The organism is Bibersteinia trehalosi, assembly GCF_004346205.1.
GTDB lineage: Bacteria > Pseudomonadota > Gammaproteobacteria > Enterobacterales > Pasteurellaceae > Bibersteinia > Bibersteinia trehalosi.
In genome coordinates, this window is sequence record NZ_SMAM01000010.1 from 1 (window position 1) to 57,671 (window position 57,671).

The window sequence follows — 57,671 nt, forward strand, 5'->3', positions numbered from 1 at the left end:
GCAACAGTGCGTCGTTGCGATGGCGTGCATTATAGAGATTTCAAAATCCTTTGCAAGCGCTTTTTTGCAAAAAATCTAAAAAAAATGACCGCTTGGTGATCTTTTATTCGTTATGCTGAAATATGCTTATAATACAATCTAGTCGAAAAGATGTATTTTTTATTGTAGATTCTTTCTTTGCCCTGTTATATTTCAACTCACAACCACAGAAAGTGGCTACACGCACAAAGTAATTTTCTGGCACCCTATTCCTGTTTCTATTCCCCATGCATAGATGGCTGAGACTAGGTGACTGCCTCCCTGCGGTTCTCCAACATTCTACCAAAGATAGTTTCAATTCACAGCCACGCGTAGGTGGCTGCATGCGTTGGTTGATGATTTCGTTTTGCGAATTGGCGTTTCAATTCACAGCCACGCGTAGGTGGCTGCAATACTCAATCACAATCACTGCTGTTGTACCAGAGTTTCAATTCACAGCCACGCGTAGGTGGCTGCCTATTCGGAGGTTACTTTTTTGGCTCAAAAGCACGGTTTCAATTCACAGCCACGCGTAGGTGGCTGCTGTCGAACGAGATTTATGGGTATGCACTACCCAGCCGTTTCAATTCACAGCCACGCGTAGGTGGCTGCCTAACACATCATCACGGCTAACGTTCTTGATATTGTTTCAATTCACAGCCACGCGTAGGTGGCTGCACCTTTATGGTGCTTGGCTGGTTTGTGATTGAGCGTTTCAATTCACAGCCACGCGTAGGTGGCTGCACGTTACTCTCATTGGGTTAGAGCCTAGTTCATTAGTTTCAACACACAGCCACGCGTAGGTGGCTGCTTTAACTCGGTGAGCAAGTATTCACCTTTACAGAGTTTCAACACACAGCCACACGTAGGTGGCTGCGACCTTTTAACTGATGATGATATTTGGACACTTGTTTCAACACACAGCCACACGTAGGTGGCTGCAGCAAAAGAGCACAAATTAAAAGAGCGGGAATTTGTTTCAACACACAGCCACACGTAGGTGGCTGCTAAGTCTAAACCTATCGGGCAAGTTGATGATGAGTTTCAACACACAGCCACACGTAGGTGGCTGCTTGTTCGGTTGGTGCGTTTGACTGATTCACAATCGGTTTCAACACACAGCCACACGTAGGTGGCTGCACTCACCAGGTTTTCTGGCTTTTGTTTACGGTCTGTTTCAACACACAGCCACACGTAGGTGGCTGCTCCCTACTAGATAACATTTTGAAATATCAGGCTTTTTAGCCCTTTATTCGCTAACGTTTTGTAGAGAGTGGAAAAAAGTATAGCATATCGCCAATATACTGTACTTTATTTTTTCTAATTCCTTGATTATTAAAGAACAATATAGATTCGCTAACCTTGCTACATTTTTATGAGAACTACAGGCTAGCGATTTATAAAATCAGCGTATCTTTAAAAATATCCACTGAAGGTTTTGCGCCATGGTGCTCAACTTTATTCCTCCATTTACTGCCTAAATGGTAAAAGCGCAAACTATCACAGTCTGGGTTGTAAGTTGCCAATAATTTATTTTTCAGTGTTACCCACTGAGCGGGGGTAACATCACACTCAAACACAGAATATTGCGCCCGTACACCATAATCCAAACAATGCTTAGCAATACGGCGTAGGCGAGCCTGCCCTTCTGGGTCATCAAATGAAATGTCGTAGGTAATCAACATCAGCATAGTTGCCAATTCCTCAATAAATAAAACAGAAACAAGCGGTCAAATTTCAACAAAATTTTGCAGATTTTAACGTATTAAAAACGGCGGATATTCTGCTAAATCACCTCGCAAATGGCGCGCCAATAACATCGCTTGAATATAAGGTAACAAGCCGATTTCCACTTCTTCCTCTAAAAATGGGTGGATGATTTTTTCTTGTTTTTTCGCTTGCAAAGTTTGAAATAGTAATTTTCTTGCTTCAGGCTTGAGAGTTACCGCACCGCTAGCTTCTGTTATAAAATCATCAGGCTTAATCTGCCCTCGATTGATAAGCGACAGCACCATTCTATCTACCCACCACGCACGAAATTCCTCCAAAATATCTTGAGCCAAGCTATCTCGACCCGGTCGATCTGCGTGCAAAAAGCCAATCTGCGGGTCAAGCCCCACACCTTGCAATGCCCCGCTAATATCTTTCCCTAAAATACTATAAAGAAATGAAAGCAACGCATTCACACCGTCACGAGGTGGGCGGCGATTACGTCCGTCAAAGTGGAAACCGCTATTTTCCTTGATGAGATGAGAAAACATCCCAAAATAACGAGAAGCGGCATCACCCTCAATGCCACGAATCAAATCCAAATTATCCGCCGTTTTCAACTGTTGCAGACTGTAATTTAATGCGGTAATTGCCGATTGAAGGTCAGTATTTTCGCCGTGATTACGAATTTGCCGTTGTAACACCCGCTTAGATGCTTGAATTTTGGCTGCAATGATGTTGCGAACAATAGGAAGAGGATTGGTCTCCGACTTTTTATACTGGACTCGGCGTAACAATACATTACCACTTTGTCGCCCTTGCAACCGACCAAGATAACGTCCATTTTCGGTAAAAAACGCTAAATTTACGTTATTTTCGCCACAAAATCCCATTAAAAACGGCGACACCAACACATTGCCAAAACAAAAAATATGCCCAATGGAATGAATCGGCAACTGTGCCACTTTCTTCCGTTCTTGCTCTACTACTAAAGTTTCTCGCTCTTTGTGGAGATAGCTGCCCTGCGTGGTGATGTAGAGCGTATTTTGGATTTTGCGCATTTGGGGAATTCCTTTGGTTTTGACAGTGCTTTGGGGCTACCTAAAAGCATGCTATCTATAATCTTTATCGTTGTTAAAAGGAGAAATTTCTCCTATATCAACCACACCTAAGAAATCAAGAACCTCTATCTCATCAATATCCATATTTTGTAAGCCAGCTTGGGAGTTTCCATATAAATGAACTAAAACATCCGTTTTATATGATACTTCTCTCATTTTTGTTATCACTCCTAGTGGCACATCTTCCTTATCAATTGAATCCCAAGCTGAAAAATGAAAAGTTGCTTCAACATTACACAAAACTTCACAGGCAATACTGATGACAATTTCACTTGAATTAATATCAACAATATATATTTTTAATTCATCTCTATCATTTTCCTTAAGAATATTGACATCTATCAAGTTTACTTGCTCATCATCAATATAGTAGTTATATGCTGACGTAGCCTCAATTTCAAAAAAACTTACATCATCTTCAATAGCAGAACATATTCTTTTAAAAATTTCGCTATTTTTATTTTCTAACAAATCTAATTGTACCTCACGAATAATAGAGTCCAAGACTTGGCTTTGTCTATTCAATAGATCCATTGCTTTCGCCAGGTCATCAATAACGTCAATATTATCTTTATCTTCTGAAAAACATTTCCAATCATTGTCAGAACTAACAGCCAATAAATTCTTATCGTTACCTCTTGCCCAACATTCTAATGACAATAAGGCAATAGCATCTGGAAATTCATTCTTTTTATTGCCTGACTCCTTAAAAGGTGCATGATGTCGAAAATACATATTTATCAAAGATTGTATCTCACAATACTCCTCACTTTTAATGATCTCAATCCCACTCTTTTGTATAAAATCTTTCAATATTAAACTTGATATAACGCCAGCATCACAACCCATATTCATTAATGACTTGATTTTCTCTATATCGTCTATACAACAATTCAGATAATCAACAGCATCATTTAAAGCCGAGTCAATCTTATTTTTCGTCTCCTTCTCTTTTTTATTTAAATGAGATTTAAGTTCTAAATATACAACATCACTTAAAACTAAATTTATTCGACTATCTTTAAATTGATGTAATTGTGCTAACAATCCTTTATTTAACTTCAATCCATTTTTTTCAAAAATTGAAGTATCAATTGTTAGTGCAGAATAGTGTTTATCAGCTTTAACCATATATATTTCCCGTTCAAACTTAATCAGTTATATAATAAGTAATGCTTACTCCCCAAACAACCCCGCCACATACCCCACCGACCTATCCCCTTCCAACAACTTCGGCTGGCAAATATCCAGGAGCGAACAGGCTTTACAATGTTTGCTGTATTCGGGCGCAGGGGTTCTGCCGCTCTTTAATAATTCTCTAACTTGAGCAATGGTATCCAACGTTGTTTGCCTGAGGCCGTCTGAAAACACCACCGGCACGCGATGGCGGGTTTGCATATACCACAGCGCGCCTTCTTCAATGGTTTGCCCTGTCATTTCTTCCAAACATAACGCTTGGGCACAAAGTTGGATTTCGTCCATCGGTTCAAGTTTGGGCTTGCCACGTTTATATTCCACAGGCTTTAGCTCGCCTGTTTTTAGGTCTCGCTCGACCAAATCCAAAATGCCGCTTATGCCTAATTTTTCGGCTGCAACGTGAACCGTTCGCTCAAAGCGAATGCCCTTTCGGGTTTCCTGCTCACCACTATCTACCCGCTCGTGCAACGCTTGACCTTGTGCGGTGAGATAGTTTTCTGCCCACGCCTGTTCGTTGTGGATCAAGGCACATTGGCGAGGACAGAAAGCGTAGTGTTGCAAAGCAGAAAGCGAAATCGACCGCTTGTCATCGCTAAATTTTGGCTGAACAAGCGGTAAAATTTCCGCAGAATTTTGCAAATCGTCCATTACAATAATTCTTCAACGGTTACGCCATTTAAACCTTCGGTTTGCACGCTGATACGGTAGTCATCATAGCCTTTCGCAGGCGTGTCTTTTTCGCCATTGACACGTTCAACTTTTACCGAGTCAAACAGTTTATGAGCAGGTTGGCTGCCAAGTTCACTGTCGTGTTTAAATACGATCAGTTTACGAGCTGCCATTTCGCCTCGTGCGGCAGAACGGTCGTGTTCAAACATGAGTTGTAATGCTTGCCAAAGTTTTTGCACATCTTCATCAGAGAATCCTGTTTTTTCAGCAAGTTTGGCAGAGATAAAGCCGTGAACACGATAAAGTGCATAAGGTACAATGTATTTACGCCCCATAGTGCGTTCTTTTTCAAGATCTTTTTCGTTAGTTACCGCCATTCGAGTGATCGACACTTCTAGCGGAATAATCGGATCGATAGACTGGGCGAATGCTAGTTGTACAGGGCCTCGCACCTGTCCACTATTCACTTCTGTGGTCATCACTGCCCCAAAGGTGCGAATATCAAAGAAGTTTTTACACATCCAAGCGGTAATTTCTCGGGCTTTAGCTTCATCTTTTGGTAATTTTTTCGCTTCCGATTCAATCCCTAATGCTTCATAAGCACGTTTGTTTTGTAAATTCAGAACACTTTTTTCTTTAACGTAGATTTCGTAACCCGCCTCGTTTTCATAGCTCATTTCAATAAAATTGCGGATTTTGCGTTTTAGGCAAACATCGGTGACTAAGCCTTTACTGGTTTCAGGATCAAGGCGTGGCATATTGCCTGCGTCCGGGTCACCATTTGGGTTACCGTTGGTTACATCAAAGAAAAAAACAAATTCATAGCGGTTTTGAATAGACATAGTGTTTCCTTAGTTTTCAATAGATTCGGTGGTTTCTTTTTGGGCAAAATAGCTTTGTTTTTGGTGGTAATAACCAATCGCAAAACGCCCTTGTTCATCGATATTTAAATGGCGCGGGAAATTTTCCGGCAAGCTGGTAATAATCTCACCTAAATCCTTATCCAGATTGACCGCCATTCCGCCCTTATCTTTTCTCAAGCGAGATAAATGGTGTTTTGCACCGCTTAATAAGCGAGGGAATACCGAAAATGGCACGGCAGATGCTGAACCATAGTAACGGTCGGCAATACCGGCATTTAATTCACCTAACGCTTGGGTTTGGATTCTTTCTAATACCGCAAATAACCTGCCGAGCAAGTAAGCTTGGTTATCGCTTTCTTTATTTAAGCTCATAGGAACTCCTTCTTTAATAAAACCTTTTCTAAATTTTCGTTGTAAGACCGCTTTCATCAACGCCACTCGTAAGCCGTTAATATCTCCGTCTGCTCGGATTCGAGTCACCAACTGAGAAAGCAAGCTCATTGGGTATAAATGACCGCTAATAACCGCCCGAGCCATTTCGCCCGCCAAAACAGGGGAAATATTCTCACTTTTGCCTAATGAAGCAGTTTGCAATAACAGTCGCCAAATGGAGGGGGGCGTTTTCCACGCACAAGGCTCAAGAGCGAGATCTTGCCAATGTTCGCTGAGATTTTTCGCCAGTTGCCCAAAGGTGGTATCCAGCCAAAAACGCACCGAAATTCGAGCTGCATTCGGAGCAAGCCCCAACACATAAAAACGGGTGTTTTCAGATAATTCTGGGGAAATTTCTGCAAGCGGTCGTCCTTTGCTGATTTTTTGCAATTCATCAAAGATTTTTTGGTTTTCTTGAGCGTCATCAAGTGGGGACATTAAAGCGGAGAAAAAGCCTTCGGCAGCTTCGGCTTGAGCATTATTGTCTGCTTCCGCCCAAAAGACCGTACTGGAATCGCCAATAGTTAAACGATGTTTCTCGGTGCGTAACAAATAATTTAAAGCAGTAGTGTAGGCAAAGGCGGCTTGTTCAGAAACAGGGGCATTACTACCTTGTTCCTTGCCAAATGAGGTGAAAGATTCTTTATTAAAAGAGATGATTGAACCGCCCGCACTTTGCCCACCATAAACGCCTTTAATCGCAGGGTGGATGCGTGCAATCGGGGCAATTTCGCCACTGATTAGGCACAACCCTTGTTCGCTCTCTTCGCTAACCAGCAAACGCCCCCAAAGGGTTTGAGCGGCCTCTCGCTGATGAATATAACCGCTTGTGCCGACTAATTTAAACACAACATTTGCATCAAGCATTTCGGTTGGGCAGATTGATTCGGCAAAGTATGCTGGTTGCCATTGTTGCAGGAAATTTCTTATCGCCATTAAACCTTCATCATTGGAATCTGCAAGCAAATCCAAATGGTACTGTTTAAATGCCTCAAAGGGTTTCTCGGCGAAATTGATGGGTTGATCTTTGGCGGTGGCTTTATCAGGATTACTTTCTATGCCTAGCACATAAGCGGTTTTATCCCACAGAAAATTAGGCTTAATGCCAGACGTGCGTTTTTCAGGGCGAGGCACGCTCATCAATTTAGGTTTTGGTTTCTTGTCAGCGGTTAAATTTGGGATCACATTGATCAAATTTCCCTTTGAATCCAATTCTAGTACCCAACCGATTTTTTCTTCACTAAAACCATAGGAAGGTACTTTAGCTTCGCCTGTTAAACGATCTTCTTGTGCTGCAAGGCGGTAATAATAGCGGGTTAAAGCGGAGAGAATCATGATTTCACCTCCTCTGCATAAAATGGTGGCACATCAATCACACCATTTTTCATTTCTGCTCGGAAGAAACGAGGATGATTGCCGTGTTCAAAATCAATGTCGTGCAACATCCAACCTAAATCCCGATCTCGCTCATTTTCTGCCAAAAAACACTCAGGTAACGGCTCATCGTCATCTATCAAGGCAAAATTTGCCGCAAATTCACGCACGCCCATACAAGGCTGTTGGAAACATTGCCCCTTTTTCGCACGGCGTTTAAACATTTCAATATGCTTAGTGACGGTTTCCGCTTCGCCTGCCATTTTGGTCAGCACTGCATGAGCTTCGATCACATAACCGACATTTTTCAGCACAGTGGCAGCACGTTGTTGGCGGTCATCTTCAATCACGGTATATAAATCCGCCACTGTTTTACGTTTCATCGCCCCACTGATTTTACTGGCGGAAATTTTACTGCCCAGCTCATTACGGCGAACCGACTCAAACTGAATCGGTTTTAAGACATAAATTTTATCAATCACCCAGCGAATCGCTGGCTTCCAATGCACTGCTGCCAAAATTCCTCGTGCTGCAGACGGTGTAATCACATCATAAGACACCCGCTCTACCTTCATTTCAGGACGGGTAAAACAAGCATAATCGCCCCAAATATGGAGCTTGATTTTGTTTGGCATAGATTCTCCATTTTTTAATGGTTCCGTCATTTTTGATTTTCAGACAGCATACAAGCGATCGGATTTCTTGTAATTTGTAAAATTACAAGAAAATTAACCACATTTCTATAAATTTCACTATCAAAAAGCTTATACATCTGTAGCCTCTGCAAATCTTACCTCAGGAAGTGCATCTTTCTTAGCCACTTCCAAGATTTTTTCTAGTTCAGTGTTTTTCTCTGTAGCTTTGTCCAAAATATCCTTTGCCAATCTAACGCAAGCAGCTCGGGTAAATGAAATACTGACGGACTCCTTACTATATTGATCTATTCTCTGATAGTCTGTACTATCAAAGATAATAGGAAGAATCTCAATTAATGATTCAATGTCCTCACTAGAAAGATATTCTTTTTTATACATTTGATTAGCTGTCCAAAGAAGGGCTGATAATCCTTGTGTACGATTTGAGGCGATATAATAGATAAATCTTTTAATCAATCTATTCACAGCATCAGAATCTTGAAGATCTCGCCACACTAAAATTGCATATGAAACACAAGCTAGTCTGTTAGTATCTATAGATTGGAAACTCTTCTTAATGATATCTTCTACACGTTCAACAAAGATTTCATTTGAAGCCGCAAAGTAAGGAAATGCCATTAAAACTTGCGGCTCATCAATTTCTGCATATAACTTACATAATTTTTGAAAATTCTCTTCATTTAATGCATTTTTCGGCATTTTTGGAATAACTGAATAAGACAGTACTTGACTGACCAATCTAGAAGTTTTTTTATGTACTTGATTAGAGTATCCAAATATATCATTTTCATTTACCTCTTCTTTCCAAGAAACGAGTTTCTCAAAGAAATAAATGGCCTGCTCTTCTGTTGGATATTCTTTGATGTTCTCAGCTTGCGTTGCATTTGCTACATCCATTAAAAATCTCCAATTAAACAGATTATCACCAACAGATTCAAACAAATATTTTCTAACTAAATTTTTTACTTCTTGATGATTATGATTAGGAAGCTCAAGCAAAACATAATTTAGCAATCCTGTTTCTGGAATAACCCGATAGTCAGGTCTTTCACCCCATATTTTTAATGCAATTTTCTGACATTCTGCTTCAGTAAGGAATTTATGCTTTATCAAAGGCAATAAACGCAATAATGCAGGCGCACTTTCAGAAGAATTAAAAAATATATTGTCAATAATTTCATCAATGCGACGCTCAAGAGCCGTATTAGGTTTTCTCTCTCCTGGGTTATTTATTATAGGGTTACCCCATTTAAAACCTTTAGCCTGAACTTCTTTCTGAAGAGGGAAACACAAAGCATCTAATAAGATCTCACATTGCTCTGATTTTGGGATACTTTCTAAAGAAAACTTAATTAAATCATTAATTGAATCAAATAACCATAAATGATGTAACTTAGTATTTTTCCCCAAAGATACTGCCAGACGAAAAATTTGCTTAGCTTGTTCAGATGTTGCTCTTACAGACACACGAGCTAATACCTCAATAAATACCCTTAAACGATCAATCGCATAATGAGAAACGTCTTCAGATTGTACATCTAATTTACTACACCAATATTCAATTGAGGACATCGTCTTACTAATCAAAAAATCCACATCTTTTTGAGGTAACGTAGCAATCCTAATTCTAGAAAATATTTTCTTCAAAACATTTGAAGTATCACTATTAGCAGACCGAATAGCTAAAGAGAAACCATGAATATTATCAACACCTTCTAATTCAGCAATTTTTTCTGCTGGTTCTACAAGAAAATTTGTATATTGCCAGCGTAATGGCATACCAACTGTATTAGATATTCCCTCTAGCAATAACAAAGGATGTAATTCATTACTGAAGGTTATCGTATTTGATTTATCTTTATATGTACCTGGCTCAAATAAAGGCTCAATTTCTTTTTCTCGTTGTTTTCCTAGTGATTTAGTTATTTTTCCTTCTAAGTGTTCTATATAATCCCAAGGATCGCACTTCATTTCCTTAAAATCAAAAGAAAAAACTTTAATATTTTCTTTTAACTCACCTAAATTAATACCACGAACAAGCCAATGAGCCCAAGCCAAGCGAGAAAGTAAGTAGATAGAGTCGCGATTATTACGATACTGTTTAAGCAACTCATTATATGCTTTCTCTATTAATTTCTTCCCTTCAATAAATTCTCCTAACTCTGCAAGCAAAGAGGCTTTCCTTAATTTCCATATAGGTTCATTAATAGTAATTTTTTCTATACATTCTTCCAACAAAGGATAGTCAAAAGTATCTCTAGCAAGTATAGAATCATAATATGCAATCTCATTACTTATTTCCGGCCAATATTTTTTCCCTTTCTCCAATATGGTTTTCGTTGCCTGAATGATAGGCTCACTTTCTACTTCATCCATCCATCGCGTATTCTTTAAAAGAATAAGTGCGATTTCCAATTGTTGTTGCTTTGTTAATACACAAGAACTATCAATATCACAAATAGGCAATAATTCATTTAGTAACCAAGTAGGAAGTACTTCATAGGTTATTTTATAGTGCCAAGCTATTTCATATAACAATTTTGCCTTAGAATTTATACCCATTTCAGATAAATTTTGGAGATTAGGATAAGGATCATTAATTTGGGTTTTTAATTGGAATCGTTTATCATTAGGACACACAAGCCAATTTGGATAAGATAACCTGTCTTTTTCCAAGAATGGTAGTTGTCTCTCCAATAGGTTGGCAGCATAATTATTATCCTGGTAACGTCTATTCATCTCTTCTTCTGTTATTGTTGAGCGATGTATCTGTGTGGGTTCCCACTCCCATAGCTTCTTAGGTTTGAGATCCAGTAAAGCTTGAAGAAATATTTTCGTAGCTTCAAAATGTCGTATCTCTGAATCATCATAATCATCTACTAAATCATACAAATCTATTGGTGCAATATTGATAGATTCCAAATATTTACGTTTAGAAGAACTTAACCCAAGTGCACCAACAAGATAAATACGTCTAGAATGTGTTGATAAATGATCTCTTACCCATCCAGCCCATTGTAAAAAATTTGGATCATCACCAGAGAATCCTAACAAGCACAACTCATTTTCAATAAAAACTTGACGTGAGAAATTTACAAATGCTGCATATTGTTGCGGATATTTACGGTAATCTTCCTGAGTAAAAATCAAATCTTTAGTTACATCAATAGTCCCATGCAATTTTACGATCCGAGGTGATCTTGCACTTGAAAGATCTTCCTGTTTAGAAACAATACTATATACAGGTTGATGAATATCTTCTGAAGCACGTTCAAGTAAGGTATCCCAGTTTGTAGTCAAAACCTCTGACCAAGGTAATTCTAATAAGGATTTATGTAATTCTCCTGGCATCCAAGCTGAATCATTAATTTCCCTTTTGATTAAATCATGTAACGCTTGCTTACCGAAATATGCATTGTATTCTTCGGCTAGTCGTAACGGATCTGAGTTGCTTGAACCTAATTCTTTAATTAATAGTTCAGAAAAATTAAACCAAAGTGGAAGTTTTTTACTTCTATCTCCTGTTGTCGCAGCACTTCTACTAAAACCAGCGCCTATCATAATAGCTGCACCATGATAAGAGTTATCCTGTTGCCAAAGGGAAGAAGCAAGTTTTTTTAGTTTTGTATAGTCATCAAGTTGTGTAATATCTTTAGCCATGTTGAATTCCTATGTAATTATCTTTTCAATTGATTAAAATGAATTTCTTTAAAATACCAACCTTTCCGCCTCAATAAATCCCACATTCTCCCAACTCAACCCTGCCACCTCATCATACAAATCCATTCCAATTAAGCAGTAAAACTGTTTGCCGAAGCTGGTTTCATTAATGGTTTCAACTCTGCCAGCGTTATAGAGTTCGGCTAATGCTTTTTCCGGTACTTGCACAGTGTAAGGCTGGAGTTTTCTTAAAATACTGCCTACTTGATCCGCATAGCGTAAGCGGTCAATAAGGTTTTCGGCTTCTTGGTCGAAGGGGATAATCACCGGAATCAAATGGCTTGTGATCATTCGGAAATCTTCCGCTATGTTTTGGAATGGGAAATTGAGGCTTTGCCCAGCATCATGGCACGCCTTTAAAATATTGGGTTTATCCAGCTCTTTTTCTTTAGCCTCATAAACCGCTTGGAAATAATGATTGATTGCTTGCGGAGTAAGTAGATCATCTGCGTGAACCTGAACCGTTGAACGCATACAGCCAGAAAGTAGCCCCAACTCTGGCGGAGCTTTCCACTGTTCTTCCGGTTGGAAAACCCAAACATTGCTTTCTTCCGCTAAACGTTTTCCCTCTCGGTTGCAACGTCCAGCCGCTTGAGCAACAGAATCTAGCCCCGCTTCAGCTCGCATAACCAGTGGGAAATCGACATCAACACCGGCTTCAATTAAAGAAGTGGCAATCACTCGGCAAGGTAGGTTTTGTTTTAGGCGAAGACGAATTTCAGTCAGCGTTTGTGAGCGGTGTTTAGCACACATTAGCGTGGTGAGGTGATAAGTCCCATCTAAATGTTTCGCTGAATCATATAACGCTCGGGCATGACGGCGATTATTCACGATTATCAGCATTTGTGGGTTATCTGCGAGTTTGCTTTGCAACTCCACATCTGTTTGAATACCGATATGCTTTACCGTAGTACGTTTCAATTTTTCAAAAAGTGCGGTTGGATTAGGGGCAATTTCTCGCACATTTTCAAATCCTTTATAGAAACCATTTGCTTGGTGAATTGCCGGCTGTGTAGCAGTACATAGCACAACAGAACATTGATAATTATGAGCCAATTCATCAATCGCAGCCATAATTGGGCGTAATAAATTCAACGGTAGCATTTGGGCTTCGTCCAAAATAATCACGCTGCCGGCGATGTTGTGCAATTTGCGGCAACGAGAAGAACGGTCGGCAAACAAACTTTCAAAGAATTGCACTGCTGTGGTGACGACAATCGGCGCATCCCAATTTTCCGATGCCAATTTCAGCTTATCTCGGCTTGATTTATCAGGTAGGCTATCGTGATCAAAAGTGCTGTGATGCTCCAATACAGCCTCTTCTCCCAGCTCGCCAAAAGCTTTACGAAATTCCGCAGCATTTTGTTCAATAATGCTGGTAAACGGAATAACATAAATAATGCGGCGTAAACCATGCTGTTTAGCATGCTCAAGGGCAAATGCCATAGAAGTAAAGGTTTTACCACCGCCCGTTGGCACAGTCAGAGAAAACAAGCCTGTTTCCTGTTTGGCTTGAGATACGGCATAATCCAAAATTTCACTCCGCAAGCGATTTACCTCTGCTTTACGTTGTGCTTCCTGCGTATTAGGCGTTTGAATGGCAATTCGCTCCCTAAACTGTGCAATAAATTGATTAAATTGCTGATGAAGTGCGGTTAAATTTGGGTAATTTCCTCGTTCAAGCGGTCTTTTTTCGAGATTAGCATAAAAGGCTTCCGTATCAAGAAAATCCGCATCGACAAGGCAAGAATAGAGCATTCGAATAAAAAAGGCATAAGAGAAGAAAGGTTCGTTTTTAGAAAGCTTTAACGGCGGTAAGGGCAATTTTTCAGGCAAATTAAGTTCTTGCTGCCAAATAGCGTCAAGTACCGGTAGATCTTTATGACCATAGCCAAATTGCTCTTGCAAACGTTGTGTGAGTGTAGAACGATTTTTCCCTTCTCCAGAACCATTTGCTAACCCAGCGTGGTGGCCTGCGATACAAAACGCCATCATTTTGCCCAAAGGCCCCCAACGCTCTACTGCAATTTTGGCACCGGCAGTGGAGTGATTTACCCGTTCTCCACAGTGTAAACGTTTTTGGTAACGTTCACTATATTTGCCTAAATCGTGAAGTAATCCCGTGTAATAAGCGATTTCTTGAACACCCAAAAAGTAGGCAAACTTAGCCGCCAACTTACCGACATTATCAGCGTGCACCTTAAGAGGTTGCCAGTTGGCATAATCGATATCTTCACTCGAGTGAGCATAATAGGTTTTCATATTACTTAACTAGTCAAAAATAAAGAGAAATAATTAATTCTAACATTGCAAAAGAAATCTGCAATTCATCATATTAATACTGTTTTCAACCATCTCACCACCTCATCAACTTGTTTATCAGCTAGGTTAGAATAGCCCACTACAAATGCATTTTTCGGTGCTTGGCTTTTATCTTGATAATAACGAGCTAAACTGACCATCTTTATACCTTGTTCATTGGCAGATTGCAGAATTTGTTCATCACTTAACTCCGTGTGAAATTGCACAATAAAATGCAGCCCTGCATTCTCTTCTTTTATCGTAATTTTTTCTGCAAGCGGGCTATTTTTGAGCGAAAAGAGCAAATTATCTCGTTTTTTCTGATAATAGGCGCGCATTCGGTTAATGTGTTTTTCAAAATAGCCTTGCTGAATAAACTCAGCTAGTACATATTGCTCAAAGTTTGAAACCGTAGAGGCGTAAAAGCCCAATTGTTGATGAAAACGTGTTAATAATTCAGGCGGTAATACCATATAAGCAATACGCACGGTTGAGGATAGCGTCTTGGAAAAGGTGTTCATATAAATCACCTTACCTAGCATATCAATTGATTGCAAGGCTGGAATTGGCTGACCAACAAAGCGAAATTCACTGTCGTAATCATCTTCAATAATATAGCGATCTGCCTTTTCGGCAGCCCACGCTAATAATTCATAACGTTTAGCAATGGGCATTACTAATCCTGTGGGAAAATGGTGGGACGGTGAGGTGTGTAATACATTGACGTTTTTGAGTACATTTGTTGCATAATCCATTGAAATAGCAATGTGATTTAAGCCATAGCTTTGAAAAATTTTATGCAACTTGTCATAACTGGGATCGGGCAAGGCGTAAGTTTTATCTAAACCAAGAAGTTGAACCAATAAGCCATAAAGATATTCTGTGCCCGCGCCGACAATAATTTGTGCAGGTGAAACATTCATTCCCCGAAAATCATGTAAATGCTTAGCAATCGCTTGACGCAACATTAGCACTCCGCCACTTTCTGCCCGCTCCATTAAGGCAGATTGATGGTGTTTTAATACTTCTCTGACTAATTTTGTCCACACTGAAAAAGGGAAATTTTCCGCAGAGGTTTGGCTGTTTGTGAGATCTGCTTGCCATTTTTTGCTATTTTCTATCGGTTTTGAACCGCTTGTTTCAGGGAAAACTGACCTGCTTGTACTTGTTTTGGGTAAATTAAGTGGATTGACAAAAAATCCTTGCTTTGCTTTTGCACTCAAATACCCTTCTGCCACCAATTGCTGATAGGCAGTTTCTACAGTCATCACCGAAATACCTAAATGCTTAGCAAAAGCCCGTTTAGACGGCAATTTTTCACCAGCAATAATGCCGCCTTTTTCAATATCCTGTTTGATGAAGCAGTAAAGTTGTTCATAGAGAGGAATATTGTTTTTTTGGAAAGTATAGGTAACCATTCTGAACTGATTAAAAGAGTGAAAAATGGCTATTTTAATCAGTTCAGATAAATTTACAATGCCCCTAATTTTTTATGAACAAAAGGAACAAATAACAATGACTCACCGTTATGATCTCAACAAACAACTGGCACAAATGTTAAAAGGCGGCGTGATTATGGACGTTACCACACCAGAGCAAGCTCGTATTGCCGAAGAAGCGGGGGCTTGTGCGGTGATGGCGTTAGAAAAAATTCCTGCGGATATTCGTGCAGCAGGTGGCGTGTCTCGTATGAGTGATCCTAAGATGATCAAAAGTATTCAAGAGGCGGTTTCTATTCCAGTGATGGCGAAAGTGCGTATCGGGCATTTTACCGAAGCGCAAATTTTGCAAGCGATTGAAATTGATTATATTGATGAAAGTGAGGTGCTTTCCCCTGCGGACGATACATTCCATATCAACAAACGTGCATTTGATGTGCCGTTTGTGTGTGGTGCAAAAGATTTGGGAGAGGCGTTGCGTCGTATCAATGAAGGGGCGGCAATGATCCGCAGTAAGGGGGAACCGGGAACTGGCGATGTGGTACAAGCGGTGCGACACTTACGCAAAATGAAACAGGAAATTGCGCGTGTGGCATCACTTTCTACTGATGAGCTGTATCACGCTGCAAAAGAATTACAAGTGCCGTTTGATTTAATTCAATATGTGCATCAACACAAAAAATTACCAGTGGTCACTTTTGCTGCGGGTGGTGTGGCAACCCCTGCCGATGCGGCATTGATGATGCAATTAGGAGCGGAAGGGGTGTTTGTTGGTTCAGGGATTTTTAAATCAGGTAATCCAGCGAAACGTGCACGCGCGATTGTGCAAGCAGTGACTAACTATAACGATGCCAAATTGCTTGCTGAGCTTTCCGAAGATTTAGGTGAAGCAATGGTAGGGATTAACGAGCAAGAAATTGAATTGCTAATGGCGGCACGAGGTATTTAATGAAAATTGCGATTCTTGCTTTGCAAGGGGCATTTGCCGAACACGCTGATAAACTTGAACAATTAGGTGTGGAAAGTGTAGAGATTCGTCAACTCGCGGATTTAAATCAAGATTTTGAAGGTTTAATCTTACCCGGAGGAGAATCTACGGTTCAGGGGAAATTACTGCGTGAATTAGGACTATTTGAACCACTTCGCCAAAAAATCTTGAACGGCTTACCCACACTAGGGACTTGCGCAGGGTTAATTCTACTTGCAGAAAAACTTGCCAATGATGACAAGCAACATTTTGCCACTTTACCTGTCACCGTTAAACGCAATGCGTATGGTCGCCAATTAGGCTCATTTCTCACTGAAAGTGAAGTAAAACATATCGGCAAAATTCCTCTGCCGTTTATCCGCGCCCCCTATGTGGAAAGCATCGGTGAAGGCGTGGAGATTTTGGCAGAAGTAAGCGGTAACATTGTCGGTGTAAAATGCAAAAACCAAATCGGCATCTCATTTCACCCCGAAGTGAGTGATGATCTACGTTTTCATCGTTATTTTGTGGAGATGTGTAAAAATTGATAAAAACAAGCGATAGGATGCATAACCCCTATCGCTTATTCTTTATACTATAATAACTTGAATGCCTTTCTGTTCAATTCTTTCTTTCATTTCTTCTGAAAGCTGGCTATCGCTAATCACCACATCAATTTTTTCCAAACCACAGACGATATTTGGGCTTTTACGTCCAAATTTGGTGGAATCGGCAAGTACCACAATTTTCTTTGCTGCACGGCACATAGCGGAACTTACCCCATAGATTTCATTAAACGTGGTTAAGCCAACTTCTAGATCAAAACCATCAGTGCCAATAAATAACGTGTCAAAGGTAGAATCATTAAAAGCCGATTCGGCAAAATAACCATGAAATGAAGCGGAGCGTTCACGATAAGTACCACCTGAAATCATTAAATTGTAATTTTTTTTCAGTTGAGTAATACCATTGATAATATGCAAACTATTTGTCATCACGGTTAAATTATCAAATTTAACCAAATGCGGAATCATTTGTAATACGGTGCTACCTGCATCCATAATAATGGAATCGCCATCATTAATTAGTTCACTGGCTTTTTGCCCTATCTTTTGTTTTTGAAGCAAATTGATATGATTTTTTTGATCAATACTGGCATCAAATACTTCATCTTGCAAAATGACAACGCTTCCGTAAGTGCGTAACACTTTATTTTGCTGTTCTAGCACGGTGAGATCTTTACGAATGGTTGCCCCAGTTAATTTAAAGTATTCAGCCAATACTTCCACATCGGTTCTACCGTGCTGACTGAGGTAATCTAAAATCTGTTTTTGGCGTTCAATGGGTTTCATTGCTTTTCCTACTGTTAAAAGATTATTCAGTATGAAAATGTTGCCATTAGTTTTGATAAGGAATCTACTCGTTTATCAGCCAAACTAAAACGAGGATCGGCATAATTTGGATTAACAATCACGGTTTGTAACCCCGCTGCTTTCGCAGCAATTAAGCCGGTGACACTGTCTTCAATGACTAAACAATCATTGATATTCACATTCAGCTTTTGCACTGCCGTTAAATAAACCGCTGGGTGAGGTTTGCCATAAGCTTCATCATTTGCACTGCATTGCACACGAAAATAATCCCAAAGATTCAGTTTGTTAAATACCGCTTCAATAATCATCGGGGCCGAAGAGGTCGCCAGTGCGAGCGGAATGTTCTGTTTTTGTAATAAATCCAGTAAGGGATAAAGCCCTTCCATCGCACAACCTTGCGCTAAAATCGCCTCGTAAGCATAGCGCAAAATTTGATTAGCCACTTCTTCTGCATTGGCATTTAATTGGTAACGTTCAATCCAGATATGCGCAATTTGGTCGATACGTTTACCACGTGTTAAATGCTCACAATCTTGTTCGGTGATTTGTTGCCCAAAAGCATGCAATGTTTTTATTTGTGCTTCAGCCCACATCGGCTCAGAATCAATAATGACACCGTCCATATCAAAAATAACAGCTTTTATTTGCATACTATTTTCCTTGCGAATTATGACACTTTTTTAGCAAAAAAGATGTGATTTGATTCAAAATTTAGCGAATTAATGCAATTTTTAGTGCATTTTGTAGCGCTTTATTATTGGGAAAGGCTTGTTCAGGCTGAATTTCTGTTAGCGATTTACCCGTTAAAACAGTGGAAAAAGCCGGTTTGGCAAAAACAGAAAAGCCCTGCATAGTTAAGCACTCTTGTACAAGATTGTGATTATCCACGGCTAAGACGATCACGGCTTTGGGCGTAAAACGCCCCTCATTTCTGCCAACCACCACTTTACCCTTTTTGGCAATCTCTGCATAAGCCTGATTAAATAAACGAATTTGTCGCCAACCAAGTAAAATCTGCAATAACCACATACAGACGGCAAAGCCGATCAAGATAGCAGTAGAACTCATTTTTTCTCCTTAACCGTCAATCATAGAGGGGGTTTCACCCCCTCTATGTCATTAGAACATTACCTGCCCACCAGTAATATTGATGGATTGTCCTGTGCAATACGCGGCTTGCTCGCTGGCATAGAAGCGAAGCACATTTAATACATCTTGGTAATCACATCCTCGTTTTAATGGGACTTTATCAATATAAACCTGCTCCACTTCGCTTTCAGGAATACCCAATTTTTTGGCGTATTGTGGAATCAATGATTGGAACATTGGCGATTTAAGTAAATTACCTAACATTAATGAATGTACGGTGATACCGTGCTCTGCTAAATCAAGGGCTAACGATTGAGTTAAGCCAACTCCGCCAAATTTTGCCGCACTATATCCTGAATTATGCTTACTCCCCACTTTACCTGATTTGGAGTTAATTTGGATAATGCGCCCTTTAATACCATCTCGGATCATTAATCGAGAAAAATGTTTGGCAGAAAGGAAATAGCCAGTTAAATTCACTTTCACAGATAAATCAAAATCTTTCAAATCAAAATCTGTGATTTTGGCTGCTTTGGCTGTCCCTGCACTATATACCACTAAATCTACACGTCCAAATGCCTCATCAGTGGCTTTTGCCATCGCTTCCACGCTGGTCTCATTGGTTGCATCGACTTGTACGCCAATCGCATTTTCTGCACCATATTTGCCATTAATAATGCCCGCAACCGCCTGTGCATTTTCACCATTTAAGTCTGCCACCACAACCCGATAACCACTGTCAGCAAGTCCTTCACTTAAAAAAGCCCCTAAGGTTTGACCACCACCAACAACAACTGCTACTTTTTTCATTTTAAAATCCCTCTTAATTATTTAAAAAGACAAACTCACTGCCTACGCTAATTTCATTTGGCACATCGCCCTGTAAGTGAATAGAACCTGGAAATTGTGCTTCGCTTGCCCCATCAAAAAACAGTGTAATATGCCCAAGTTGAGCTAAGTTTTCTGAGGCGACCTCCCCTACGGCGGTAATAGGATAACGCTTGGCGTTAATCTGTAATTCCCCCCCTACGGCAAGAGGTTGTTTTAAATCATCATGGCTATGCACAAAGCAGTAATCCACAACATCTGCTGGTGCGCCACTTTTAAACATAATCAACATATTGTCTTGCAATGCATCTTGGGCAAAATCGCCAATTTGCTCCACGACCACTTGATAAATAACGCTCATTGTTTTTCCTTATGAATAGATGAAACCAGACACTAACCACGCCACTAATACAGTCGGCGCACCTGTTAAGAAGCGGCTGACTAATACAGATGGCACCCCAACACGCACCGTATCTTGTTTGGCTTCTGCCATAGATAAACCAACGGGGATAAAATCACAGGCCGCTTGCGCATTGATGGCAAAAAGTGCTGGTAGTGCCAAATGCGGCGGAATATTACCTAACCCTATCTGTACCCCAACTAATACGCCAATCACTTGTGCAATGACAGCACCAGGGCCTAAGAATGGTGAAAGCAATGGGAAAGAACAAATTAACGCAAGAGTCACTAAACCGAGTGGATTGGTTGCTAACGGCGTTAATGCATGTGCAATTAAGTCTCCAATACCTGATGCCATAATGATCCCGATCAGGGCTGATACAAACGCCATAAATGGCAAAATGGTTTTTAATACTGTTTCAATGGTTTCACGCCCTGCTTGGTAAAACACCGCAACGACTGATCCCATACCTGTGCCGATTTTTGCCAGCAGACCGTCACTCTGTTCGGTGATTTTTTTGCTACTGTCATACTCACGGTAAGCGGTCGGATTTTCACTATTTTTTGCAGAATTTTCTGTAGATTGCACCGCTTGCACATCATCATCTTTTACATGAATATTGTTTGGTTTTACTGCAGAAACATAAATATCTTCCACAATAAACTGTGCTAACGGGCCAGATTTCCCTGTGGTATGAATGTTGATTGTGGGAATACGGCGTTTTGGATAAAGCCCACAGCGTAACACGCCGCCACAATCAATAATGGCCACCCCGATCTCTTCTTGTGGAGGTTCGCCATCTTTAAAACCGTCTACAGCTTCCCAGCCAGTGAGTTCTACTAAGCGATCAACGATTGCAGGGCGCGTTCCCCCTGTTACATATACAATTTTTTTCCCTTCAACCACAGGGATAGAAAGAGGACCGCCCCAACCGCCATTGCCTTTTTCAATATAAATTACTTTACTCATAGCTTGCTCCTATTTTTTCATTCTGCTTTTATTTTGCAAGATGAACTTCTCGTTCTAATTGAATACCCATTCGTTTTTCAAAAATCTTCGTTGTAAAATCGGTTATCCAACCACGGAAGAAGTTGGTAAATAAACCCACTAAGAAGTAGCTGACGGCTAATGGGCCGAGTGGCAAACCAAGCGTGGTTAAGCCTTGCGCAATACCTAAATAAACAAAAAGCTCACCTGGATTGATATGGGGAAATAAACCGTTCATTGAGTGGCAACTATAAGAGGCCGCCGCATAATAACTTGGTTTATAACGTTCTGGTAAAAAGCGACCTAAACTTAATGTCATTGGATTACAAAATACGAAAGTACCAATTAACGGTAATAAAAAATAACGGGAGAAGGGATTGCCTGAACTGCGTTGTGCCAAGCGTTCAATACGCTCTTGCCCTATAAAATAAATAAGTGCATTCATCACAACTAACAATGAAATCAATAATGGCAAAATGCCAGTCACCATACCGACAAACACCTCACCGCCTTTTTGGAATAGACCGATGAACCACTCGGCTCCTTTGGTAATAGATTCGATCATAACGACCTCCGATTTGATAGATTAGATAGGTTACTTAATGTAACGGTGGGCATGATAGCGTAAATAAAAAAATAAAAATGCGATCTAGATCACAAAATGAAAATAAAATAAAATATTTTCATTTCAGAATGAAATAAAATAAAAATTATGCAAAAAATTCCCTAAATTTTACCGCTTGCTGTATAATCCACCTCTTTTTTACTCTGTGGTTCGAAAACCTCCCACGCTAAAAAACTAAGGAACAATATGAACAAACCTAAAAAGGCTGTCGTGATTTTTTCCGGCGGCCAAGATTCAACTACCTGTCTATTTCAGGCAATTCACGAATTCGGCAAAGAGAATGTTGAAGTCATCACCTTTCAATATGGGCAACGCCACGCTATTGAGCTAGAAAAAGCAAAATGGATAGCACAAGATCTCGGCATTAAACAGACTTTAATTGATACTTCCGTGATCAAAGCTATTACAAGTAATGCGTTGATGTCTGAATCTGAAATCAAGCAAGAAGGCAATACACCAAATACGTTTGTTGATGGTCGCAATGCCTTGTTTCTACTCTACACGGCAATTTATGCCAAAGGCCAAGGCATTCAAACTATTTTTACGGGGGTATGTGAAACTGATTTTAGTGGCTACCCTGACTGCCGAGATGTATTCATCAAATCAATGAATGTAACACTCAATTTAGCGATGGATTACAACTTCAACATTCGCACGCCATTGATGTATCTCACCAAAAAAGAGACGTGGGCATTAGCCGATGAGCTTGGTGCTTTTGATTATATTCGTGAGCATACTCACACTTGCTATTTAGGCGTAGAGGGCGGCTGCCATACTTGTCCAAGTTGCATATTGCGTGAAAAAGGCTTAAACGAATATCTTGCCGAAAAGGAGCAAAACAATGCATAAAATCGCTAAAGAATTTAGTTTTGACATGGCACATATGCTTGATGGACACGATGGTAAATGCCAAAACCTTCATGGTCATACCTATAAATTACAAGTAGAAGTGTGTGGCGAGCTGATTGAAAGCGGTGCTAAAAACGGTATGGTGATTGATTTTTCTGATCTCAAAGCCATTGTGAAAAGAGAAATTTTAGATCAGATGGATCACGCTTTTATCTATGATTCCACCTCTGAACGTGAATGCCAAGTGGCAAAGCTCCTTACCGATCTGAAATCCAAAAACTACGGTATTCCTATGCGCACCACTGCTGAAAATATGGCGAAGTATATGTTTGATAAATTAAGCCAAGCGGGATTGCCTGTGAGTTTGATTCGGTTGTGGGAGACACCTACGTCGTATTGTGAGTACTCAGAATAATTTTTATCGCATTATATTTTGTGTAGGGGCGGACCGATGTGTCCGCCCCAATGCTCAATGAATTAAATGGGCGGACTCATCGGCCGCCCCTACATCAATCAACTAATTATCCTCTGACATGAATACTCCCCAATACCGAATTGTAGAAATCTTTGAAACCCTTCAAGGTGAAGGCTTTAACACAGGCATGCCGAGCATTTTTATCCGTTTTGGCAAATGCAACCTCGCTTGCCCTTGGTGCGATACCAATTACAACCAATTTGAGATGAAAAGCCTTGATGAAATTATGCAAACCGTGCGGAATTTCACCGCTAAAAATATCATTATCACAGGAGGCGAGCCAACTATCCAACCCGATTTGGAAATTCTGCTTAATCAACTCAAAGCCGAAGGCTATTTTATTGCAATTGAAACCAACGGCTTAAAACCTGTGCCGTTGCAAATTGATTACATCGCCACTAGCCCCAAACGACTGTATCAGAAAAACTATCTTAAACACCATATTCCCTATGCGAATGAAGTGCGAATTGTGGTGGACGATGATGTACTCGATTTTTGTGAGCAAATTGAAAACACCATAAAAGCCGAACGCTACTATCTTTCCCCTTGTGAAAAAGATGGTGTGATGAATATGCTTGAAACTATTACCCAGCTAGGCTTATTAAATCAACGCCTAAATAAACCGAAATGGCAGTTGAGTATTCAAACGCATAAGATTGCTGGGATTGAGTAATTTTGTAGATTTTTGGCAAAAATAAACCGCTTGCAACATAACATTACAAGCGGTTTATTTTTATCAAAAATTTGCAAATTAACGCATTGTCACAAACTCTTCCGAGCCGGTTGGGTGGATTGCCACAGTATTATCAAAATCAGCTTTGGTTGCGCCCATTTTGATTGCCACAGCAAAGCCTTGGATCATTTCGTCTACGCCAAAGCCAATTCCGTGTAATCCAACAACTTTTTCATCTTCACCGACGCAGACTAATTTCATTTTGCACGGTTGACGGTGTTGGGTTACCGCGGTGTACATTGCGGTGAATGATGATTTATACACTTTCACATTCTCTGCACCGTATTGCTCAATCGCCTGTGGTTCCGTTAAGCCGACTGTGCCAATAGGTGGGTGGCTGAAAATCACGGTTGGTACAAGATTGTAATCTAAATGCTCGTTCGGTTTATTGTTGAATAAACGTTCAGATAAGCGTCTGCCTGCGGCAACGGCAACAGGGGTGAGTTCAATACCGCCTTCAATAATATCACCTACCGCATAGATATTTGGCACATTGGTGTTTTGGAATTTATCTACTTTAATATAACCTCGAGCATTGGTTTCTACACCTGTAACGACCAAGTTGATCACATCAGTCGCAGGTTCACGTCCAATTGCCCAAATTAAGGTTTCAACGGTTTGGCTGCGCCCATCTTCTAATTTCACCGTGACGCTACCATCTGCATTTTTATCGATTTCTTGCGGAATGGCGTGAGTATGTAAGGTGATGCCATCTTGTGCTAACACTTCTAATAAAGTTTCTACAATTAACGGATCTTGATTACGCAATGGTGCATGCTGGCGCACAAATAAATGGGTTTCTACCCCAAAACTATTGAGCACCCCTGCAAGTTCAACGGCAATATAACCCGCCCCGACAATGGCAACGCTTTTCGGTAAGGTATTTAGGGCAAAGACACCATCGGAATCAATACCATACTCTGCTCCTTTGATTGCTGGACGACTTGGTCTGCCCCCTGTGGCAATCAAAATATGATCTGCAGTAACCAGTTCTTTTTTACCGTCTGCATATTCTACTTCAATGGTTTTCGCATCTTTAAAACGAGCGAAGCCGTTTAAAACTTCAACATTATTTTTACCTAGCACATTGCCGTAAGAGGTATGAATACGCCCGATATAAGCTTGGCGGCTCTCTACAAGTTTCTCGAAATCAAAGTTTTTCACCTCTAGATCAAAGCCGTAATCAGGTGAATAGCGATGGATTGCTTCGCTAATTTGTGCGCCGTAGAACATCACTTTTTTCGGCACACAGCCAACGTTCACACAAGTGCCCCCTAAATGTTTTGCTTCAATAATCGCACATTTTTTACCATAGCTTGCTGCACGGTTGATTGAGGCGATACCGCCGCTGCCGCCACCGATGGCGATGTAGTCATAATGTTTCATAATTTGTTCCTTTGTAATCAAACAAGCGGGCAGATTTTAACGTTTTTTTGCAAAATCTGCCGTTAATTAATCTGATAGCCATCAATGATGGTTAGCAACACTGTTAAGCATTTTATCAATATACGCCATTGCAATCGCAGAAATGACAAATGCCATGTGAATGATCACTTCCCACATCATTTGCGTTTGCGAAAGCTTGTTTGCGTTAATAAATGTCTGTAATAAATGAATTGAAGAAATACTGATAATTGCCATTGAAAGTTTCACCTTCAAAATTGTCGCATTAACGTGATCTAGCCATTCTGGCTGATCTGGGTGGTTATCCACATTCAATTTAGACACAAAGGTTTCATACCCGCCTACTACAACCATTACGAGCAAGTTAGCAATCATAACGACATCAATCAAATTCAATACGGCTAACATGATGGTGTCAGAATCCATTTGATTCAAATTGACAATCAGGTGCCAAAGCGATTTAACAAATTTATAAGCATAAACGCCTTGCACCACAATCAAACCAAGGTAAATAGGTAATTGTAGCCAACGGCTGGCAAAGATAATTTTGCTAAAGAGATTTTGATTAAGTTGAGTTTCTGATTGGGACATAGCTTTCCGATAACAATAAATAACAGAGGGCAAATTTTAGCATAAAACATAACGCATTTTGAACATGGGCGTTGTTTGTAATGCAGAAAGAGTAAATGATTATTTGTGCAAAATTAACTCACTATTTACCCGCTTGTTATCATTTCTAAAACTATTTTTTAAAGCCTTTACCATCATTCCACGAAACCGTGTAGGCCAACGGTAATCTAGCACTTGGAATTGCTGGCACTGCGGCTTTCCCCATAGCAATGAGCATCACAGGGGCATAACGCTTGCTATCAATGTCTAAAGTGGTTAGCACAGCTTGTTTATCGTAAATACCGATAGCGTGAGTATCATAGCCCTTATCTTTGGCTACCAGCATGAGTTGCATAGCGGCAAGTGAGGTATCTGTAAATACTTGGTCTCGAATGTCTTGCTCACTTAATTGCTGATGCATACTGAGCAGGAAATTATAAGAATTTTGTTTAAAATTCTCGTGCAAACAGCCCTGTTGAATGGAATTATCTAAAATATCCTCCAGCAATAGCTCATAGTGTAAATCAGCTAATACCATAATTAACGCAGCAGCACTTTCACAAGGTGGCCCATTAAAGGCGACTTTATCCAGTAATTTCGCTTTTTGTTCACTATCATCCACCACGACAAATCGCCATGGCTGTAAATTCGCTTTACTTGGCGCTAATTGAGCAAGCGTGAGCATTTCTTCTAATTCCTTACGCGGAATTTTAACGCGATTATTAAACATTTTGATCGTTTTGCGTTGTGAAATCGCCTCAATTAGTTTCATTTTTCTCTCCATCGTAAAATAATCATGGCCGTTCAGAGTCTATGTCAAACGTTTAACTTGCCCAAGCCTCTTCCGTTAAGCTTTTACCAAAATGGCTTTCAATCAATCTCATTGTCAATGGGTGCTGCGGATTAAGTAAAATATCCTTAGTTTTGCCATACTCTACAACTTCCCCACGATCCATCACCATTAATTTATCCGACAAATGTTTAATTAAGCCAAGATTTTGACCGACATAAAGGTAGGAAAGCCCCAACCGTTCCTGTAATGATAACAGTAGATTAGTCAATTGGCTTTTTACAGAAAAATCTAATGCCGTTAAAGTGTCATCTACAATAATGATATCGGGATGTAAAATAAGCGCTCTCGCCAATGCAACACGCTGTTTTTGACTATTTGATGCATCAAAAATAGGAATAAGTGAATGTTCAGGATACAGCCCAACCAATTTTAATGTCTGAAAAATACGTTGATTACGTTCTTCTTCATTCAACTGGGTTGCCAGCTTTAGAGGGAGTTCTAGAATTTGTCCTATATTTAAGTTTGGATCAAAAGCGTCATTGGGATCTTGAAAAATCATGCGAATATGCTTAGCACGCGTTTTATAATCACCGTATGTCAATGCCATATTCTTCAATAACATCTCGCCTGCTGTTGGTTCAACAATCCCAGCTATCATCTTTACTAAAGTTGATTTCCCTGCACCATTATCGCCAATAACAGCAAGCGTCTCTTGGTAATTTAGGCTAAAAGAGACATTTTTGACTGCATAAAAATCTTGTTTACGAAAAAGGGAGATACGGTCAGTAAAACGTTTATTGAGATTGCGAACTTCAAGTAGTGGCATATTTTATGAAGATAAATAAGTTTAAGTCTATTATAAGTTAAAAGCCCCATCTGGCGATAGGGCTTTGTCTGCTTAACGATTATTTGCCTTCCCAAGCACGAATAATACGGTGACGTGCTTCAGATTTACCTTTGGCATCTAATCCCCAGTAATTTTCTGCGATGCCGCCTTCCCAGCCACCATAGTTAGGGTTTGGTAATACAATGAATTTTGTACCGAATAATTTGCTATTTTTATCTGCGAACGCTCTACGCTCTGCATTTACTTTACCATACACTTCATTACCAAAATCATCTAAGTTATCGCCCACATAAAGTACGATTTCGTAGCCTTGTTTCTCAATTTCATCAAAACGTGCCTGCTTAGCAGATTTATCTTTTTTCAGATATAAGGTTTCTTCACTAACCCCCTTGAAACCTAGTTTATTCATATCATCAATCGTTCCCGCTTTTTCAGTACTATCTTTGCGGTTAGAGACATAGAATACTTTTCCACCATGGCTATTTACGTAGTTATTAAACTCTACCGCACCAGCAATTGCTAACGTTTGACGGGCATTAACCCATTGCGTCCAAGTTTCTGAACCAAATGGTTGGTTATTTTTAATTTGCCACCCCGCATAAGCGCTGTTATCTACCATTGTTTCATCTAAATCTACGGCTACCGCTTTTTTCTTGCCTTTTTTCACTTTAGCATTATCAAAAGCAACTTTTGCAGTATTAAATGCTTGATAAGCAAGTGCTTGATACTCGCCTGAATCCTGCATCCAGTTAACACCTAATACAGCATGCTGTTGCAAACGTGCATCATCCGTCATATTTGACGATGAACAGCCTGCTAAAGCTAAAGCAGAAATGACGGCAAGAGAAGTTATTTTTAGTGTTTTCATAGTTTTGTCCTCTGTGATTTCAGATGATAAAAGACCGCTTTTACAAGCGGTCAGTTTGTGGCAGAAATCTGCCAAATCGGTTATAGCACATCAATACAGTTTAGATCTTCAAAAGATTGTTCTAAACGTTTAGACATGGACTCTTCCATTTTGCGTAACCATACACGTGGATCGTAGTATTTTTTGTTCGGTGAATCAGGGCCTTCTGGGTTACCTAATTGACCTTGTAAATAGTCTTTATTCGCATTGTAGAAGTCTAAAATACCTTTCCAAGATGCCCATTGAGTATCAGTATCAATGTTCATTTTGATTGCACCGTAGCTGATTGCTTCACGGATCTCTTCACGGCTAGAACCAGAACCACCGTGGAATACGAAATCTAATGCGTTGTGTGGTAAACCACGTTCAGCAGAAACGAATTTTTGTGAATCGCCTAAGATAGATGGTTTTAATTTCACATTACCTGGTTTGTAAACACCGTGTACGTTACCAAATGCTGCTGCGATAGTGAAACGTTTACTGATTGGGCTTAGGCTGTCGTAAACGAATAACACTTCGCTTGGCTGGGTATATAGGCGTGCTTCATCAACATCTGAGTTATCTACGCCATCTTCCTCACCACCGGTGATCCCGATTTCAATTTCCAAAGTCATACCCATTTTTTCCATGCGAGCAAGGTAACCTTTACAGATTTCCATATTCTCTTCGATTGGTTCTTCTGAAAGGTCAATCATATGTGAAGAGAAGAGTGGACGACCAGTTGCGGCAAATTCCGCTTCGCTCGCATCTAATAAACCATCGATCCAAGGAAGTAATTTTTTCGCTGCGTGGTCGGTATGAAGAATTACAGGCACGCCATACTCTTTAGCAAGAGTGTGAACATGACGAGCACCTGCGATTGCCCCTAATACATCTGGACGAGCACCGCTAGTTGGCTTAATACCTTTACCTGCATAGAATTGTGCACCACCATTTGAGAATTGGATAATCACAGGTGCTTTAACACGTGCTGCAGTTTCTAACACTGCATTTACAGAGTCTGTCCCCACACAGTTTACTGCTGGGATTGCAAAGTTGTGTTCTTTTGCATAAGCGAAAACTTTCTGTACATCATCGCCTACTAATACGCCTGCTGGCACTAAGTCTAATAATTTAGCCATTTTAATTTTCCTTTTGTAATTAACTCTCTCCCTTCAAGGGAGAGAGACAGATTTGAGCAAAGCAATGTCTTTGCGAAAATCAGAGAGAGGGTTGCAGATTTCTGCATAAATTTAACCGCGTGTTACCCCTCTCCCTCCGAAAATCCTTTGGATTTTCTCCACCCTCTCCCCACAGGGAGAGGGATTATTAATTAACCATTTGCACGTTTTTCTAAAATTTCCACCGCTGGTAACACTTTGCCTTCTACAAATTCTAAGAATGCACCACCACCAGTTGAGATGTAGGAAATTTTATCTTTGATACCAAACATATCAATTGCTGCAAGGGTATCACCGCCACCTGCGATAGAGAATGCGCCATTTGCCGTTGCATCAACAATCGCTTGAGCGACTACTTCTGTTCCTTTGCGGAAGTTCGGGAACTCAAATACACCCACAGGACCATTCCAAAGAATGGTTTTTGCATTGCGGATAATTTCAGCGAGTTGCTCAGCGGATTGATCGCCAATATCAAAAATAGAATCATCTTCGGCGACAGCATTAACTGCTTTGTGTTCAGCTGGTGCTGTTTCAGAAAATTCTTTACCCACACGCACATCAACTGGCACAGGAATGTTGGTTGCTTTTGATAAACGCTGTGCTTCTGGGATTAAATCTGCTTCGTATAAAGATTTACCCACGTTGTTGCCTTCAGCTGCAATGAAGGTATTTGCGATACCACCGCCCACGATAAGTTGGTCAGCGATTTTTGAAAGGCTGTCTAAAACCGTTAATTTAGTAGAAACTTTTGAACCACCTACAATCGCAAGCATTGGGCGTTGTGGCTCTTTTAATGCTTTGCCAAGCGCGTCTAATTCTGCTGCTAATAAGGGACCAGCACAAGCAACTGGTGCATATTCTGCAACACCGTAAGTTGATGCTTGCGCACGGTGTGCGGTACCAAATGCGTCCATCACAAATACATCACAAAGTGCTGCGTATTTTTTACCTAACTCAGGGTCGTTTTTCTTCTCGCCTTTGTTAATACGCACATTTTCTAATACGACGATTTCATTTTCGTTGACTTCTACGCCGTCTAAGTAATCACGCACTAAACGTACTGGTACATCTAATGCTTTGTTTAAATAATCCACCACTGGTTGTAATGAGTCTTTCTCTTCAAACACGCCTTCAGTTGGACGACCTAAGTGAGAAGTAACCATCACTTTCGCACCTTTTTGAAGAGCCAGCTTTAAGGTAGGAATAGTTGCACGGATACGCGCATCAGATGTGACTACACCATCTTTTACCGGTACGTTAAGATCTGCACGGATAAAAAGACGCTTGCCTGCGAGGTCAAGATCAGCCATTTTGATTACGGACATAGTATGTTCCTCATTAAGATTGAAAATAAAACGGGCGGATTATAACAGTTTCTGCCCGTTCTGAATGAAACTAGATCAAATTATTGCGTTTTTTTCCAATTTTTTTATTAGAAAAAATAAATCCAGAAATTTAAATCCAGAATAAATAGCCATAAGTCGCAATAACCAAAATGCAAATTAAGTTCAGCCAAATACCAGCCTTAATCATTTCACGCTGTTTTACCTGACCAGTACCAAAAACAATTGCATTTGGCGGAGTTGCAACAGGCAACATAAAGGCACAAGAAGCACCTAAACCAATAATTAAAGCAAGCCCAATTGGTGGCATACCTAAAGCTTCTGCAATTGAAATAAAAATAGGAACAAGCAATGCAGCACTAGCCGTATTTGAAGTAAATTCCGTCAAGAACACAATAAATGCTGCAACCAATAAACCAATAATATAGTAATGGCCACCTTCAATCACGGCAACTAAACCATCTGCCATGACTTTGCTTGCCCCCGTTTTACCTAATACAGCACTGAGAGTTAAGCCACCACCAAAGAGAAAAAGAACGCCCCATTCAGTATTTCTTTGAATTTGTTCCCAATCTACGACACGCGCAATGCAGAGTAATACCGCAGCAAGAATTGCAACAATACTATCAAATGCACCAATACTCTTTACGCCAAATACAGCTGATAAAATGGGGTTTATTTTTGAACTAAACACCCAGCACACAGCAATAAACAAGAAAATAGCGAGAGTGATGACGCGTTGAGTATTAAACTCAATCTGCTCAAATTCAAAACTAAAGCGGCTATTAAGATTTGGCTTAAATACAATGTATATAGTACCAAATACAATAGGTAACAAAATGAGCATAACAGGTAAGCCATAGCCTAACCAGTCGGAAAAGGTTAAATGTAAATTCGAGGCAACAATTGCATTTGGTGGACTTCCAACCAATGTGCCCATTCCCCCAATACTGGCACTATAAGCAATACCAAGTAGCACAAACACATAAGTATTATGCTCTTTTTCTTGATCCATTTTGCTTAAAATTCCCATTGCTAATGGCAACATCATTGCTGCAGTCGCAGTATTACTAATCCACATAGACAAAATAGCTGTCACTGCCATCAAATATAAAACCGCTAAAGAAAGCTTACCCATTGCTAAACGCATAATGGCATTTGCAATCATTCTGTCGAGTTTTTGTACATGCAATGCCGTTGCTAACGCAAAACCACCAAAAAATAAAAAGATTGTAGGATCGGCAAAACTTGCTAGAGCATCTTTAGAACTTACAAGACCTAAGCAAACAGCTAATAGAGGGATAATTAGTGCAGTGATTGTGACGTGTATAGCCTCGGTTAACCACAATACAGCAACGAATGCTAATAATGCTAAGCCTTTATTTGCTTCTGGAGCAAAAGGCAATGTATTAAGCAACACAAAAAACAGAATAATATCAGCAACAAGTATTAGCCCATTTCTGATAGGAGCATTCCACTCTTGTAATGGATTGGTCGATGACATAACGCCTCCTAAATAATTAACGTTCTAATTACAAAAACGGCACAATCCGCACATTGGCAGATTGCACCGTATCTTTTACGATTGCTGTTTAGCAATCTTCTCTCTCGCCAACGATTTCTTGGCAATTTTTAATGTTTGTTGCAATTCACGTTTACTTTGCCAAATTAATAAGCCCATTGCAGCAAAAGTAATACCATAGGCAAGCCATACATAAAAGCCATAGCCCCCCATTGCGAAAAAATCACTGATTGAATCAAACTGAAATTTCATTCTTGCTCCTTATGCTGCTTGAGCTAACGCTTTTACCCAAGGACGTTTATGCTCATCTTTTAATAATGCGACACGATAACGCAAAATACTAAACCAAAGCATAAAAATCATTGAGCCCAAAATGGCTAATAGTAATGGAATTAGCATCTCAACCGCCATAGACGGTTTATCAAATTTGGTAATGGTCGCACCTTGATGTAATGTATTCCACCACTCAACCGAGAAATGAATAATCGGGAGATTAATAACGCCTACGATAGACAAAATCCCTGCCGCTTTTGCTCCAATATTACGATCTTGAAACGCTGAATACAAAGCCATCACACCTAGATACAGGAAGAAAAGCACCAAAGCCGAAGTTAAACGAGCATCCCATACCCACCATGTTCCCCACATTGGTTTACCCCAAATCGCCCCTGTGGCAAGCGAAATAAACGCAAAGGTAGCACCAATCGGAGCCATAGAAATCATGGCCAAACTTGCTTGGCGAATTTGCCAAACTAATGCAACAAGTGCAGCAACTGCCATAGAGCCATAAACTCCCATAGACCAAATTGCTGCCGGTACATGGATAAAAATAATTCGATAGCTATCGCCCTGCTGATAATCTTTTGGCGCAAAAGCCAAACCCCAAAGAAAAGCAATACTCAGCATCAACAATGCAATCACGCCTAATACTGGTTGGATTTTCCCTAGCAATTGATACTGGGTTTCCGACTTGGCATAAGGGTGTAACCACTTCCACATAAGAACCTCATTAAACTATAAAAAATCTATTTTGTAAATTTTTTGTTAAAAATAACCGCTTGCTATTGCATACTCACACGGAGTGCACCTGCAATAGCAAATGGTGAAAAAGTGAGAGACAAAGCAAGTATGGCTCCCATAATTGCTAATTGCCCACTGTAACCTAAATTTAAACTCGCTGCTTCTAACACACTAGCAGCAAAAATTAACACAGGTAAAAATAGCGGCAAAATTAATAAACTTAATAGTGTTCCACCTTTACGTAGTCCCACAGTTAATGCCACACCAATAGCACCTAAACAACTTAAAATTGGCGTACCAACCAATAAAGTCAAAACTAACGCGAACCATACTTCAATCTCAAGTGAAAGCAAGATGGCTGTAATTGGCGATAACAAGATTAAAGGTAGCCCCGTCAGTAGCCAATGTGCAATTACTTTTGCTAACGCGACTTGTGGTAAGCCCGTAGGTAATAACATGAGCTGCTCAAGCGAACCATCTAAATAATCATCACGAAATAATCTTTCAAAAGAAAGCAATGCAGACAATACCGCAGCTACCCATGCAGTACCCGAAGCAATTTTGCTCAATAATTCTGGATTAGGCCCCATCAATAACGGAAACATCGTAATCACAATAAGAAAGAACCATAGCGGATTTAAAATTTCCGCAGGCTTACGAAACGCAACTGTCAGTTCTCTTTGAATTATAGTTAGTAAAATCATGCGTTTTATACCTTAAATAGGTCAAGCGATAGTAATTGAACTTTTTGGCTCTGCGCAGTTTGGTGGCTAGTAAAAATGCACATTCCTCCTTGCTCACAATGCTGTTCGATATGTGAAATCAACTCTACGACCCCTTTTTTATCGATAGCAGTAAATGGCTCATCTAAAATCCATAATGTAGCATCAGTTAGCCATAATTTTGCCAGTGCAACACGTCTATGTTGCCCTGCTGAAAGGTAAGAGCAAGGTAAATCTTCACGACCAACTAACCCTACTTTTGCTAAGGCATGCCAGAGCATATCATCATCTTGCGGCAAACCTTGAATTTTTTGGTAGTAACGTAAATTTTCCCAAGCGGTCAATTCCGGCTTAATTCCTGCAAAATGTCCTAAATAGAATAGGTGAGCATAATACTCGTCTCGCTGTTGTAAAATTGGCGCTCCATTCCATAGCACTTCGCCTTCTGCCGCAGTTGCTAACCCAGCCAAAATGCGTAATAAACTTGTTTTGCCAATACCATTATGCCCTTCGATTTGCCACCATTGCCCACTTTCCACGGTTAAATGACAACCTTCAAACAGACGCGTTTCACCTCGTTCACAGGCAATATTAACTAAGGATAATTGATTATTACTGCTCATTGTTATAATCCTAATACATCTTTGACGAAAGGCAGGGTTAATTTTCGCTGTGCCTGTAATGAAGCTTGATCTAAACGTTCTAGTTTTTCTTTTAATACAGAAAGATCTCGATCTAGGCGTTTCAGTAAAAAATTCGCTACTTCATCCGTTAATTCTAAGCCTTTATCGTAAGCGGTTCGCCGCAAAATTTCGCGTTTTTGTTCATCTTTAAGATCGCCTAGATGGTGAACCTCCCCCCAACTTAAACGCGAACGTAGATCTTCTCGATCACGACTTAATTTAAGCTGTTGGGGTGAGCAGTCTGCACTAATGAGTAGCAAGGTTTTTTTCGTTTGGCTAAATAACCCATGTTGCTCACGTAATTGATTAATTAAATTAAAAATCGCCTGTTCCCACTCTGGATCGCCTACAACATATTGAATATCATCCAAGCAAATTACATCTAATTTATCTGCATTATCTAAGACCGCTGGTGAAAAATAGGCTAGCTTTTCTAACGGGATATAACTAGCTAGGCGATCATTTAGCAAATAATAGTGCGTAAGCGCTTTTAGCAGATGGCTTTTACCACTACTTTTAGCACCCCAAACATAGAAAAACGGCTGGCGTACTACATCAAAATTTTGACGTAGCGAATCCAGCAATGCAGCACCATTCTCTGCACAGAAGTTTTCTAGGGTTTCATCATCAATTTGGTGGATCGGTAGTGAGAGTTGCAAAATGATCTATTCAGCTAAAAAAATTGCAGGGAAGCATAACGGAAAAATCAATGGTTGAGAACCCTCAACCATTGATTTATAAGTAAAATTATTAATTGACTTTTAATTTTGTCCAGTTGTAATAACCATAAATTGAGTTAAGTAGGAATGCTGCATACATTGTATAAACAGCCGGACTATCCGCCCATAGCGCAATTGAAATGATATTAAGGGCAATCCAGAGTAACCATTGTTCACGGTAGCGCAATACCATTAAAGCTTGGGCGGCAACCACAATAATGGTTGTTAATCCATCTAAGCCAGTTGAGCTACCACCAAAATGATTAAGTAATTGCACAAAGGAGAGTGTCCCTAGCAACAAAAATGTAATGAGTGCAATCCAACCTTTAAGATCTAACGCCTTTGCTATAACTGCCTCAGCACCATTATCATTTTGCATATTTTGAGTCCACAAAAAGTAGCCTATAAACTGCGCGGGAATATACACATAGAGTGTCGTATTCATTTCCCCTAAAAAATTATTCGCTAAAGCTAAATAGAAGTAGCTATAAGCAAAGATCAAACCGAAAAAATAGTTACTAATTTTCCCTTTACTGATAAAGACATTACAAATGATGCCCGATACACCAGAAATCATGCCAATAACAGGCGCTTTGGCGTTCATTCCGTTGGTTTGAATATCATATATACCGCCCCAAATAATGGCAACGATACAGAAAATCAAGAAAGTTGCTTCCCACCATTTCCATCCACCAAACAGCTCTTGTATTGTTTTTTCAGCTAACTTTGAAAAATCCATATTGCCTCCCAAGGGATTAAAAATAAGCCTATTCTAATTAAATTTAAATCCATATTCTGTGATACATATCACATTTATAACCTGCAAAAAATTTAAATGAATTAGCAATAGACTCAGCTCATCTAATGCACTATAAATTATTCAAGCGAATATCAATTAACATATGCTCATTTTCTGGTGCACTTGCTTTTGCTTGTTCATAAGCACTCTTTGCCGCTTCTTTATCCCCTTTGGCTGCTAAAATGTCTCCAACAAATACCTGTTTACGCAAATCCCACGCGTTATCTTGAATTTTAGCTAATGTCGCTAACGCTGCATCAAATTGCTGAAGCTGGAATTCAACCGCTGCCAAACGAAAACGAATAACATTTTTCAATGTTGCATCGTCTGTATTACCAATAGCTTGGTTTAATACATTTTTCGCTACAGCAAAATCTTGCTTATCCACTAATTGTTTAGCTTGTTCTAATTGAGCAAAAACGGCATAGCTTGTAGCTTGATTATCTGCAATAAATTTCTCAACAAGCGGTGTATTTTTCTCTGGATTTTGCAAATAACTTTCCATTACTTGCTGATAGCTTGCAGAGGTTTTTTGCGCCACTTCAACTTGATGATTTTTCCAAAAATTCCAACCAGCTGAAGCAGCTAAAGCTAAAATTATTGCCATTAAAATAGGCATACCATTTTGTTTCAACCAGCTTTTCGCCTCTTCAAATTGCTGTTCTTCTGTTTTATTTAAATAATCGCTCATTGAATGATCCTTATTTGAAAGAGAATAAGGGCAAATTGCATTTGCCCTTACAAATTAAAAATACTTCTGTAACTCTGCAACCAAATCTGTCTGTGCAATAACAATTTGCTCAGCCCCCGCCAATAAATCTTTCACAACCACTTGGTTTGCTTGCACTTCGCTTTCACCTAACACCAATGCAATTTTTGCGCCTGATTTATCCGCTCGCTTAAATTGCTTTTTGAAATTACCACCGCTCGCATGCATCATCACTCGCAGTTGCGGCAAAGCAGAACGTAGCATTTCTGCTAAGCGGAAAGCAGCAGCGGTCGTTCCCTCGCCCATATGCACGAGATAAACATCAACGGTACGTGCAAGCTCAATCGCTGGATTCACTTCTTGCACCAGTAACACTAAGCGCTCTAAGCCCATTGCAAAACCAACCCCTTCTGTGGCATGCCCGCCAAGTTGAGCGACTAAACCATCATAACGACCACCACCACAAACTGTGCCTTGTGCACCTAATGCGCTAGTTACCCATTCAAAAACGGTTTTGTTGTAATAATCTAAACCACGTACTAATTTTTGGTTTACTTCGTAAGCAATTCCCATTTGATCTAGGATCATACAAAGCTCTGTAAAGTGCGCTTTTGATTCTTCATCTAAGAAATCATGTAATTTCGGTGCGTTATTTAACACTTCTTGTAGCGCTTGGTTTTTAGTATCTAAAATGCGTAGCGGGTTAGAAATTAAACGGCGCTCACTATCGGGATCTTGTCTTAACACCTCGCGGTGATTTTCAAGGAATGCGACTAAAGCATCACGATATTTCTGACGAACCTCTTGCCCTCCAATTGAGTTAATTTGCAGAGTCACATGTTCGCGAATCCCTAGTTTTTCCCATAAACGGGCAGTGAGCAAAATTAATTCCGCATCGGCTTGAGCTGATGCGATACCAAAGATCTCTACTCCAGCTTGATGGAATTGACGATAACGTCCTTTCTGCGGACGCTCATAACGAAACATCGGGCCAATATACCATAAACGCTGTTCCTGATTGTAAATCCAGCCATGTTCAATCGCTGCACGTACACAACCTGCCGTTCCTTCTGGGCGTAAGGTCATTTTCCCTTCATTATTGTCATCACGCGAGAAAGTAAACATCTCTTTTTCAACAATATCCGTTGCTTCCCCCACGCCACGTTCAAACAATGACGTACTTTCTAAAATTGGAGTGCGAACTTCCGAATAGCCGTAACTAGAAAAAGTTTCACGAATGGTATTTTCTACCCATTGCCATAATGGAGTTTCGCTTGGAGAAAAGTCATTCATTCCTCGAATAGCTTGAATAGTTTTTGACATTAAATTTATCCTGATTTTGTAAAAATTTTAATGAATTTGATCGCTTGATCCAATATGAATGTCGTTAATGGGCGAATTACATTCGCCCATTAATAATTTTTTGGGGACGAATGTAATTCGCCCCTACAGTTTAAACCTGTGCAATATCAATACGTTGTGTCTGTTGTGCCACTCTCGCCCGAATTTTTGCCTCAAGTTGGTCAATAAGCTGGTCATTATCAAAGCGCTCTTTCTGGCGTACGCCATCTAGATAAAAGCCGCTCATTTTGTTTGAACCAGTTACCCCTAAATCAGACACTAATGCCTCACCTGGGCCATTTACGACACAGCCAATAATTGAAACATCCATTGGCGTAATAATATCTTCTAAGCGTTGCTCTAAGGCATTTACAGTGCCAATAACATCGAACTCTTGGCGTGAGCAAGTTGGACATGCGATAAAGTTAATCCCACGCGAACGAATGCGCAGTGATTTCAAAATATCAAAGCCCACTTTGATCTCTTCCACAGGATCTGCTGCTAATGAGATCCGCAACGTATCTCCAATCCCTTCGGATAATAATAGACCTAAGCCAATTGCAGATTTAACCGCTCCTGCTCTTGCTCCGCCAGCTTCTGTAATCCCTAAATGTAAAGGTTGTTTGATCGCTTTGGCTAATAATCGGTAACTTTCCACCGCTAAAAAAACATCAGATGCCTTTACACTCACTTTAAATTGATCGAAATTCAATCTATCTAAGATCTCAACATGGCGCAAAGCACTTTCAAGTAAAGCTTCTGGCGTTGGTTCTCCATATTTTTCTTGAATATCTCTCTCAAGCGAGCCCGCATTAACGCCAATACGGATTGGAATATTTTTATCCCGAGCACAATCTACCACTGCTCGAATTCGTTCTTCCTTACCGATATTACCAGGGTTAATTCGCAAGCAATCTACCCCATATTCCGCTACTTTTAAGGCTATACGATAATCGAAATGGATATCGGCAACCAACGGCACAGTCACTTGCTGTTTGATCAACTTGAACGCTTCAGCGGCATCCATTGTCGGCACCGAAACACGAACAATATCTGCACCAACACGTTCAAGAGATTTAATTTGTGCCACAGTGGCTTCAACATCCGTAGTGCGTGTATTAGTCATGGATTGTACTGCGATCGGAGCATCTCCTCCCACTGGCACATTGCCTACCCAAATTTTTGTCGATTCACGACGTTTAATCGGCGCTTCTTTTAACATGTTTAATCCATTATTGTGGTAGTTTAATTCGTGCAACACGACCATCTACTTTTAACGGTACCTGCTCACCCTTGTAGTAGATTTTCACATTTGCTGGCGCGCCAATAGTCAAACGATATTGTTCATTGTTATTAAACGCCAGCACATCGCCTGAATTATAAAGCTTCTCGGCTAGGCTTTTTTTACTTTTCGGGGTACGTACCGTAATCCAGCTTTGCCCACCTGTAATTTCAATGCGTAATTCATCGTTACTCACAGCAGGCACAGGCTCTTCAGCCACGGTTTCTTGCTGCTCGGCTAAAATAGCCGCGGCTGTTTCAAGAGGCATTGAATTTGCATTTTCTTGACGATTATCTACCGCTTGCGACATTTCTTGCACAGTTTGATCTGGTGTTGGTGTTTCACTGCTATGTTCTAGCTCTACACCCTCCTGCGTATTTTCAGCTGGTGCGGCTAATGCCAACTCCTCATGATTACTTGCCAAGTGGATTTCTGTACCACTATTTGACGTTGTTTCAAGTGCTGGTAGTGTTTGATTTGCAGCAACTTCACTTGAACTGACTAGTGAATCACGGCTTAGCTCATCTTTTTTATGCTCTTGCCACCACCAAGCGAGTGTCATACCAATAGCACATAATAAGATCAAACCCGTAAGCCATTTGACCCAACGGCTTTGCGACTTATGGTTGTTCGAAACCTTAATCGGCGCTGCTTTTTTCACCTCTTTAGGGATTGTCACTTCACCGTAATTTGCTTGCTGAATCAAACTTTCTGGCAAACGTAGAAAGCTAACATATTTACGTACATAGCCTCTCACAAAAGCAGGAGGCACATTAGCCAAAATAAAAATATCGTTTTCTAACGACTCAATATGGCTCTTTTTCAGGTTTGTTTTGTGTGCCACATCATCAATTGAAAGATTAAGGGCTTCACGGGCGTTTTTAAGCTGCAGCCCCAAAGAAAGCGTGTCTAACGTTTCACTCATATTAAAAGTACTTTTTGAAAAAAATTGGTCGGAAAGTTTAAAGAGATAGTTGCCTTTTTGCAATCCCAAGCAGCAAAAAATGGCTATTCAACAATAGCCAATAAAAAGCCTAGATGCGAATTTGCTCTATTTTGCTTTTTGTTGCGCTGCTGCTTTATTTTCTTCTTCAACTTTTTCAACGCATTCATGCAAAATTAAATCAGCACCTTGCTTAATATAGTTATCATTCCGCACGCTGCCTTTTTGTAGATCAAGCATCGCATCATGAATACCTTGAGTAGCGCTTTGCGTATCAATCAATTTCCAGCATTTTGGGCTCAGATAATTTGCTTTTGATTGAAAAGAATTTGCATCAATGATACCACTATAATATGCATAGATATTATGATCTAAAAAACGGTTCATTAAACTACCGCGAATTTGCTCAATTGGCAGACTATTACGATTATTAAAATAATCATCCACACCACGAATGTACGAATCAATATCGTAACTACCATTTACTCTATCTTCATAAGCTTGCGCTGTACCTGCATATGCAATTGCATAAGATTTCTGGTCAATCTGCTGCGGATCCATACGATTCCAGCTATTCGATGATGAATAGCAGCCCGCCAGCCAGATACCAACCCCGACTAAAAAACAAGATTTCATCACTCTTTTCATTTGATACTCCTCATCCTCAATGAAAATTTGTTACAATTCTAGCAAATGTTCCCTATTACGCAAAATTTTAAGGAAAGCGCATGAAACAGTATCTCTCTCTCTGCCAACGCATCGTTGAACAAGGTAAATGGGTTGAAAACGAACGCACCGGTAAACGTTGTTTAACCGTTATTAATGCGGATTTAACCTACGATGTTGCCAACGGTGAATTCCCATTAGTGACCACCCGAAAAAGCTATTGGAAAGCCGCAATTGCCGAATTGCTCGGTTATATTCGCGGTTACGATAATGCGGCAGATTTCCGCGCGCTTGGTACAAAATCGTGGGATGCCAATGCAAACGAAAACCACGCTTGGCTTGCAAATCCACATCGTAAAGGCGAAGACGATATGGGCTTAGTTTATGGTGCAGTAGGGAGAAATTTCCCTAAAGCAGACGGTAGCGGCAATATCGATTTACTTCGTCAAATTGTCGATGATCTTAAGCGTGGCGTGGATAACCGTGGCGAAATTTATACCTTCTATCACCCAGGTGCATTTCATATGGGGTGTTTACGTCCTTGCTTACATAGCCATCACTTTTCATTATTAGACGGTACACTCTACTTAAATAGCACACAACGTTCTGCTGATGTACCACTTGGCTTAAACTGGAATATGATTCAATGCTACACTTTCCTCGCATTAATGGCACAAATCACTGGACATAAAGCAGGCTTGGCTTTCCACAAAATTGTTAACGCACACATTTATGAGGATCAATTAGACTTGATGCGTGATGTACAGCTAAAACGCGAGCCGTTTGTTGCACCAAAATTAACGATCAACCCCGACATCAAAAGTTTAGAAGATCTTGAAACTTGGGTCACTCTCGATGACTTTGAAGTGGAAGGTTATCAAAGCCACCCAGCGATCAAATATCCCTTCTCGGTATAATTATTTAGGTGGGCTATCCCACCTAATTTAGTTAAATCCCATAAATTTTTTATATTTATTATTTCTACCCACTATTTTTTTATGGATTTTGTGGCACAATACGCACTTTTCCAATAACCCACTTTTTGACTAGGGATTTATTATGCAAAAAATTCTATTCCCATTTATATTTTCTAGCCTACTTTTAAGCGCTTGCGATCAACAAACGGCACAAACTACCATCGTGCAAGCAGAATCACAAACCGCTTCACCAACACAAAATAATGAGCTTACACTTGCAACTATTGTCGCCCCTTGGGAAATCGGCAACCTTGAGCCGAACCAGTCAGGCGTCATTTTTCAGCGTATGAACTTAGCGGAAACATTGGTAGAGGCGGATCAACAAGGTAATCTCATTCCAGCGCTTGCCACCGAATGGCACAGCGATGAGTCAGGCAAAATCTGGACATTTAGCCTGCGTGAAAATGTGTCATTCCACAATGGTAAATCGCTTGATGTGCAAGCGGTGGTAAATAGCCTAAACATTGCAAAATCTAAACCCGGTGTGCTAGCGAATGCTTTCATCAGCGAAATTCGTGCCAACAATGACAAGGTAGAAATTGAGCTAAGCAAAGCCTTTGAGCCATTTCCATCATTTTTAACCCACTACTCTACGATTATTCTTGCCCCTGAAAGCTATAACAATGAAGGCAATGTCGTTGAACTTATCGGCACAGGTGCATTTAAACCCGTGCAAATTCAAGCACCGCAAAAACTTTCCGCTCAACGTTTTGATGCCTATTGGGGAGAAAAACCACTGCTATTACAAGCCAACTATTTAGCCAGCAGCCGTAGTGAAACTCGTTCATTGATGGCACAAAGCGATGCTTCATCATTAGTGTTTAATCTTGATACGGCAAGTGTGGAACGTTTAAAAAACGATCCGAATCTGCAAGTCATTAGTGGCTCTATTGCGCGTACCATTCAATTAAAAATGGACGTGGCAAAGCCCTTTTTTAACGATATTGCGATTCGCCAAGCCCTATCACAAGCGATTAACCGTAAAGCGATTGCCGAGCAAGTTTTAAAAATTGAAGATGGCATTGCCGATCAGCTTCTGCCGAAAGGCTTTGAAGAATGGCGAGTTCAAAGCGAAATCCCAGCAGTAGATATTGCAAAAATTAAGCAAAATCTCACCGCTTACGGGTATGAATTTGATGCACAAGGCAATCTCACCAAAGATGGTAAGCCGTTTAGCTTTACCTTGCGCACCTTTTCTGACCGCCCAGAACTGCCGATTATCGCCACCATTTTGCAAGCACAATGGAAACAAATTGGAGTGAATGTGAATGTTTCCGTTGGGAATTTCAGCGAAATCCCCGCTGGCCATCAAGATGGTAGCCTAGAAATGGCACTCTATGCCTTTAACTACGGTAAAACCTTAGATCCCTTTGCCATCATTGCCCAAGATATTGCCAATGGCGGTAGCGATTGGGGCGTAATGAACTGGCAAAATAGTGAGTTGGATAACGCAGTAAAAGCATTAGAAACTGAACGCAGTCCTGAAAAAGCCAAAGCGTTAAAACAGCAAATCAGCCAAATTATCAATGATGAATTGCCGATTATTCCTGTGGTCTATTATCAGCAAAATGTGGTGGCACATAAAGGTGTACAAAACATCACGCTTGATCCGTTTGAAAGACATTTCTTTTTAGAAAAATTGGCGAAATAGAGGACGATGATTTAAATCATCGTAGGAATAGGGTTTATCCCTGTCCTGAATAAAAAGAGAAAAAATCTAACGTAGGGGCGAACCGATGTGTTCGCCCAAAAATCATTAAAATCAATACAACGATAAATCATCAGGAGCATTATTTTGTTTCACATTCTCTTGCGCCGTCTTACCCAAATCCTGCTAGTGATTTGGTCAGTCGGCACATTAACCTTTATGCTCACTCGCCAGCTCTCGGGGGATATGGCATATCGCATAGCTGCCAGCCGCTATGGCTACGATCAAGCGGATTCTGCGGCTGCGGAAGCCGTGCGTGCTGAGCTTGGTTTAGATCTACCTTGGTGGCAAACCTATTTCTCTTGGCTGGGTGATTTAGCGCAATTTAATTTAGGTAAATCACTGGTGAGCGGTGATCCCGTTTGGGAAGAGTTACAGCATCAATTTGGGCATACGCTGGGGCTGGCAATTGTCGCATTAGTCCTTGCCGTGTTGATTGGCCCAACACTCGGCGTGCTGGCAGCTCGTAAACCCAACGGCATTTTTGACCGCTTAACACTAGTATTTAGCAGTCTCTTTCGCTCCGTCCCTGCTTTTATTATCGCTATTGGGCTAATTGCACTTTTTTCCGTGCAGCTACGTTGGCTGCCCTCTGGCGGATATGGCAGTTGGCAACACTTTATTTTGCCTGCCTTAACGCTGGCAATTGGGCTCAGTGCCGTTTCAGTGCGAGTTACTCGCCAAGCAATGGTACAGGTTATGCAATCGGAATATTACCAATTTGCACGCTTAAAAGGATTAAGCCGTTGGCAAACCTTTGTGCGACACAGTATTCGCAATATTGCCGTGCCAGTGATTGCGTATCATAGCGTGCAGTTGATCTACTTAATTGAGGGAGTTGTGATCGTAGAAAGTCTCTTTGCTTGGCCAGGAAGCGGACACGCTCTCGTGCACGCCATTATTGCTCGTGATGTGCCCGTCATTCAAGGCACGGCACTGGTGATGGGGGGATTATTTGTCGTGCTTAATATGATTGCCGATCTCCTATCCGCTTGGATTGACCCACGCATTCGGGAGGGAAATCGTGAATAAATTCACCATCGGACAATGGGCAGGGGCATTTATCTTAGCGTTATTACTCTGCTTTGCTTTTTTACAGCCTTATTTTTACCCTGCTGATATTGGTTTTCAAGATCTCGGCAACATTTTAGCTACCCCAGACAGCGAAAGCTGGTTTGGCACCGATCATTTAGGACGAGATATGCTCGCACGCCTTGCTTCTGCTATTCGTCTCTCATTTGGTTTATCGTTATTTAGTGTTGCCTGTGCGTTGCTCACTGGGCTTGCAACGGGGATTTTGGCTGGCTTATTTGGCTCTTGGATTGATCGAGTGTTCAGTTTTTTATGCGATTTAATTATGGCATTACCAGGATTACTGTTAATTTTGTTGTTTGCAGCGCTTTCACCAGGATCATTCTGGACACTTTATCTCGGTATTTCGTTGGTAATGTGGGTAGAATTTTTCCGTGTTATTCGTGCGATCACCGCCACCATTGCCAGCAGTGCTGAGTTGGAATCTTCTCGCTTAATGGGTATGCCGTTATGGTATTGCATAAAACGCCATCTTTTACCCCGCTTGCTCCCATTGGTGGCAACCTTAACCGCTTTTTCTATCGGTAATGCGATTTTAGCCCTTGCAACACTTGGCTTTGTCAGTGTCGGATTACGCCCACCAACAGCGGAACTTGGGCTAATGATGACGGAACTTTTCCCTTACTACTATCAAGCCCCCTTGATTTTCTTGCAGCCTGTTGCCGCCGTATTTTTATTAGTACTCAGTTTGCAGTTGTTGGCGGGGAAGATTAAATAAACCATATAGAAATGCACAACTCACATTCACAAAATTGATATTATCGTAAATGATTTTAGCGGTCGCCAGCGTGGCGACCCTACATACGAGCATTATTTAAGCTCAGATGTAGGGACGCGATGCTCGCATCCACAAATAAGGCAAAATAGCTATTACAAAAATGACATTACTACACACCAAAAATCTTTCTGTTCAAACCACACAAGGCTTGGAACTTGTTGAACCCATCAGTTTGCAATTGAACGCTGGGCAAAATATCACCATTTTAGGCGAAACAGGTTCAGGTAAAAGTTTGCTTATTCAAGCGATTATGGGCGCCTTGCCCGATGGCTTAAAAGCAAGCGGTGAAATTTCGGTAGAAAATTGCAATATCACTACCGAAAGCGACCGCTTGCAACTGCTTTGGGGTAAAACGCTGGTGATGCTTCCCCAAGAACCACGCCGTTCGCTCGATCCATTGATGGCAATCAATCAACAGCTATGGGAAAGTTATCATTTTGTGGCACAGCAAGAGAGTCTGTCTGCCAAACAGTCCAGTATTCAATATCTGACTCAACTTGGCTTGAAAGAAGCACAAACTCGCTATCCACATCAACTGTCTGGCGGTATGGCACAACGAGCGAGCTTTGCGATAGCAACCGCCGCTGGGGGGAAAATTCTGCTCGCCGATGAGCCGACCAAAGGGCTTGATCCAAACAGCAAAGCCGACGTGATTGCGCTACTCAAACAGGCTTATCAGCAAGGCGGTGGCTTACTCACCATCACACACGATATTGATGTCGCCTGCGAACTTGGCGGCTATATTTTTGTGATGAAAAAGGGCAAATTAGTGGAAAAAGGGCGTGCAACACAGTTACTTTCTCGCCCCCAACACCCTTACACCCAAGCCTTAATCAATGCCGATCCAAAACATTGGCAAGATAGGCAAAAAAATCACCCAACTGCACCGCTTGTTTCAGTTCAAAATCTCAGTGTGGCACGGGGCAAACGCACGCTATTTAGCCATCTTTCCTTTACGCTACATAAAGGCGAAGTGCTGGGGATTGTCGGACGCAGTGGTATTGGCAAAAGCACGCTTGCTGATGTGCTGTGTGGCTTACTCAAACCACAATCGGGAGAGGTGATTTGGCATTCGCAAACCCATAAAAAACACCAAGTGCTAAAACTCTATCAAGATCCACCTGAGGCGTTTGCCCCTAATGTGAGCTTGCAACAACTGCTAGACGATGTGATTGATTACCACCAATTAGATCGCAGCCAAACACCAAGCTTATTGGCTCAACTTTCGCTCAACCCTGAGATTCTAAACCGCACGGCGGAGAGTGTTTCGGGCGGGGAATTGCAACGTGTGGCAATTTTGCGTGCGTTGTTACTCAACCCTGTTTTACTGTTTGCCGATGAAGTTACTTCTCGTTTAGATCCGATTACCCAGCAAGAGGTAATCTCACTTTTAATTGAGCAGTGCCGAGCACGAGATTGTGGGCTGATTTTAGTTAGCCACGATCCTGATTTAATTGAGAAAAGTTGCGATCAAGTGGTGGATTTGGAACAATATATCACCTAATTCCACTTACTGAAGGTAATACCAATGAAAGACAAACCGATTATATCTAATCAACATGGCGCATTAGTGATGGCATTTGTGCCATATCTCTATGCGATTTTTGAAAGCCGGTTTGTCTTAGCACATTTTTGGCTAGGCACAAGCTGGCTGTTTTTATACCTATTTTCCTATCCATTTTTTGGGATTTTTAGCAAGAAAAATAATGAACGGCAGAAAAAATGGGCAAAAATCTACTTTGCGATCAGCTTAGTATTTGCTTTCCCGCTGTTGCTAAACGACTTATCCATTTTGCAATTTTCTTTGCCGATTTTACCGCTTGCATTCATTCAAATTCACTATGCGAAGCAGAAAGACGAACGCAATTTGCTCAATGATATTGCTGGCATTTTAACCTTTGGGGTGATCGGTATGGCAGCCTTTTACCTTGCCACTGCACAATATCATTTTGCAATACTACTCCACCCTACTCTGTTTTTTATTGCAACGACATTTTATGTAAAAAGTGTCGCACGTGAGAGAAAAAATCCGCTATATACAAAGTTAAGCTACGCCTCACATCTTATATTAGGGTTGATTTATGCTTTTTATGGCGCATACAATATTGCTTTTGCTTATTTAATCGGGCTTATCCGAGCCATTATTGTGCCTAAGAAAAAATTGAATATTAAGCAGGTGGGAATATTAGAATTTGCTATCGTGTTGATTTTCTTTATTGCCTTAATTGTATAAAAAATGGATTAGCCAACTGGCTAATCCATTTTTTCTTTAAACATTAAAACGGAAGTGCATCACATCGCCATCTTGGACGATGTAATCTTTCCCTTCTAAACGCCATTTGCCTGCTTCTTTTGCCCCGTTTTCGCCTTTGTATTGAATGAAATCATCATAAGCAATCACTTCGGCGCGGATAAAGCCTTTTTCAAAGTCGGTGTGGATTACGGCTGCCGCTTTTGGTGCGGTTGCACCCACAGAGACTGTCCACGCACGTACTTCTTTTACCCCTGCGGTGAAATAGGTTTGCAGATTAAGCAACGCATAACCTGCACGAATGACACGATTTAAGCCCGGTTCTTCAATGCCTAAATCTTGTAAAAACTCGGTTTTTTCGTCATCGTCTAATTCCGCAATTTCCGCTTCAATCGCGGCACATACTGGCACGACGACCGAACCTTCTTTTGCCGCAAATTCACGCACTTGATCCAAATAAGGGTTATTTTCAAAACCGTCTTCGTTTACGTTTGCGATGTACATGGTTGGTTTTAAGGTCAAGAAGTTATAACCTTTGATCGCGTGCAACTCTTCTTTATCTAACGCCACAGAGCGAATCATTCCGCCATTTTCAAGGGTTGGCAGAATTTTCTCCATAATAGCCAATTCAAATTTCGCTTCTTTATCGCCGCCTTTCGCACGTTTTTGCAAACGCTGAATGGCACGTTCACAGCTTTCCAAGTCTGCCAGTGCCAGCTCGGTATTGATCGTTTCAATATCATCAAGCGGAGAAATTTTGCCTGCAACGTGCACAATATCATCATTCTCAAAGCAGCGTACAACATGTCCAATTGCATCGGTTTCACGAATGTTGCCTAAGAATTTATTACCTAAGCCTTCGCCTTTACTTGCCCCAGCCACTAAACCTGCAATATCCACAAATTCCATAGTGGTTGGCAACACTCGCTCAGGTTTGACAATTTCCGCCAACGCATCTAAACGTGGATCTGGCATTGGTACGACACCTGTATTCGGTTCAATCGTACAAAATGGATAGTTCGCCGCTTCAATCCCTGCCTTAGTTAACGCATTAAAAAGCGTAGATTTCCCGACATTAGGTAAACCTACGATACCGCATTTAAATCCCATATAATGTTCCTTTTATTAAAAATCTTTGCAAAAAATTTATCAAAATTCACCGCTTATAGGGGCGTACTGCGTACGCCCTAATTGCCCGATGATATGTTTTAGGGCGGACACATCGGTCCGCCCCTACAATAATAGGTGCTACGCCTTAAACGCATTTAAGCGATTTGTCGCTTTCACCATGCCATCTTTAAATAGAATGTCCACACAGCGTGCGGCTTCGTCAATCACGCTATCTAGTAGGCGTTGATCTTCGGGGGATGGCTTGCCCAAGACATACCCCGAAACTAGATCTTTTGAACCAGGGTGTCCGATGCCAATACGCACACGATAAAAGGTATTTTTATTGCCTAAACACGCCACAATATCTTTCAAGCCGTTGTGCCCACCGTGTCCGCCACCTTGTTTGATTTTCACTGCCCCAGCAGGTAAATCGAGTTCATCGTGTGCCACTAAAATTTCTTCAGGTTGAATACGGAAAAAGTTTGCCAATGCCCCAACCGCTTTACCGCTTAAATTCATAAAAGTCGTTGGCACAAGCAAACGCACCTCGCCCTGTGGCGTGCTAATTTTGGCTGTTTTGCCAAAGTATTTTGGCTCTTCTTTAAGGCTGACGTTATACATTCGGGCGATTTCATTAATCAGCCATTCGCCCGCATTGTGGCGAGTGCCTTCATATTTCGCACCGGGATTCCCCAGCCCAACAATTAACTTAATTTGCGACATTGAGATGTCCTTGAACAAAAGCTGATATTGTAGAGAATTTAGCAGTTTTTCTCAAGAAGAAGCCTTACAACTTCACGCCTGCACGTTCTAAACTCTGGCGAATTAAGCCCCTTCGCTCTTTCATGTATTCTATGATTTTAGTCCGATTTTCGCCTAAAACTGGCGTGCTAAATTGAATAGCCTTGGTAAGCAAATTAAGCGCATCAAGATATTGAGGAATCGTTAGCATAACTGAGCTGCCATTAAAAATACTGGTTAAAAGCTGAATTTCCTGTGCTGTTAATGTGGGATAAAGTACTCTGAAATAACGGCTTAAGCTCTGCTGAACAGATTTTTTCACTTTTTCTAACTTATGGCTTTCTTGGTTATCGTGCAAACGATATTTCACCAATGGTTCAGGCAAATTCGCGAAGCGTTTACCACATATTGCCAAATGTACCCACATACCATAATCACAAGCTGTTTCAGTGGTATTATAACGCCAATTTAATGGTTTAATCGTGGCATGTCGCCACATTGCTGTTGGGTTAAAGATATTGACTCTCGCTAAAACTAAGTTTGCCTTAATATCTGAATCTGTTAATGGTGCATCCGTTTTATCTAAACCAATCCCTGATTGATCTATTGTTAGCATGTTTGCCCCAACTACATCAATATCTGGGTGTTCATCTAAATAACGAACTTGTGCTTCAAAGCGATATGCCAAGCAAATATCATCCTTGCTACATACTTCACCTGCATATAATTAAGTAAATTAAAAGCAAGTTGGGTTGCTATAGGATCACCGCTATTTTTCTCTAAATGGTACACCCGCAAACGCTGATCTTGTTGTGCAAAGGCTTCTAAAATTTCACCACTGCGATCGGTAGAGGCATCATTAATCGCAAGAATACAAAAATCTGTCAGACTTTGAGCTAACAAGGACTGTAAACATTCCGCTAAATATGCTTCGGCATTGTAAACAGGTAGAATCACAGCTAATTTCACTTATTTCTCCCAAATGAATAAACCAGTATTAATCAAATACTGGTTTACTTACGATATTAAGCCAATTTTTCCGAGCTTGGTTTTCTACGTTTACCGATATTTTTAGTATCTTTATGCCGAGCTTTCACTTTTTTCTTATCAAGTGCTTTTTTCTCTTCTTTTTTCTTTTTCACCCGCGCTTTTTCTTTTTTGCTCACGGTCGGAATTTCACCATCTTTTGGTGCTTTGGTGCGTGGTTCAAGCCCTTCAATAGTGCGTGGTTTTAATGGCTCTTCGGTATAACGTTTAATTTTACCAAGCAATTTATAATCGTGGGCTTCCACTAAACTGACCGCCGAGCCTTTTTTGCCCGCTCGTGCGGTACGCCCAATGCGGTGTAGATAGGTATCCGCACTGTATGGCAAATCAAAATTGATGACAAAATCCACATCATCAATATCAATACCACGAGCTGCAACATCGGTTGCCACTAGCACATTCACGACACCCGATTTTAACCGCTCAATCGCCTGATTACGTTGTGTTTGAGCCATTTCTCCCTCTAAATAGGTAGAACGAATACCACGTTTACGCAATGTTTCGCTCAACTCTCGTACGGTTTCACGTTTACGCACAAACACCACCGCTTTTTCAATCTCAAAATTGCTGACTAAACGAGCCAGTAACTTGGTTTTATGTTCAAGGTTATCTGCGTGATAATACCATTGATTGATTTTTTTACGTTCACGACGGCTTGGTTCTGCATCAATTTGCACGGGATTTTCTAAAATACGCTCGGCAAAATCGGTGAGTAATTCGCCTTCAAGAGTCGCTGAAAATAACCAAGTATGTTTACGCCAACGCGTTTCAGCGGCAATGGTTTCGGCATCTTGCCCATAGCCCATTTGCAACATTCGGTCTGCTTCATCAAAAATCAGTACTTCTACTGAACGGCAGTCAAAATTTTCTTCTTTAATGTATTGCAATAATCTACCTGGGGTTGCGACTACCAGATCTTGATTAGTATTAAAGACTTCACCGTGATTTTGATAGGCAACGCCACCTGTAATGGTTGCAATACTCAAATTGGTGAATTTGGCGAGTTCTTCTGCTTGCTCTGCCACTTGCATCGCCAGCTCACGAGTGGGCGTTAAAACCAAAATGCGTGGCGGGCCTGGTTTGCGGCGAGGGAAATCCAATAGGTGTTGCAATGCCGGCAATAAAAACGCAGCGGTTTTGCCTGTACCTGTTGGGGCTGAGCCCAAAATATCGGTACCATCTAAGGCATTTGGGATCACATCAGCTTGAATGGCAGTGGGGCGTTTATAGCCTTTTTCTTTAATTGCTCTGAGCAATTCGGGAGAAAGATCTAATTCTTCAAAAATTAAAATTGGGTTCATAAAGTTATTTTTCCTAAAAAATCTAGGGGCGTATGCGATACGCCCCTACGTTCAATTACAGATACAGAGCCATTACCACGGCATTTTCACGCCCACCATCAGGCGTTGGATAGTAATTTTTGCGAATATCCACTTCATTAAAGCCAAGAGAATCATAAAGTTGGCGGGCTGGATTGCTTTCTCGCACCTCCAACCATAGCGTTGCCACGCCTTTGTCTTTTAATTGCAAAATAAGCTCAGAAAGCAGCCGCTTGCCATAGCCTTTTCCCTGATAATTAGGATCTATTGCAATATTAAATAAGGTTGCTTCATCTAAAATAATTTGGCTAATCGCAAAGCCGATAATTTCGTTATGTTCGCTCAATTTTAAATTGAGATATTTATCACCTTGGCTATTTAACAAAGTACCTTTTGTCCATGGCACTAGGTGAGCCGCCTGCTCAATTGCAAACAGGCGCTCTAAATCACAGGGTTGAAAAGGTTCAATCATTCAATCACTCTTGGGTTAAGCGGGAAAATCTAAAATTGCTTTCAAGTGAGTCAATTTCGTAAGCAAGTAGGGCGTGTTGATGTTTCAAATGGAGTCGCGGCTTCAGCAGATTTTTGCCGTAACAAGGCAAAAAATGTGAAGTCTAGTGGGCTAAACAAACATTTTTTAACGCAGTGACGGAAAAAATCCGCCAAGGCCCACAGGGTTGTACTTAAAAATAACACTCTCAGCGTCAGAAAATTTGTAAAGGGGACACCATTCACTACATTTTCTTCCTTGATTGTGTCATTTTTACGCGACAACGCTACTTCATTTGAAACATCAACACGCCCTAGTATGATCGCAAAATAAATCAGACCATTCAAGCAAAGAGTCATATTTAACTGCCCACTTTGTAGTACATAGGCAGGTATTTCCTTGCTTACCAATTCCATCATAATGGAGTTTGGTCAGTTCAAACCTCTACATCCTCTATATCTGGAAAGTGTTGCAACATTTGTTGCCATAATTGACGTTTAGTTTGAGCTTGGCTAAGCATCTGCCAACTCGAATGTCGCCAAGCAGTTGAATTTGCAAATTTTTTGACAAATTCATCCGCTTGCTCTTGAGGTGAGATTAACCAAATAAGAGGTGAGTGGGAAATAGTCAAACGTAAAGCTTGCTCTAAACTTAACCACTGATACTCATTGTTATTCAAATTCAGGGCAAGCAAAATATCTGAAAATAATTGGCTTTGGCGGTAATCTTCATCACACACTACCACAAGCTTAATCTGTTGCTCTAAACGAATTTGTGCATCGCCTTTTAAGACTTGTGGCTTGCGCAATACCCATTGAGGAATTTGCATTTGATGTAAGAGTAAATCTCGGCGGTTCATTAGTAGTTATTTATCGTTATATCAACAAGTGCAAGCTTTAATGAAAAATAGGTGTGAGATAGTAGCAAAATTCGCTAAAATGCGGAAACGTTTTGTTATCGTCTATTAACACAAAAGTGAGAGGTGACGTAGCCAGTGTTTATCTTTACTCTTTTCAAAAGAGGCAAGCGCTGTCAAATCTCCAATCTCAAACAAACTCTTATTATATCAATCGAGAAAATAATGTTATCCCTAGAAAGTGAAGTATTAGAGCGCCATCTAGCGCTCTTTAAAAACAAATCGGTCTTGCTCTTTGGTGGCGTATATGATGATTTTGCCTCGCAGCTCAAACACACCCTAAACGTATCTGTATTTAGTAGCTACTTTGATTTTACCCGTTCTCGCGCCAATGTACATTTTGGCTTGGACTGCGAAATATCCGCAGATTTAGCCGTTTTTTATTGGACAAAAAACAAACAAGAATGCCAATATCAATTATTGCAATGGCTTTCTCGCACTGCTGTTGGGCAAGAGATGTTAATTGTCGGTGAAAATCGTGCTGGTGTACGTTCAGTCGAAAAAATGCTTGAGCCATTTGGCGAGATTGCCAAAATTGATTCAGCTCGTCGTTGTGGGCTATACCATTTTAAATTGGAAAACGTACCTACTTTTGATTGCAAAAAATTCTGGAAATCTTACCGCTTACAGGATTTAACCGTGTTTGCACTGCCTGCAGTGTTTAGCTCAGCGGAGTTGGATGGCGGCACAAAATTATTGCTTTCTACTTTTCATAAAGCAGATGGTTTAAAAGGCAAAGTACTCGATCTTGGCTGTGGTGCAGGTGTGATAGGGGCAAGCCTCAAACAGCAATTTCCCAAAATCAAGCTCACCATGAGCGATATTCACGCAATGGCATTAACGTCTTCACTACGTACATTAAACGAAAATAGTCTAGCCGGCGAAGTATTAGCCAGCGATGTTTTTTCACATATTGAAGAACGTTTTGATCTTATCGTTTCTAACCCGCCATTCCACGACGGCATTGATACAGCCTATCAAGCGGTGGAAAATCTGATCAAAAATGCAAAATCACACTTAAATAAAGGTGGAGAATTACGCATTGTTGCCAATGCATTTTTACCTTATCCCGATTTGCTCGAACAGGCATTCGGCAAATTTGAAGTATTAGCCAAAACAGGTAAATTTAAAGTCTATTCAGTAAAAGCTTAAAACAAAAAACGGTGCATTCGCACCGTTTTTTATTGCATGATTATGCAGGATGACGTTCTGCTACTTCTTTTAGCAACGCCTGTAATTCACCTTTCTGTGCCATTTCTAACACGATATCACAACCACCAATTAATTCGCCTTCCACCCATAATTGTGGGAATGTTGGCCAGTTTGCGAATTTTGGTAATTCTGCACGAATATCAGGGTTAGTTAAAATATCCACATAGCCGAAAGGCACTTGGCAGTTAATTACCGCTTCCACTGCACGAGCAGAGAATCCGCAAGATGGGAATTTTGGCGAACCTTTCATATAAAGCAGAATTGGATTTTCGCTAATTTGTTTTTTGATTTTGTCGATAGTTTCCATTTTGTTTCCTTATTGAGATGTGGGCGTATGCTATACGCCCAAAAGATAATTTACTTCGCAATACGTTTATATTTCATACGATGAGGTTGAGTGGCTTCTGCACCAAAGGTTTTCTTTTTCCACTCTTCGTAGTCGGAGAAGTTACCTTCGTAGAACGTGACTTTGCCTTCATCGCCGTAATCTAAAATATGGGTAGCGATACGGTCTAAGAACCAGCGGTCGTGCGAGATCACCATTGCACAACCAGGGAACTCTAAAATCGCATTTTCCAATGCACGCAAGGTTTCCACGTCTAAATCATTGGTCGGTTCGTCCAATAACAGCACATTACCACCACGTTGTAAAAGTTTCGCTAAGTGTAAACGACCACGTTCACCACCAGACAATTCCCCTACTCGTTTTTGCTGATCTACACCTTTAAAATTGAAACGCCCTACATAAGCACGGCTTGGGATCTCAAAGTTACCAATCGCCAACATATCTTGCCCATTAGACACTTCTTCCCACACGGTTTTCTTATCGTCCATAGCATCACGGAACTGATCCACAGACGCAAGCACTACCGTTTCTCCCATCGTGATTGAACCGCTATCTGGCTGTTCTTGTCCAGAAAGCATACGGAAGAGCGTAGATTTACCTGCACCATTCGCCCCGATAATCCCGACAATTGCACCTTTTGGAATACTGAACGAGAGATTATCAATTAATGTGCGATCACCGTAAGATTTAGTCAGATTTTGCACTTCAATCACTTTATCCCCTAAGCGTGGACCTGGTGGAATAAAGAGTTCGTTGGTTTCGTTACGTTTTTGGTATTCGCCACTGTTAAGCTCTTCAAAACGTGCCATACGCGCTTTACTTTTCGCTTGGCGACCTTTTGGATTTTGACGTACCCATTCCAACTCTTTCTCAATCGATTTTTGGCGAGCTGATTCTGCGGCTTGCTCTTGAGCAAGACGTTTTTCTTTCTGCTCTAACCAAGAAGAGTAGTTGCCTTCCCAAGGAATACCTTCACCACGGTCAAGTTCCAAGATCCAGCCGGCAACGTTGTCTAAGAAGTAACGGTCGTGGGTAATTGCCACTACAGTGCCTTCGTAGTCGTGGAGGAAACGCTCCAACCACGCCACGGATTCCGCATCTAAGTGGTTGGTTGGTTCGTCTAACAATAACATATCCGGTTTTTCCAGCAACAGACGGCAAAGTGCCACTCGGCGACGTTCGCCCCCTGATAAATGTTCAATTTTCGCATCCCAATCTGGTAAACGCAGTGCATCTGCTGCACGCTCTAATTGGTTTTGTAGATTATGCCCATCATGCGCTTGAATAATCGCTTCTAATTCAGCTTGTTTTGAGGCGAGTTTATCAAAATCCGCATCCGGATCTGCATAAAGTGCATAAACTTCATCTAACTGGGTTAAGGCGTTTTTTACTTCTGCCACGGCTTCTTCCACCGCTTCACGCACGGTTTGTTGCGGTTCTAATTTCGGCTCTTGTGGCAAATAGCCAATTTTAATCCCTGGTTGTGGGCGAGCTTCACCTTCAAACTCTTTATCCACACCCGCCATAATGCGGAGCAAAGTAGATTTACCCGCACCATTTAAGCCTAGTACCCCGATTTTTGCACCAGGGAAAAAGCTCAGGGAAATATCTTTAAGAATATGACGCTTCGGTGGCACAACTTTGCCGACACGGTGCATCGTATATACAAATTGAGTGGACATTATCATTCCTTCTTCATAAAAAATTGAGTCTATTCTACTTGAATTCGCACTAGAAATATAGGGCAAACAAGCGCCACGTTTTCAACAAAAAAATGCAAAACCCTATGCAGAGACTACATAGGGTTTTAGTTCAAAATTTGCGATTACGCTTAAGTTAGATTACCACTGATAACCCACGCTTGCCGCGGCACCAGTATCGCCTCGGGTGTTTGTATTCAGTGAGAATTTCACACCAATCTTACCATTATCAGATAGGCGAGAATAACCCACCGCTAGTGCACTTTCGCCTTTGAAAGTACCAGCCCCCGCAGACACCATAGACTTACCAGGTAAAGTTGCATGATATAAACCTGCTGTTGCGGTTGCTCCTGCAATACCCGCACGTAAGTTTTTATCTACTTTGTTAATATGATTATTAACATTGCCTATCGCACCTTTTAACTGGTTCACGTTCACTGCATCTGTGCCATTTTGTCCTGGCGCCACATTAGTAATGCGGGTTGGAGCATCTATTGTGCCAACACTTAGCTCTTTAACCCCATCTTCTGCGGTATTCACAGACAATTTAACACCATTATTACCACCAATTTGAACCGTATTAAATACAGGATCCATAGAGGTTGCAATTGCAATATTATTGCCATTACGGGTGATTTCGATATTGTTACCTGCATTCACATTAACGGTATTACCCGCTTTTACTTGAC

The 57,671-nt window shown here is 40.8% G+C and carries 59 protein-coding genes, 1 CRISPR repeat array and 1 riboswitch (1 of these 61 running past the window's edge); of the genes, 12 read left to right on the plus strand and 47 right to left on the minus strand.

Annotated features, from left to right (window positions below; genetic code table 11):
• Window positions 1–330 precede the first annotated feature (330 nt).
• A CRISPR array of direct repeats spans window positions 331–1,224; the repeat unit is 32 nt; unit sequence GTTTCAATTCACAGCCACGCGTAGGTGGCTGC.
• 191 nt (window positions 1,225–1,415) lie between these two features.
• From cas2 to pdxR, 10 genes are all read right to left on the minus strand, one after another.
• Window positions 1,416–1,709, minus strand: a complete 294-nt coding sequence (gene cas2 / locus EDC51_RS09720; protein ID WP_006248114.1) for a CRISPR-associated endonuclease Cas2 — start codon at window positions 1,707–1,709, stop codon at window positions 1,416–1,418.
• Between the two features lie 66 nt (window positions 1,710–1,775).
• Entirely contained in the window at window positions 1,776–2,789 is a 1,014-nt protein-coding gene (gene cas1c, locus EDC51_RS09725; RefSeq protein ID WP_131928833.1) for a type I-C CRISPR-associated endonuclease Cas1c, read from the minus strand.
• Between the two features lie 51 nt (window positions 2,790–2,840).
• Entirely contained in the window at window positions 2,841–3,980 is a 1,140-nt protein-coding gene (locus EDC51_RS09730) for a PIN domain-containing protein (RefSeq protein WP_131928834.1), read from the minus strand.
• 45 nt (window positions 3,981–4,025) lie between these two features.
• Window positions 4,026–4,694: a CRISPR-associated protein Cas4 gene (gene cas4 / locus EDC51_RS09735; RefSeq protein WP_131928835.1), complete on the minus strand. Its 669-nt coding sequence runs from the start codon at window positions 4,692–4,694 to the stop codon at window positions 4,026–4,028.
• Complete coding sequence (gene cas7c / locus EDC51_RS09740; protein WP_131928836.1) at window positions 4,694–5,557, minus strand: type I-C CRISPR-associated protein Cas7/Csd2; 864 nt, start codon at window positions 5,555–5,557, stop codon at window positions 4,694–4,696. The genes cas4 and cas7c overlap by 1 nt, the downstream gene beginning before the upstream one ends.
• Before the next feature lie 9 nt (window positions 5,558–5,566).
• On the minus strand, window positions 5,567–7,345 hold the full coding sequence (gene cas8c / locus EDC51_RS09745) for a type I-C CRISPR-associated protein Cas8c/Csd1 (protein ID WP_131928837.1): 1,779 nt from the start codon (window positions 7,343–7,345) through the stop codon (window positions 5,567–5,569).
• The gene (gene cas5c, locus EDC51_RS09750; protein WP_131928838.1) at window positions 7,342–8,019 is read right to left on the minus strand and encodes a type I-C CRISPR-associated protein Cas5c; all 678 of its coding nucleotides are present in this window, start codon (window positions 8,017–8,019) and stop codon (window positions 7,342–7,344) included. The genes cas8c and cas5c overlap by 4 nt, the downstream gene beginning before the upstream one ends.
• Before the next feature lie 129 nt (window positions 8,020–8,148).
• Window positions 8,149–11,700: an SIR2 family NAD-dependent protein deacylase gene (locus EDC51_RS09755; RefSeq protein WP_131928839.1), complete on the minus strand. Its 3,552-nt coding sequence runs from the start codon at window positions 11,698–11,700 to the stop codon at window positions 8,149–8,151.
• 48 nt (window positions 11,701–11,748) lie between these two features.
• The gene (gene cas3 / locus EDC51_RS09760) at window positions 11,749–14,022 is read right to left on the minus strand and encodes a CRISPR-associated helicase Cas3' (RefSeq protein WP_131928840.1); all 2,274 of its coding nucleotides are present in this window, start codon (window positions 14,020–14,022) and stop codon (window positions 11,749–11,751) included.
• Between the two features lie 68 nt (window positions 14,023–14,090).
• The gene (gene pdxR / locus EDC51_RS09765; RefSeq protein WP_131928841.1) at window positions 14,091–15,479 is read right to left on the minus strand and encodes a MocR-like pyridoxine biosynthesis transcription factor PdxR; all 1,389 of its coding nucleotides are present in this window, start codon (window positions 15,477–15,479) and stop codon (window positions 14,091–14,093) included.
• 97 nt (window positions 15,480–15,576) lie between these two features.
• Here pdxR and pdxS point away from each other — a divergent pair, with 97 nt between their 5' ends.
• The gene (gene pdxS / locus EDC51_RS09770) at window positions 15,577–16,449 is read left to right on the plus strand and encodes a pyridoxal 5'-phosphate synthase lyase subunit PdxS (RefSeq protein ID WP_211335007.1); all 873 of its coding nucleotides are present in this window, start codon (window positions 15,577–15,579) and stop codon (window positions 16,447–16,449) included.
• The gene (gene pdxT, locus EDC51_RS09775; protein WP_131928842.1) at window positions 16,449–17,015 is read left to right on the plus strand and encodes a pyridoxal 5'-phosphate synthase glutaminase subunit PdxT; all 567 of its coding nucleotides are present in this window, start codon (window positions 16,449–16,451) and stop codon (window positions 17,013–17,015) included. The genes pdxS and pdxT overlap by 1 nt, the downstream gene beginning before the upstream one ends.
• Before the next feature lie 42 nt (window positions 17,016–17,057).
• Here the strand turns inward: pdxT and srlR are convergent, their stop codons facing one another.
• The 7 genes from srlR to srlA all read right to left on the minus strand — a co-directional run bounded on the left by srlR (window position 17,058) and on the right by srlA (window position 21,709).
• Window positions 17,058–17,819 carry a glucitol operon DNA-binding transcriptional repressor SrlR gene (srlR, locus tag EDC51_RS09780; protein ID WP_131928843.1) on the minus strand — a complete coding sequence of 254 codons (762 nt, stop codon included), beginning with the start codon at window positions 17,817–17,819 and terminating at the stop codon, window positions 17,058–17,060.
• Between the two features lie 26 nt (window positions 17,820–17,845).
• Window positions 17,846–18,490: a hexitol phosphatase HxpB gene (gene hxpB / locus EDC51_RS09785; protein WP_025267179.1), complete on the minus strand. Its 645-nt coding sequence runs from the start codon at window positions 18,488–18,490 to the stop codon at window positions 17,846–17,848.
• Between the two features lie 61 nt (window positions 18,491–18,551).
• Window positions 18,552–18,908 (minus strand): transcriptional regulator GutM, encoded by a 357-nt coding sequence (locus EDC51_RS09790; RefSeq protein WP_131928844.1) that lies wholly within the window; start codon window positions 18,906–18,908, stop codon window positions 18,552–18,554.
• A 51-nt stretch (window positions 18,909–18,959) separates the two neighbouring features.
• Window positions 18,960–19,739 (minus strand): sorbitol-6-phosphate dehydrogenase, encoded by a 780-nt coding sequence (gene srlD / locus EDC51_RS09795; RefSeq protein ID WP_015432193.1) that lies wholly within the window; start codon window positions 19,737–19,739, stop codon window positions 18,960–18,962.
• A gap of 13 nt (window positions 19,740–19,752) precedes the next feature.
• A complete protein-coding gene (gene srlB / locus EDC51_RS09800) occupies window positions 19,753–20,118 on the minus strand; it encodes a PTS glucitol/sorbitol transporter subunit IIA (RefSeq protein ID WP_015432192.1) in 366 nt (121 codons plus the stop codon).
• A gap of 9 nt (window positions 20,119–20,127) precedes the next feature.
• Window positions 20,128–21,126, minus strand: a complete 999-nt coding sequence (srlE, locus tag EDC51_RS09805) for a PTS glucitol/sorbitol transporter subunit IIB (RefSeq protein ID WP_015432191.1) — start codon at window positions 21,124–21,126, stop codon at window positions 20,128–20,130.
• A gap of 28 nt (window positions 21,127–21,154) precedes the next feature.
• Window positions 21,155–21,709, minus strand: a complete 555-nt coding sequence (gene srlA, locus EDC51_RS09810; protein WP_025267181.1) for a PTS glucitol/sorbitol transporter subunit IIC — start codon at window positions 21,707–21,709, stop codon at window positions 21,155–21,157.
• A gap of 199 nt (window positions 21,710–21,908) precedes the next feature.
• Window positions 21,909–21,953, plus strand: a riboswitch (PreQ1 riboswitch).
• A gap of 2 nt (window positions 21,954–21,955) precedes the next feature.
• On the opposite strand from srlA, the gene queC reads away from it, so the two are divergent.
• The 3 genes from queC (at window position 21,956) to EDC51_RS09825 (ending at window position 23,766) form a co-directional block, all read left to right on the plus strand.
• Window positions 21,956–22,618: a 7-cyano-7-deazaguanine synthase QueC gene (gene queC / locus EDC51_RS09815; protein WP_131928845.1), complete on the plus strand. Its 663-nt coding sequence runs from the start codon at window positions 21,956–21,958 to the stop codon at window positions 22,616–22,618.
• Window positions 22,611–23,033, plus strand: a complete 423-nt coding sequence (gene queD / locus EDC51_RS09820; protein WP_025289156.1) for a 6-carboxytetrahydropterin synthase QueD — start codon at window positions 22,611–22,613, stop codon at window positions 23,031–23,033. Before queC ends, queD begins: the two co-directional genes overlap by 8 nt.
• 118 nt (window positions 23,034–23,151) lie before the next feature.
• Entirely contained in the window at window positions 23,152–23,766 is a 615-nt protein-coding gene (locus EDC51_RS09825; RefSeq protein WP_131928846.1) for a 7-carboxy-7-deazaguanine synthase QueE, read from the plus strand.
• A 78-nt stretch (window positions 23,767–23,844) separates the two neighbouring features.
• Here the strand turns inward: EDC51_RS09825 and gorA are convergent, their stop codons facing one another.
• From gorA to EDC51_RS09920, 19 genes are all read right to left on the minus strand, one after another.
• Window positions 23,845–25,215, minus strand: a complete 1,371-nt coding sequence (gene gorA / locus EDC51_RS09830; RefSeq protein WP_131928867.1) for a glutathione-disulfide reductase — start codon at window positions 25,213–25,215, stop codon at window positions 23,845–23,847.
• Between the two features lie 78 nt (window positions 25,216–25,293).
• On the minus strand, window positions 25,294–25,821 hold the full coding sequence (locus EDC51_RS09835) for a TIGR00645 family protein (RefSeq protein WP_015432185.1): 528 nt from the start codon (window positions 25,819–25,821) through the stop codon (window positions 25,294–25,296).
• 151 nt (window positions 25,822–25,972) lie between these two features.
• Entirely contained in the window at window positions 25,973–26,611 is a 639-nt protein-coding gene (locus tag EDC51_RS09840; protein ID WP_131928847.1) for a nitroreductase family protein, read from the minus strand.
• 52 nt (window positions 26,612–26,663) lie between these two features.
• On the minus strand, window positions 26,664–27,458 hold the full coding sequence (locus EDC51_RS09845) for a peptide ABC transporter ATP-binding protein (protein WP_015432183.1): 795 nt from the start codon (window positions 27,456–27,458) through the stop codon (window positions 26,664–26,666).
• A 79-nt stretch (window positions 27,459–27,537) separates the two neighbouring features.
• Complete coding sequence (locus tag EDC51_RS09850) at window positions 27,538–28,347, minus strand: 5'-nucleotidase, lipoprotein e(P4) family (RefSeq protein ID WP_131928848.1); 810 nt, start codon at window positions 28,345–28,347, stop codon at window positions 27,538–27,540.
• 80 nt (window positions 28,348–28,427) lie between these two features.
• Entirely contained in the window at window positions 28,428–29,507 is a 1,080-nt protein-coding gene (gene fbaA / locus EDC51_RS09855; protein WP_015432181.1) for a class II fructose-bisphosphate aldolase, read from the minus strand.
• Between the two features lie 191 nt (window positions 29,508–29,698).
• Window positions 29,699–30,871 (minus strand): phosphoglycerate kinase, encoded by a 1,173-nt coding sequence (locus EDC51_RS09860; RefSeq protein WP_131928849.1) that lies wholly within the window; start codon window positions 30,869–30,871, stop codon window positions 29,699–29,701.
• 130 nt (window positions 30,872–31,001) lie between these two features.
• Window positions 31,002–32,393, minus strand: coding sequence for a DASS family sodium-coupled anion symporter (locus EDC51_RS09865; protein WP_015432179.1), 1,392 nt, complete (start codon window positions 32,391–32,393; stop codon window positions 31,002–31,004).
• A gap of 75 nt (window positions 32,394–32,468) precedes the next feature.
• Window positions 32,469–32,663, minus strand: a complete 195-nt coding sequence (ccmD, locus tag EDC51_RS09870; RefSeq protein WP_015432178.1) for a heme exporter protein CcmD — start codon at window positions 32,661–32,663, stop codon at window positions 32,469–32,471.
• Between the two features lie 9 nt (window positions 32,664–32,672).
• Window positions 32,673–33,410 carry a heme ABC transporter permease gene (locus EDC51_RS09875; RefSeq protein WP_025289147.1) on the minus strand — a complete coding sequence of 246 codons (738 nt, stop codon included), beginning with the start codon at window positions 33,408–33,410 and terminating at the stop codon, window positions 32,673–32,675.
• A 62-nt stretch (window positions 33,411–33,472) separates the two neighbouring features.
• Complete coding sequence (gene ccmB / locus EDC51_RS09880; RefSeq protein ID WP_025267186.1) at window positions 33,473–34,135, minus strand: heme exporter protein CcmB; 663 nt, start codon at window positions 34,133–34,135, stop codon at window positions 33,473–33,475.
• 5 nt (window positions 34,136–34,140) lie between these two features.
• Window positions 34,141–34,776, minus strand: coding sequence for a cytochrome c biogenesis heme-transporting ATPase CcmA (gene ccmA / locus EDC51_RS09885; protein WP_015432175.1), 636 nt, complete (start codon window positions 34,774–34,776; stop codon window positions 34,141–34,143).
• Between the two features lie 2 nt (window positions 34,777–34,778).
• Window positions 34,779–35,495, minus strand: a complete 717-nt coding sequence (gene hda, locus EDC51_RS09890; RefSeq protein ID WP_025289146.1) for a DnaA regulatory inactivator Hda — start codon at window positions 35,493–35,495, stop codon at window positions 34,779–34,781.
• Between the two features lie 91 nt (window positions 35,496–35,586).
• On the minus strand, window positions 35,587–36,294 hold the full coding sequence (gene pnuC, locus EDC51_RS09895; protein ID WP_015432173.1) for a nicotinamide riboside transporter PnuC: 708 nt from the start codon (window positions 36,292–36,294) through the stop codon (window positions 35,587–35,589).
• A gap of 130 nt (window positions 36,295–36,424) precedes the next feature.
• Window positions 36,425–37,045, minus strand: coding sequence for a YfgM family protein (locus EDC51_RS09900; RefSeq protein WP_131928850.1), 621 nt, complete (start codon window positions 37,043–37,045; stop codon window positions 36,425–36,427).
• Window positions 37,046–37,099: 54 nt separating this feature from the next.
• Window positions 37,100–38,386: a histidine--tRNA ligase gene (gene hisS, locus EDC51_RS09905; RefSeq protein ID WP_015432171.1), complete on the minus strand. Its 1,287-nt coding sequence runs from the start codon at window positions 38,384–38,386 to the stop codon at window positions 37,100–37,102.
• A gap of 130 nt (window positions 38,387–38,516) precedes the next feature.
• Window positions 38,517–39,626, minus strand: coding sequence for a flavodoxin-dependent (E)-4-hydroxy-3-methylbut-2-enyl-diphosphate synthase (ispG, locus tag EDC51_RS09910; protein WP_131928851.1), 1,110 nt, complete (start codon window positions 39,624–39,626; stop codon window positions 38,517–38,519).
• A gap of 10 nt (window positions 39,627–39,636) precedes the next feature.
• A complete protein-coding gene (locus EDC51_RS09915; RefSeq protein ID WP_131928852.1) occupies window positions 39,637–40,611 on the minus strand; it encodes a RodZ domain-containing protein in 975 nt (324 codons plus the stop codon).
• A gap of 126 nt (window positions 40,612–40,737) precedes the next feature.
• Window positions 40,738–41,277, minus strand: a complete 540-nt coding sequence (locus tag EDC51_RS09920; RefSeq protein ID WP_131928853.1) for a hypothetical protein — start codon at window positions 41,275–41,277, stop codon at window positions 40,738–40,740.
• 80 nt (window positions 41,278–41,357) lie between these two features.
• Here EDC51_RS09920 and EDC51_RS09925 point away from each other — a divergent pair, with 80 nt between their 5' ends.
• The 6 genes from EDC51_RS09925 to EDC51_RS09950 all read left to right on the plus strand — a co-directional run bounded on the left by EDC51_RS09925 (window position 41,358) and on the right by EDC51_RS09950 (window position 48,083).
• Window positions 41,358–42,212 carry a thymidylate synthase gene (locus EDC51_RS09925; RefSeq protein WP_015432167.1) on the plus strand — a complete coding sequence of 285 codons (855 nt, stop codon included), beginning with the start codon at window positions 41,358–41,360 and terminating at the stop codon, window positions 42,210–42,212.
• Window positions 42,213–42,354: 142 nt separating this feature from the next.
• The gene (locus EDC51_RS09930) at window positions 42,355–43,923 is read left to right on the plus strand and encodes an ABC transporter substrate-binding protein (protein ID WP_131928854.1); all 1,569 of its coding nucleotides are present in this window, start codon (window positions 42,355–42,357) and stop codon (window positions 43,921–43,923) included.
• A gap of 144 nt (window positions 43,924–44,067) precedes the next feature.
• Complete coding sequence (locus tag EDC51_RS09935; protein WP_131928855.1) at window positions 44,068–45,012, plus strand: ABC transporter permease; 945 nt, start codon at window positions 44,068–44,070, stop codon at window positions 45,010–45,012.
• A complete protein-coding gene (locus tag EDC51_RS09940) occupies window positions 45,005–45,790 on the plus strand; it encodes an ABC transporter permease (RefSeq protein ID WP_131928856.1) in 786 nt (261 codons plus the stop codon). Before EDC51_RS09935 ends, EDC51_RS09940 begins: the two co-directional genes overlap by 8 nt.
• A gap of 160 nt (window positions 45,791–45,950) precedes the next feature.
• Entirely contained in the window at window positions 45,951–47,354 is a 1,404-nt protein-coding gene (locus EDC51_RS09945; RefSeq protein WP_131928857.1) for an ABC transporter ATP-binding protein, read from the plus strand.
• Between the two features lie 24 nt (window positions 47,355–47,378).
• The gene (locus EDC51_RS09950) at window positions 47,379–48,083 is read left to right on the plus strand and encodes a YwiC-like family protein (protein WP_131928858.1); all 705 of its coding nucleotides are present in this window, start codon (window positions 47,379–47,381) and stop codon (window positions 48,081–48,083) included.
• 36 nt (window positions 48,084–48,119) lie between these two features.
• Here EDC51_RS09950 and ychF read toward each other — a convergent pair whose 3' ends face one another.
• From ychF to EDC51_RS09990, 8 genes are all read right to left on the minus strand, one after another.
• Window positions 48,120–49,211, minus strand: coding sequence for a redox-regulated ATPase YchF (ychF, locus tag EDC51_RS09955; RefSeq protein ID WP_131928859.1), 1,092 nt, complete (start codon window positions 49,209–49,211; stop codon window positions 48,120–48,122).
• Window positions 49,212–49,349: 138 nt separating this feature from the next.
• Window positions 49,350–49,934: an aminoacyl-tRNA hydrolase gene (pth, locus tag EDC51_RS09960; protein WP_131928860.1), complete on the minus strand. Its 585-nt coding sequence runs from the start codon at window positions 49,932–49,934 to the stop codon at window positions 49,350–49,352.
• A gap of 64 nt (window positions 49,935–49,998) precedes the next feature.
• The gene (locus EDC51_RS09965; protein ID WP_131928861.1) at window positions 49,999–50,640 is read right to left on the minus strand and encodes a glycosyltransferase family protein; all 642 of its coding nucleotides are present in this window, start codon (window positions 50,638–50,640) and stop codon (window positions 49,999–50,001) included.
• Window positions 50,604–50,921 carry a glycosyltransferase family 2 protein gene (locus EDC51_RS09970; protein ID WP_131928862.1) on the minus strand — a complete coding sequence of 106 codons (318 nt, stop codon included), beginning with the start codon at window positions 50,919–50,921 and terminating at the stop codon, window positions 50,604–50,606. The genes EDC51_RS09965 and EDC51_RS09970 overlap by 37 nt, the downstream gene beginning before the upstream one ends.
• A 56-nt stretch (window positions 50,922–50,977) precedes the next feature.
• Window positions 50,978–52,300, minus strand: a complete 1,323-nt coding sequence (srmB, locus tag EDC51_RS09975; protein WP_131928863.1) for an ATP-dependent RNA helicase SrmB — start codon at window positions 52,298–52,300, stop codon at window positions 50,978–50,980.
• Window positions 52,301–52,355: 55 nt separating this feature from the next.
• Window positions 52,356–52,790, minus strand: a complete 435-nt coding sequence (rimI, locus tag EDC51_RS09980; protein WP_015432157.1) for a ribosomal protein S18-alanine N-acetyltransferase — start codon at window positions 52,788–52,790, stop codon at window positions 52,356–52,358.
• A 50-nt stretch (window positions 52,791–52,840) separates the two neighbouring features.
• Window positions 52,841–53,227 (minus strand): hypothetical protein, encoded by a 387-nt coding sequence (locus EDC51_RS09985; protein ID WP_025267190.1) that lies wholly within the window; start codon window positions 53,225–53,227, stop codon window positions 52,841–52,843.
• A gap of 17 nt (window positions 53,228–53,244) precedes the next feature.
• Window positions 53,245–53,667, minus strand: a complete 423-nt coding sequence (locus EDC51_RS09990; protein ID WP_015432155.1) for a DNA polymerase III subunit psi — start codon at window positions 53,665–53,667, stop codon at window positions 53,245–53,247.
• A 222-nt stretch (window positions 53,668–53,889) separates the two neighbouring features.
• Between EDC51_RS09990 and rsmC the strand changes: the two genes are divergently transcribed.
• Window positions 53,890–54,876: a 16S rRNA (guanine(1207)-N(2))-methyltransferase RsmC gene (rsmC, locus tag EDC51_RS09995; RefSeq protein ID WP_131928864.1), complete on the plus strand. Its 987-nt coding sequence runs from the start codon at window positions 53,890–53,892 to the stop codon at window positions 54,874–54,876.
• 40 nt (window positions 54,877–54,916) lie between these two features.
• Here the strand turns inward: rsmC and grxD are convergent, their stop codons facing one another.
• The 3 genes from grxD to EDC51_RS10010 all read right to left on the minus strand — a co-directional run.
• Entirely contained in the window at window positions 54,917–55,243 is a 327-nt protein-coding gene (gene grxD, locus EDC51_RS10000) for a Grx4 family monothiol glutaredoxin (RefSeq protein WP_015432153.1), read from the minus strand.
• A 50-nt stretch (window positions 55,244–55,293) separates the two neighbouring features.
• On the minus strand, window positions 55,294–56,964 hold the full coding sequence (gene ettA / locus EDC51_RS10005; protein ID WP_131928865.1) for an energy-dependent translational throttle protein EttA: 1,671 nt from the start codon (window positions 56,962–56,964) through the stop codon (window positions 55,294–55,296).
• Window positions 56,965–57,123: 159 nt separating this feature from the next.
• Window positions 57,124–57,671, minus strand: part of the annotated coding region (locus EDC51_RS10010) for a YadA family autotransporter adhesin (protein ID WP_211335008.1) (this coding region is incomplete at its 5' end). 2,410 nt of the annotated region lie beyond the right edge of the window; 548 of its 2,958 annotated nt are in view.

Excerpts from the sequence above, each read along its gene's own strand:
- cas2 (WP_006248114.1), bottom strand. The coding sequence starts at position 1,709 with ATGCTGATGTTGATTACCTACGACATTTCATTTGATGACCCAGAAGGG.
- cas1c (WP_131928833.1), bottom strand. The coding sequence starts at position 2,789 with ATGCGCAAAATCCAAAATACGCTCTACATCACCACGCAGGGCAGCTAT.
- EDC51_RS09730 (WP_131928834.1), bottom strand. The coding sequence starts at position 3,980 with ATGGTTAAAGCTGATAAACACTATTCTGCACTAACAATTGATACTTCA.
- cas4 (WP_131928835.1), bottom strand. The coding sequence starts at position 4,694 with ATGGACGATTTGCAAAATTCTGCGGAAATTTTACCGCTTGTTCAGCCA.
- cas7c (WP_131928836.1), bottom strand. The coding sequence starts at position 5,557 with ATGTCTATTCAAAACCGCTATGAATTTGTTTTTTTCTTTGATGTAACC.
- cas8c (WP_131928837.1), bottom strand. The coding sequence starts at position 7,345 with ATGATTCTCTCCGCTTTAACCCGCTATTATTACCGCCTTGCAGCACAA.
- cas5c (WP_131928838.1), bottom strand. The coding sequence starts at position 8,019 with ATGCCAAACAAAATCAAGCTCCATATTTGGGGCGATTATGCTTGTTTT.
- EDC51_RS09755 (WP_131928839.1), bottom strand. The coding sequence starts at position 11,700 with ATGGCTAAAGATATTACACAACTTGATGACTATACAAAACTAAAAAAA.
- cas3 (WP_131928840.1), bottom strand. The coding sequence starts at position 14,022 with ATGAAAACCTATTATGCTCACTCGAGTGAAGATATCGATTATGCCAAC.
- pdxR (WP_131928841.1), bottom strand. The coding sequence starts at position 15,479 with ATGGTTACCTATACTTTCCAAAAAAACAATATTCCTCTCTATGAACAA.
- pdxS (WP_211335007.1), top strand. The coding sequence starts at position 15,577 with ATGACTCACCGTTATGATCTCAACAAACAACTGGCACAAATGTTAAAA.
- pdxT (WP_131928842.1), top strand. The coding sequence starts at position 16,449 with ATGAAAATTGCGATTCTTGCTTTGCAAGGGGCATTTGCCGAACACGCT.
- srlR (WP_131928843.1), bottom strand. The coding sequence starts at position 17,819 with ATGAAACCCATTGAACGCCAAAAACAGATTTTAGATTACCTCAGTCAG.
- hxpB (WP_025267179.1), bottom strand. The coding sequence starts at position 18,490 with ATGCAAATAAAAGCTGTTATTTTTGATATGGACGGTGTCATTATTGAT.
- EDC51_RS09790 (WP_131928844.1), bottom strand. The coding sequence starts at position 18,908 with ATGAGTTCTACTGCTATCTTGATCGGCTTTGCCGTCTGTATGTGGTTA.
- srlD (WP_015432193.1), bottom strand. The coding sequence starts at position 19,739 with ATGAAAAAAGTAGCAGTTGTTGTTGGTGGTGGTCAAACCTTAGGGGCT.
- srlB (WP_015432192.1), bottom strand. The coding sequence starts at position 20,118 with ATGAGCGTTATTTATCAAGTGGTCGTGGAGCAAATTGGCGATTTTGCC.
- srlE (WP_015432191.1), bottom strand. The coding sequence starts at position 21,126 with ATGAGTAAAGTAATTTATATTGAAAAAGGCAATGGCGGTTGGGGCGGT.
- srlA (WP_025267181.1), bottom strand. The coding sequence starts at position 21,709 with ATGATCGAATCTATTACCAAAGGAGCCGAGTGGTTCATCGGTCTATTC.
- queC (WP_131928845.1), top strand. The coding sequence starts at position 21,956 with ATGAACAAACCTAAAAAGGCTGTCGTGATTTTTTCCGGCGGCCAAGAT.
- queD (WP_025289156.1), top strand. The coding sequence starts at position 22,611 with ATGCATAAAATCGCTAAAGAATTTAGTTTTGACATGGCACATATGCTT.
- EDC51_RS09825 (WP_131928846.1), top strand. The coding sequence starts at position 23,152 with ATGAATACTCCCCAATACCGAATTGTAGAAATCTTTGAAACCCTTCAA.
- EDC51_RS09835 (WP_015432185.1), bottom strand. The coding sequence starts at position 25,821 with ATGTCCCAATCAGAAACTCAACTTAATCAAAATCTCTTTAGCAAAATT.
- EDC51_RS09840 (WP_131928847.1), bottom strand. The coding sequence starts at position 26,611 with ATGAAACTAATTGAGGCGATTTCACAACGCAAAACGATCAAAATGTTT.
- EDC51_RS09845 (WP_015432183.1), bottom strand. The coding sequence starts at position 27,458 with ATGCCACTACTTGAAGTTCGCAATCTCAATAAACGTTTTACTGACCGT.
- EDC51_RS09850 (WP_131928848.1), bottom strand. The coding sequence starts at position 28,347 with ATGAAAACACTAAAAATAACTTCTCTTGCCGTCATTTCTGCTTTAGCT.
- fbaA (WP_015432181.1), bottom strand. The coding sequence starts at position 29,507 with ATGGCTAAATTATTAGACTTAGTGCCAGCAGGCGTATTAGTAGGCGAT.
- EDC51_RS09860 (WP_131928849.1), bottom strand. The coding sequence starts at position 30,871 with ATGTCCGTAATCAAAATGGCTGATCTTGACCTCGCAGGCAAGCGTCTT.
- EDC51_RS09865 (WP_015432179.1), bottom strand. The coding sequence starts at position 32,393 with ATGTCATCGACCAATCCATTACAAGAGTGGAATGCTCCTATCAGAAAT.
- ccmD (WP_015432178.1), bottom strand. The coding sequence starts at position 32,663 with ATGAAATTTCAGTTTGATTCAATCAGTGATTTTTTCGCAATGGGGGGC.
- EDC51_RS09875 (WP_025289147.1), bottom strand. The coding sequence starts at position 33,410 with ATGTGGAAGTGGTTACACCCTTATGCCAAGTCGGAAACCCAGTATCAA.
- ccmB (WP_025267186.1), bottom strand. The coding sequence starts at position 34,135 with ATGATTTTACTAACTATAATTCAAAGAGAACTGACAGTTGCGTTTCGT.
- ccmA (WP_015432175.1), bottom strand. The coding sequence starts at position 34,776 with ATGAGCAGTAATAATCAATTATCCTTAGTTAATATTGCCTGTGAACGA.
- pnuC (WP_015432173.1), bottom strand. The coding sequence starts at position 36,294 with ATGGATTTTTCAAAGTTAGCTGAAAAAACAATACAAGAGCTGTTTGGT.
- EDC51_RS09900 (WP_131928850.1), bottom strand. The coding sequence starts at position 37,045 with ATGAGCGATTATTTAAATAAAACAGAAGAACAGCAATTTGAAGAGGCG.
- hisS (WP_015432171.1), bottom strand. The coding sequence starts at position 38,386 with ATGTCAAAAACTATTCAAGCTATTCGAGGAATGAATGACTTTTCTCCA.
- ispG (WP_131928851.1), bottom strand. The coding sequence starts at position 39,626 with ATGTTAAAAGAAGCGCCGATTAAACGTCGTGAATCGACAAAAATTTGG.
- EDC51_RS09915 (WP_131928852.1), bottom strand. The coding sequence starts at position 40,611 with ATGAGTGAAACGTTAGACACGCTTTCTTTGGGGCTGCAGCTTAAAAAC.
- EDC51_RS09920 (WP_131928853.1), bottom strand. The coding sequence starts at position 41,277 with ATGAAAAGAGTGATGAAATCTTGTTTTTTAGTCGGGGTTGGTATCTGG.
- EDC51_RS09925 (WP_015432167.1), top strand. The coding sequence starts at position 41,358 with ATGAAACAGTATCTCTCTCTCTGCCAACGCATCGTTGAACAAGGTAAA.
- EDC51_RS09930 (WP_131928854.1), top strand. The coding sequence starts at position 42,355 with ATGCAAAAAATTCTATTCCCATTTATATTTTCTAGCCTACTTTTAAGC.
- EDC51_RS09945 (WP_131928857.1), top strand. The coding sequence starts at position 45,951 with ATGACATTACTACACACCAAAAATCTTTCTGTTCAAACCACACAAGGC.
- EDC51_RS09950 (WP_131928858.1), top strand. The coding sequence starts at position 47,379 with ATGAAAGACAAACCGATTATATCTAATCAACATGGCGCATTAGTGATG.
- ychF (WP_131928859.1), bottom strand. The coding sequence starts at position 49,211 with ATGGGATTTAAATGCGGTATCGTAGGTTTACCTAATGTCGGGAAATCT.
- pth (WP_131928860.1), bottom strand. The coding sequence starts at position 49,934 with ATGTCGCAAATTAAGTTAATTGTTGGGCTGGGGAATCCCGGTGCGAAA.
- srmB (WP_131928863.1), bottom strand. The coding sequence starts at position 52,300 with ATGAACCCAATTTTAATTTTTGAAGAATTAGATCTTTCTCCCGAATTG.
- rimI (WP_015432157.1), bottom strand. The coding sequence starts at position 52,790 with ATGATTGAACCTTTTCAACCCTGTGATTTAGAGCGCCTGTTTGCAATT.
- EDC51_RS09985 (WP_025267190.1), bottom strand. The coding sequence starts at position 53,227 with ATGATGGAATTGGTAAGCAAGGAAATACCTGCCTATGTACTACAAAGT.
- EDC51_RS09990 (WP_015432155.1), bottom strand. The coding sequence starts at position 53,667 with ATGAACCGCCGAGATTTACTCTTACATCAAATGCAAATTCCTCAATGG.
- rsmC (WP_131928864.1), top strand. The coding sequence starts at position 53,890 with ATGTTATCCCTAGAAAGTGAAGTATTAGAGCGCCATCTAGCGCTCTTT.
- grxD (WP_015432153.1), bottom strand. The coding sequence starts at position 55,243 with ATGGAAACTATCGACAAAATCAAAAAACAAATTAGCGAAAATCCAATT.
- ettA (WP_131928865.1), bottom strand. The coding sequence starts at position 56,964 with ATGTCCACTCAATTTGTATATACGATGCACCGTGTCGGCAAAGTTGTG.